General features: G+C 42.2%; 42 protein-coding genes, 3 tRNA genes and 1 other RNA gene (1 of these 46 cut by a window edge). 12 read left to right on the forward strand and 34 right to left on the reverse strand.

The window, feature by feature from the left end:
• Nucleotides 1-679: the 3' end of a GNAT family N-acetyltransferase gene (locus tag ACFOHL_RS01800; protein ID WP_376918483.1), read on the forward strand. The gene continues 1,403 nt to the left of window position 1, outside the view; the window shows 679 of its 2,082 coding nt (coding positions 1,404-2,082); the start codon falls outside the window, past its left edge; its stop codon occupies nucleotides 677-679.
• Nucleotides 680-713: 34 nt separating this feature from the next.
• On the opposite strand, the gene ACFOHL_RS01805 is transcribed toward ACFOHL_RS01800, so the two are convergent.
• The 6 genes from ACFOHL_RS01805 to ACFOHL_RS01830 are packed head-to-tail and all read right to left on the reverse strand — an operon-like array spanning nucleotide 714 to nucleotide 5,661.
• Nucleotides 714-1,973: a tetratricopeptide repeat protein gene (locus ACFOHL_RS01805; RefSeq protein WP_376918484.1), complete on the reverse strand. Its 1,260-nt coding sequence runs from the start codon at nucleotides 1,971-1,973 to the stop codon at nucleotides 714-716.
• A gap of 2 nt (nucleotides 1,974-1,975) precedes the next feature.
• The gene (locus ACFOHL_RS01810) at nucleotides 1,976-2,590 is read right to left on the reverse strand and encodes an energy transducer TonB (RefSeq protein WP_376918485.1); all 615 of its coding nucleotides are present in this window, start codon (nucleotides 2,588-2,590) and stop codon (nucleotides 1,976-1,978) included.
• 5 nt (nucleotides 2,591-2,595) lie between these two features.
• Nucleotides 2,596-2,994, reverse strand: a complete 399-nt coding sequence (locus ACFOHL_RS01815; RefSeq protein WP_376918486.1) for an ExbD/TolR family protein — start codon at nucleotides 2,992-2,994, stop codon at nucleotides 2,596-2,598.
• A gap of 11 nt (nucleotides 2,995-3,005) precedes the next feature.
• Nucleotides 3,006-3,530 carry a MotA/TolQ/ExbB proton channel family protein gene (locus ACFOHL_RS01820; RefSeq protein WP_376918487.1) on the reverse strand — a complete coding sequence of 175 codons (525 nt, stop codon included), beginning with the start codon at nucleotides 3,528-3,530 and terminating at the stop codon, nucleotides 3,006-3,008.
• A 1-nt stretch (nucleotide 3,531) separates the two neighbouring features.
• Nucleotides 3,532-4,890: a MotA/TolQ/ExbB proton channel family protein gene (locus tag ACFOHL_RS01825; RefSeq protein ID WP_376918488.1), complete on the reverse strand. Its 1,359-nt coding sequence runs from the start codon at nucleotides 4,888-4,890 to the stop codon at nucleotides 3,532-3,534.
• Nucleotides 4,891-4,896: 6 nt separating this feature from the next.
• A complete protein-coding gene (locus tag ACFOHL_RS01830; RefSeq protein WP_376918489.1) occupies nucleotides 4,897-5,661 on the reverse strand; it encodes a DUF3450 domain-containing protein in 765 nt (254 codons plus the stop codon).
• A 554-nt stretch (nucleotides 5,662-6,215) separates the two neighbouring features.
• Between ACFOHL_RS01830 and ACFOHL_RS01835 the strand changes: the two genes are divergently transcribed.
• Nucleotides 6,216-6,482 (forward strand): late competence development ComFB family protein, encoded by a 267-nt coding sequence (locus ACFOHL_RS01835; protein ID WP_376918490.1) that lies wholly within the window; start codon nucleotides 6,216-6,218, stop codon nucleotides 6,480-6,482.
• A gap of 29 nt (nucleotides 6,483-6,511) precedes the next feature.
• Entirely contained in the window at nucleotides 6,512-8,044 is a 1,533-nt protein-coding gene (locus ACFOHL_RS01840) for an amidase family protein (RefSeq protein WP_376918491.1), read from the forward strand.
• A 55-nt stretch (nucleotides 8,045-8,099) separates the two neighbouring features.
• On the opposite strand, the gene ACFOHL_RS01845 is transcribed toward ACFOHL_RS01840, so the two are convergent.
• Both ACFOHL_RS01845 and ffs read right to left on the reverse strand, forming a co-directional pair.
• Nucleotides 8,100-11,414: a TonB-dependent receptor domain-containing protein gene (locus tag ACFOHL_RS01845; RefSeq protein WP_376918492.1), complete on the reverse strand. Its 3,315-nt coding sequence runs from the start codon at nucleotides 11,412-11,414 to the stop codon at nucleotides 8,100-8,102.
• Nucleotides 11,415-11,663: 249 nt separating this feature from the next.
• Nucleotides 11,664-11,760: signal recognition particle sRNA small type (gene ffs, locus ACFOHL_RS01850), an RNA gene on the reverse strand.
• A 544-nt stretch (nucleotides 11,761-12,304) separates the two neighbouring features.
• On the opposite strand from ffs, the gene ACFOHL_RS01855 reads away from it, so the two are divergent.
• Entirely contained in the window at nucleotides 12,305-12,763 is a 459-nt protein-coding gene (locus ACFOHL_RS01855) for an Lrp/AsnC family transcriptional regulator (protein ID WP_376918493.1), read from the forward strand.
• A 101-nt stretch (nucleotides 12,764-12,864) separates the two neighbouring features.
• On the opposite strand, the gene ACFOHL_RS01860 is transcribed toward ACFOHL_RS01855, so the two are convergent.
• From ACFOHL_RS01860 to pspA, 4 genes are all read right to left on the reverse strand, one after another.
• Complete coding sequence (locus ACFOHL_RS01860) at nucleotides 12,865-14,415, reverse strand: sigma 54-interacting transcriptional regulator (protein WP_376918494.1); 1,551 nt, start codon at nucleotides 14,413-14,415, stop codon at nucleotides 12,865-12,867.
• A 352-nt stretch (nucleotides 14,416-14,767) separates the two neighbouring features.
• On the reverse strand, nucleotides 14,768-15,232 hold the full coding sequence (pspC, locus tag ACFOHL_RS01865) for an envelope stress response membrane protein PspC (RefSeq protein ID WP_376918495.1): 465 nt from the start codon (nucleotides 15,230-15,232) through the stop codon (nucleotides 14,768-14,770).
• A complete protein-coding gene (gene pspB / locus ACFOHL_RS01870; protein WP_376918496.1) occupies nucleotides 15,229-15,468 on the reverse strand; it encodes an envelope stress response membrane protein PspB in 240 nt (79 codons plus the stop codon). Before pspB ends, pspC begins: the two co-directional genes overlap by 4 nt.
• A 73-nt stretch (nucleotides 15,469-15,541) precedes the next feature.
• A complete protein-coding gene (pspA, locus tag ACFOHL_RS01875) occupies nucleotides 15,542-16,249 on the reverse strand; it encodes a phage shock protein PspA (RefSeq protein ID WP_376918497.1) in 708 nt (235 codons plus the stop codon).
• Between the two features lie 212 nt (nucleotides 16,250-16,461).
• Here pspA and pspF point away from each other — a divergent pair, with 212 nt between their 5' ends.
• Genes pspF through ACFOHL_RS01905 form a run of 6 tightly spaced genes read left to right on the forward strand, consistent with a single transcriptional unit; the run spans nucleotide 16,462 to nucleotide 22,948 of the window.
• Nucleotides 16,462-17,577: a phage shock protein operon transcriptional activator gene (gene pspF / locus ACFOHL_RS01880; protein ID WP_376918498.1), complete on the forward strand. Its 1,116-nt coding sequence runs from the start codon at nucleotides 16,462-16,464 to the stop codon at nucleotides 17,575-17,577.
• A 22-nt stretch (nucleotides 17,578-17,599) separates the two neighbouring features.
• Nucleotides 17,600-19,231, forward strand: a complete 1,632-nt coding sequence (locus ACFOHL_RS01885) for an ABC transporter substrate-binding protein (RefSeq protein ID WP_376918563.1) — start codon at nucleotides 17,600-17,602, stop codon at nucleotides 19,229-19,231.
• Nucleotides 19,224-20,255 carry an ABC transporter permease subunit gene (locus ACFOHL_RS01890; RefSeq protein WP_376918499.1) on the forward strand — a complete coding sequence of 344 codons (1,032 nt, stop codon included), beginning with the start codon at nucleotides 19,224-19,226 and terminating at the stop codon, nucleotides 20,253-20,255. The genes ACFOHL_RS01885 and ACFOHL_RS01890 overlap by 8 nt, the downstream gene beginning before the upstream one ends.
• Nucleotides 20,242-21,135: an ABC transporter permease subunit gene (locus ACFOHL_RS01895; protein ID WP_376918500.1), complete on the forward strand. Its 894-nt coding sequence runs from the start codon at nucleotides 20,242-20,244 to the stop codon at nucleotides 21,133-21,135. Before ACFOHL_RS01890 ends, ACFOHL_RS01895 begins: the two co-directional genes overlap by 14 nt.
• Nucleotides 21,135-22,163, forward strand: a complete 1,029-nt coding sequence (locus tag ACFOHL_RS01900; protein ID WP_376918501.1) for an oligopeptide/dipeptide ABC transporter ATP-binding protein — start codon at nucleotides 21,135-21,137, stop codon at nucleotides 22,161-22,163. Before ACFOHL_RS01895 ends, ACFOHL_RS01900 begins: the two co-directional genes overlap by 1 nt.
• Nucleotides 22,164-22,165: 2 nt before the next feature.
• Entirely contained in the window at nucleotides 22,166-22,948 is a 783-nt protein-coding gene (locus ACFOHL_RS01905; RefSeq protein WP_376918502.1) for an ATP-binding cassette domain-containing protein, read from the forward strand.
• 116 nt (nucleotides 22,949-23,064) lie between these two features.
• On the opposite strand, the gene ACFOHL_RS01910 is transcribed toward ACFOHL_RS01905, so the two are convergent.
• From ACFOHL_RS01910 to ACFOHL_RS01975, 14 genes are all read right to left on the reverse strand, one after another.
• On the reverse strand, nucleotides 23,065-23,760 hold the full coding sequence (locus ACFOHL_RS01910; protein WP_376918503.1) for a hypothetical protein: 696 nt from the start codon (nucleotides 23,758-23,760) through the stop codon (nucleotides 23,065-23,067).
• Between the two features lie 161 nt (nucleotides 23,761-23,921).
• Entirely contained in the window at nucleotides 23,922-24,740 is an 819-nt protein-coding gene (locus ACFOHL_RS01915; RefSeq protein ID WP_376918504.1) for a hypothetical protein, read from the reverse strand.
• A gap of 23 nt (nucleotides 24,741-24,763) precedes the next feature.
• Nucleotides 24,764-25,219, reverse strand: coding sequence for a hypothetical protein (locus tag ACFOHL_RS01920; protein ID WP_376918505.1), 456 nt, complete (start codon nucleotides 25,217-25,219; stop codon nucleotides 24,764-24,766).
• Entirely contained in the window at nucleotides 25,220-26,188 is a 969-nt protein-coding gene (locus tag ACFOHL_RS01925; RefSeq protein WP_376918506.1) for an SPOR domain-containing protein, read from the reverse strand.
• A gap of 77 nt (nucleotides 26,189-26,265) precedes the next feature.
• The gene (locus ACFOHL_RS01930; protein WP_376918507.1) at nucleotides 26,266-29,226 is read right to left on the reverse strand and encodes a hypothetical protein; all 2,961 of its coding nucleotides are present in this window, start codon (nucleotides 29,224-29,226) and stop codon (nucleotides 26,266-26,268) included.
• Between the two features lie 105 nt (nucleotides 29,227-29,331).
• Nucleotides 29,332-30,465, reverse strand: a complete 1,134-nt coding sequence (locus ACFOHL_RS01935; protein ID WP_376918508.1) for a sodium ion-translocating decarboxylase subunit beta — start codon at nucleotides 30,463-30,465, stop codon at nucleotides 29,332-29,334.
• 5 nt (nucleotides 30,466-30,470) lie between these two features.
• The gene (gene oadA / locus ACFOHL_RS01940) at nucleotides 30,471-32,273 is read right to left on the reverse strand and encodes a sodium-extruding oxaloacetate decarboxylase subunit alpha (protein ID WP_376918509.1); all 1,803 of its coding nucleotides are present in this window, start codon (nucleotides 32,271-32,273) and stop codon (nucleotides 30,471-30,473) included.
• An 8-nt stretch (nucleotides 32,274-32,281) separates the two neighbouring features.
• The gene (locus ACFOHL_RS01945) at nucleotides 32,282-32,530 is read right to left on the reverse strand and encodes an OadG family protein (protein WP_376918510.1); all 249 of its coding nucleotides are present in this window, start codon (nucleotides 32,528-32,530) and stop codon (nucleotides 32,282-32,284) included.
• Between the two features lie 228 nt (nucleotides 32,531-32,758).
• Nucleotides 32,759-32,835, reverse strand: a tRNA-Arg gene (locus ACFOHL_RS01950).
• A 31-nt stretch (nucleotides 32,836-32,866) separates the two neighbouring features.
• A tRNA-Arg gene (locus ACFOHL_RS01955) sits at nucleotides 32,867-32,943 on the reverse strand.
• Nucleotides 32,944-32,978: 35 nt separating this feature from the next.
• A tRNA-Ser gene (locus ACFOHL_RS01960) sits at nucleotides 32,979-33,071 on the reverse strand.
• Nucleotides 33,072-33,244: 173 nt separating this feature from the next.
• On the reverse strand, nucleotides 33,245-33,433 hold the full coding sequence (csrA, locus tag ACFOHL_RS01965) for a carbon storage regulator CsrA (RefSeq protein WP_376918511.1): 189 nt from the start codon (nucleotides 33,431-33,433) through the stop codon (nucleotides 33,245-33,247).
• Nucleotides 33,434-33,605: 172 nt separating this feature from the next.
• Nucleotides 33,606-36,203, reverse strand: a complete 2,598-nt coding sequence (alaS, locus tag ACFOHL_RS01970; protein WP_376918512.1) for an alanine--tRNA ligase — start codon at nucleotides 36,201-36,203, stop codon at nucleotides 33,606-33,608.
• 92 nt (nucleotides 36,204-36,295) lie between these two features.
• Nucleotides 36,296-36,748: a regulatory protein RecX gene (locus ACFOHL_RS01975; RefSeq protein ID WP_376918513.1), complete on the reverse strand. Its 453-nt coding sequence runs from the start codon at nucleotides 36,746-36,748 to the stop codon at nucleotides 36,296-36,298.
• A 356-nt stretch (nucleotides 36,749-37,104) separates the two neighbouring features.
• Between ACFOHL_RS01975 and ACFOHL_RS01980 the strand changes: the two genes are divergently transcribed.
• Together ACFOHL_RS01980 and ACFOHL_RS01985 are read left to right on the forward strand one after the other, a co-directional pair.
• Entirely contained in the window at nucleotides 37,105-38,262 is a 1,158-nt protein-coding gene (locus ACFOHL_RS01980; RefSeq protein ID WP_376918514.1) for a GNAT family N-acetyltransferase, read from the forward strand.
• Nucleotides 38,263-38,384: 122 nt separating this feature from the next.
• Nucleotides 38,385-40,457: a M13 family metallopeptidase gene (locus ACFOHL_RS01985; protein ID WP_376918515.1), complete on the forward strand. Its 2,073-nt coding sequence runs from the start codon at nucleotides 38,385-38,387 to the stop codon at nucleotides 40,455-40,457.
• A gap of 32 nt (nucleotides 40,458-40,489) precedes the next feature.
• Here ACFOHL_RS01985 and ACFOHL_RS01990 read toward each other — a convergent pair whose 3' ends face one another.
• The 8 genes from ACFOHL_RS01990 to ACFOHL_RS02025 all read right to left on the reverse strand — a co-directional run bounded on the left by ACFOHL_RS01990 (nucleotide 40,490) and on the right by ACFOHL_RS02025 (nucleotide 50,134).
• Nucleotides 40,490-41,074 (reverse strand): DUF938 domain-containing protein, encoded by a 585-nt coding sequence (locus ACFOHL_RS01990; RefSeq protein ID WP_376918516.1) that lies wholly within the window; start codon nucleotides 41,072-41,074, stop codon nucleotides 40,490-40,492.
• A 2-nt stretch (nucleotides 41,075-41,076) separates the two neighbouring features.
• Nucleotides 41,077-43,704 carry a methionine synthase gene (metH, locus tag ACFOHL_RS01995; protein WP_376918517.1) on the reverse strand — a complete coding sequence of 876 codons (2,628 nt, stop codon included), beginning with the start codon at nucleotides 43,702-43,704 and terminating at the stop codon, nucleotides 41,077-41,079.
• 20 nt (nucleotides 43,705-43,724) lie between these two features.
• The gene (locus tag ACFOHL_RS02000; RefSeq protein ID WP_376918518.1) at nucleotides 43,725-44,774 is read right to left on the reverse strand and encodes a homocysteine S-methyltransferase family protein; all 1,050 of its coding nucleotides are present in this window, start codon (nucleotides 44,772-44,774) and stop codon (nucleotides 43,725-43,727) included.
• A 12-nt stretch (nucleotides 44,775-44,786) separates the two neighbouring features.
• Nucleotides 44,787-45,713, reverse strand: a complete 927-nt coding sequence (locus ACFOHL_RS02005; RefSeq protein ID WP_376918519.1) for a homoserine O-succinyltransferase — start codon at nucleotides 45,711-45,713, stop codon at nucleotides 44,787-44,789.
• Between the two features lie 261 nt (nucleotides 45,714-45,974).
• Entirely contained in the window at nucleotides 45,975-47,111 is a 1,137-nt protein-coding gene (locus tag ACFOHL_RS02010) for a response regulator (protein WP_376918520.1), read from the reverse strand.
• Entirely contained in the window at nucleotides 47,104-49,059 is a 1,956-nt protein-coding gene (locus tag ACFOHL_RS02015) for a response regulator (protein WP_376918521.1), read from the reverse strand. The genes ACFOHL_RS02010 and ACFOHL_RS02015 overlap by 8 nt, the downstream gene beginning before the upstream one ends.
• 3 nt (nucleotides 49,060-49,062) lie before the next feature.
• Nucleotides 49,063-49,611 carry a heme NO-binding domain-containing protein gene (locus tag ACFOHL_RS02020; protein ID WP_376918522.1) on the reverse strand — a complete coding sequence of 183 codons (549 nt, stop codon included), beginning with the start codon at nucleotides 49,609-49,611 and terminating at the stop codon, nucleotides 49,063-49,065.
• Nucleotides 49,612-49,684: 73 nt separating this feature from the next.
• Nucleotides 49,685-50,134, reverse strand: coding sequence for a DUF2802 domain-containing protein (locus ACFOHL_RS02025; protein ID WP_376918523.1), 450 nt, complete (start codon nucleotides 50,132-50,134; stop codon nucleotides 49,685-49,687).
• Nucleotides 50,135-50,228 lie beyond the last annotated feature (94 nt).

The following is a 50,228-nucleotide window of genomic DNA, read 5'->3' on the forward strand; positions in this document are numbered from 1 at the left end:
GGGAAGGCGTCGCGTGCAAGGTCACCTATTTGCGCAAAATATGGCGCTGTATACACACTGTCATGATTTCTTAGAGTACAGTTATATTCGGATACAACGGGTGGCGGTACTCGACAAATACAGACTTATGGGTATAGGGAGTCAACTACTTGCCTATACACAAAGGCTGGCAAATGAGAACAATGATGTTTTATGTACAAACTTTGGATTTACTGATGAATTATTCAAATTTTGGAGAAAAAATGCGTTTTTACTGGTAAAGGCAGGAGAAAAAATTGATAGCGCCAGTGGCACAATATCGGGCTTTTTTGTTTCATCAAAGAGTACTTCTAACAAATACAAACTGAGCGAGTTTCTGCACAATCAGTTATCAATCACTCTGCCTTACTTATGCGCTTTTAAACCTAAAATATGGCGACGGCTACCACAGCGGCTAAAAAATACGGCTCACAGTAGCAATGAAGTGAACCACACAATAGTCCTACAAAATATAGCAAGGTTTGTGGCTGGTGATATTCTTCCGCAGCATATTTTAGCCGAGTGCTATTACATTGCTCAGAAAACTCAGAACACTACAATTCTCTCGTTGATTGAAGACTTAAATACGACTGGAATGGCTAAACAAGATAGGCAAGTTTTAGAAATTCGCTTACAAAATGAAATAAAAAAAACCCGCTAATATTAGCGGGTTTTTAAAATTGCCTGAGTATCCGTTAGAGATTAATACCGCGGTTTTTAGCCTTGGTCTTAATATGTGACATCCAAGCTCTTGCATTTCTGCGTAAGCTAGAATCAGTACTAGACTCTTTAGCGTGCTCATACGCTTTCGTAAAGTTTTCCGCATAGAAGTTTGCTTGCATCAACGTGAAGTGCACTTTGGTTGGGCTATCAATTCCCGCTTCCAAAGCTTTATTCAAAGCTGCAATAGAACCTTTATAGTCTTCAGCATTAAGCAGTAATTCACCTTGCTTCTGAAAATAATCAGGCTTGGGTTCTTTAGCTGCGGCTTTAGCATAATACTGTGCGGCTGATTTATACTCTTTAGCTTGATGATACGTTCTTGCTAAAGAAGCCAATTCCTGCTCGTTTTCTTCAAACAGCCCTTCTTCGAGGTACTTTTTGTAAAGACGGGCACCTTGGATTGGCGCGTCCTGTGCAGAATACAACTGAATCAACAACTTGATATCGGACTTCTTGGTTAAAAACCCTTGTCTATATGCCGCTGATAATGTAGCTAGTGCATTGGTGTAGTCTTCGAGCATCATATAAAACTGCCCAGTCATTATCCACCATTGCTTATCATCAGGAAATAAAACGACTAAGGTTTTAGCAACGTCCAAAGCATTTTTAAATTGCTTTTGCTCCATATAAGAACTTACTTTTAATACGTAAGGATCCTTTTTAGGCTCTTCAAGCAAGGCAATTGCTTTATCTGCTGGCTCTATCACCTTAGCAAATTGTTTCATTTGCGTGTAAGCCTGACCTATTCTGGTATATGTTTCTGAATCTTCCTTACAGGTAAATTTCATCCACTTTTCATACCAAGCGATAGAGTCTTCAAACTTTTCCAATTGGAGAGAAAGTTGAGCAGCCAAGTACAACACATCGGCATGATCTTTATCGTTTAACACTTTAGTATCAACCGACGCGATCAAGGTTTTTAAGGCTTCTTCTTCTTTATCATCTTCTGATATCAAAAGTTGGCCTAGAAACTTGTTGACCGTGGCCTGATCGAAAGGCTCTTTAGCTTCAATATCTTTTAAGATACGAATCGCTTCGGGTGTGTTGTCTTGATTATATGCTTCAAACGCCGCAGTAAGCTTTTTACCCGCGCTTTGTCCAATAAGCTGCGTTTTAGCAGGCACATAGCCCGGGCACAACACTGGCGGTTCAACTGCGAATGCACTTGAACTCCATACACCTGCAGTCAACATCGAACAAGTCAGCAATAATTTATTAAATTGCTTAATCATAACTAACCTCCTTCCAGCGTAAAGTCTAGCTGAACAGTCAAGCCTGGTTGTCTGACTGCTTTGCCGTCAACAATTTTAGGGTTGTAACGCCATTTTCTTAACGCGCGTTTTGCTTCACGGTCAAATATACGCTTTGGCTGTGCGTCAATAACTTCAACATCTTCAACACCACCAATCTCATTAATAGTAAAGGATAGTTTTACCCAACCTTCTTTACCATCGCGTGCTGCTTCTGGAGGGTATTTAGGATCCTGACGAAATATGGGGGTTGCATCACCATCTTGAATCTGCCCGCCAAAGCCACCAATATTTACGCCAACACCACCTGTATCAATACCGGGAACAGCTAAACTAAACGCATTAGCATCTGGTTCGGCTACTTCAGGCTCAACCACTTGAGCCTTTGGCGGCTCTTGTGGCGGGGGTGGAGGTGGAGGTGGCTGTCGAACACGCGTTTGTGTGCTATCTTCAGGCTCACTCATAACAATATCGATGACCGGTGGTGGCTCTAGAGGCTCAGAGCGCTCACCCGTATTTTCCACCAACTTTGCCATGATAACAAAGAGGGCAAATACAATACCCGCACCAATGAATATAGAAGCAATTATTCTCACCATAATACTTACTCCCTCACTGCAACCGCAACACGATCAATACCGGCTGCTTTTACTTGGTCCATTACCTCTATCACTAAGCCGTGCCGCGTTTTTTCATCCGCTTGGATAAAAACAACATCAGTCGGCTGTTCCAGAAGTAACTTTTCTAGGTTTGCTCTCACCGCTTCGGCAGATATTTCTCGTCTGTCGATCCAAACATCGCCATCTTCAGTGATTGCTATAAAAATGTTGGCATTTTTATATTGAACTGCCGTTTCGCCCTCAGGTTTGTTTACTTCCATACCTGCTTGCTTTACAAAAACGGTCGTTACGATGAAGAAAATAAGCATAATAAACACGATGTCTAGCATCGGTGTCATATCAATTTGCGCTTCCTCATCTGGTTCTCTTGTTTTACGTGCCATAACTACCTCTACTAATGATGTGGCAAGCTATCTATCAAGGACTCTTTGTGCATTTTAGCTTTTGCCTCTAAACGAGAGCTAAAAAACAGTCCTGATAGTGCGGCCACCATCCCAGCCATTGTAGGAATAGTTGCCATCGATATACCAGCAGCCATTAATCTGGCGTTGCCAGTTCCCTGCGTTGACATTGTTTCAAAAACATTGATCATGCCGGTAACCGTACCTAATAATCCTATTAGAGGGCACATCGCAACTAAAGTTCTGATAATTAATAAGCGAGCTTGCAAATTATCAGATGCTCGTGAAATCCATGCATCGCGAATTCTATGCGCATACCATGATGTTGTGTCTGCTCGTGCATCCCAATCCGCAATAATTTGCTTGCGTACCTTCGGAAACACAGCCGACAAATACCAGTAACGCTCTATCATTAAAACCCACATAAGAAAGAGCGCGGCAGCAACGAAGTACAATACGTCGCCACCAGTAGCGATGAATTCCCTAACAGATTCCCATAATCCAATTAGGGTCAACATATTATGCTTTCTCCGCTTCTGCGTGTTCTGCAATGATACCCGCTGTTTGCTCGTCTAAAATGTGAACAATCGACTTACTACGTGCAGCCACGATGCTGTGCATCAAAATTAACGGTAGTGCAGCGATGATACCTTGTGCGGTTGTTACTAGCGCCATTGAAATTGATCCTGCCATGATTCGTGGGTCACCCGTACCAAACAATGTGATTTGCTGGAAGGTAGCAATCATACCAAGTACCGTACCAAGTAGACCTAGTAGCGGTGCAATAGCAGAGAAAATCTTAATAATGTTAATACCTGCATCAACGGTAGGCAGCTCTTTCAGAATAGCTTCGTCTAGTTTCAGTTCAAGGGTTTCTGTGTCTACTGTTTTGTTCTCTTTGTAGATACTTAAGATACGGCCTAGTGCATTGCCAGAAGATGGGTTGTCAATATTGTTAAGCTGTGACTTCATCTTGCCTGCCATGACGCTTAGTTGAACGAGTTTAAATACACCGATTAACAAGCCAATAGCTAACATACCAGTGATAATGTAACCAACGATACCACCTGCATGATAACGCTCTGACAAGGTTGCTTTTTGCTTGAATAAGTTAAGAATTGCACCGCGAGAAGGGTCGATATAAACCGGAACTAAACCACTGGTTGCATCACGAAGGTCTTGAGTAGAAGCAACTTGATAGCTTTCTGGTTGACGACCAAGAGGCTGGATTTTGTCAGCAGAGTCGTTGTATACCAAATAACCCTGTTCACCAATTAGGTTGAATGTACCAACACGAACCACTTCTTGAGTAGTAGATCCACCTTCAAGGTCAACCACTTCTGCTTGAAACTTAACTACTTGACCAGAAGCCGTCATTTCTTGTTGCAGAGATAACCAAAGCTCTTCAAGCTCTTTAATGTTAGGTAAGCCTTTAGAATCTTGAGACATTTCTTTTAAGAAAGCCTCGCGACCTTTCATTTGAGCACTCACAATAGAGGTAGAAATATTACCATAAGCATCTGCAGAGGCTTGGCGAACTACACCAAACATCTCACCTAGTGTGCCTGTTGCTTGATCAAGTTCTTCCTCTTTGGCAATTATTGCTTTTTCGTTGTCAGCAAATTGCTTCGTCAAACGCTCACCGCGCGCTTCTTCAGAAGCAAAATCTGATTGAGCCTTGCGCAACAGGGCCTGCTTATCTGCTCTATCACTCATGAACTCTCTTTCGCGATCTGCATTAATTTTTGCTTCAGACACTCTGTCTTTTTTAACTTGTTCTAATAATGCTTCCAATGAATTCGCGGTTTGCGCAGAAGCACTGCCCACAGCCAAAGCAATTGAGGCTGTCGCCAATAGTGTTTTAATCATTGTTTTCATTGACGATTACTCCGCAGCTTTAATAGGTAATTTAACTAGATCTTCCGGCTCCAAGCCTTGCGCAATGCGCACCGCTGTGATTACAGAACCTAGGTAAGAATCGTCAAGGGCTTGCCATGCTCTAGCATCGTTGTCCCATACATAAGAAGCAGACTGGTCCAGCGTTAATGCTACCAATGAGGTACGACCCAGATTGAAGAAATCTACAGGAACTGTGCTGCCGTCAACAGAAATTTCGCCTGCATTTGAAGAAATGGTGCGACCGTACTGGTTTTCAATCGAGTACGCGTCTAGAACCTGACGAAACTGCTCAGATACTGTTACATTTGATTGAGTCATCAGGTCACGCAGACGCTCTACGCGACTTAAACGCTCGTCTAGATTAATTGGAATATCTAGCTTGATGAATTGCTCTAAACTATCGATCATTTTGTACATCAATGGAACGATGTTTTGCTTAGTCTCTTCGATCGAATCAATTTGGCGTTGAAGAGAGTCGATACTACGCTGTTGATCCGCAACCAAACCAGCTAAGTAATCATTATATATCTTTAGGTTTTCTGTCTGATCGACAACGCTTCTGTACTCTGCAAGCAGCTCTTGTGATTGTTCAAGTAAACCGTCGATTTTTTCTTGTGATTTTGCTGCATCCCTTACTATCTTTTGTTCTTCTTTTTGAACGTCTGTAAGCGGGTTTGCAAAAGCGATTGAAGTTGATGCTAAAGCTAAAGCACCCACTACACCCGCCGCAATTTGAGTTCTCTTGCTCATTTTGGACATATTCCCAACCGTTAATTCCTGTGTCAGCACGCTAAGGTGGCGATCGACATGATTATATTAATGTTCTGCCTTTGTATTACCCATAAAGGCAATCCCCTAAATAGTCACAGGATGTTACATAAATGTCAAGGTTGCTCAAGCGAACTTATTGCAAATAAATTAATATCTAAGTTCTGGTAAGAGTAGTGGATAATGTCCTGTTACAACTCGCAATTTTGCGCGATGCAGATTCAATGACAAATATTATTCATATTTATCATACAATTAATAAGAAATTAATTTTAAATAGTAGATTCAATTCTTAATTAAACACACCGAAATAGTAAACACATCTTTAACTCAACCAACAGCGAAATCTTGATCACAACAGTAAAAATCCGCCTATTACATTTAGATTACATGGTAATGTATGATTTTCTGGTGAACTGGTCTCGTATATGCAAAGAATGTAGAACGATACTTTGCCATTTGGGGAAGTAGTTCATACAAACAAATGCGTTATGTTATATAAGCAGTACCATCTTACATGTAACCAAGGTATTTAAATGAAATTAGACAACGATATTCACAACTATTATGAACACTTAGTACTCGAAACACTCGACAAAACCAAGGAATGCAAGGGTAAATCAGACGATTATATAGCTGACTTAGTTTGTTTAGTGTTAAATCAGCTACCACCTAGATACATAAGATTTGAGGTAGATATGGCATTTTATCTACCTAATTCTGAAAGACTTCAAATGCAAATGAACGTAGAAAAAGCCATTACGCAAGGTTTGGAATATCTTGAGAGTGCTAATCGAAAATAAATAAAACACAAACGACAGGTGCTACAACAATGAAAAAAATTATTATCAATATAGGCGGTGCAATTTGTCTTTTTCTCACAGTAAGTTGCAACAGTACGAATCTTCAAGATTCAAAGAGCAAAGTTCAGTTAGCGCTGAATAAAATTACTAAAATTGACAAGGTCGACGGCGGTATTAATAGTGTTCTGTCTATTAACCCAAATGCGATTGAAGACGAAAGAGCGCAATTGGCTAAGGGTGGATTACTTGCAGGGATCCCTATTTTGGTCAAAGACAATATTGAAACTTTTGAGCTTGCTACGACAGCAGGATCTCTTGCTCTGAGAGATAATCATACAAAAAGAGATGCCCCCATTGTTGAAAAATTAAGACATGAGGGCGCAGTAATACTTGGGAAAACAAATCTTTCTGAATGGGCAAATTTTAGATCTGAAGACTCTATAAGCGGTTGGAGCTCAGTTGGTGGTTTGACTAGAAATCCTCACAACTTATCTCGCTCTGCTTGCGGCTCATCCTCAGGTTCAGGAGCAGCGGTGGCAGCTGGTATCGTTGATTTCGCAATCGGTACTGAAACAAACGGTTCAATTATCTGCCCTGCATCAATGAACGGTATAGTAGGTTTTAAACCAACAGTGGGATTGCTCTCAGCAAAGTACATAGTACCTATATCTCATAGCCAAGATACAGCTGGCCCTATGACGAGAACCGTTCGGCAATCAGCATTAATGACTGGAATCATGACAGAAGACAATTATGGGAGCATAAAACAGTCATTACTTGATTTCGCAAAGTCTCCAAATGCATCACTCAGAGGACATAGAATAGGAGTGGTAATAAATAGATTGGGAAATGTTAGTGCTGTGCGAGCGATGTTCAAATCGCAACTCGGAATATTAGAAAAAGCTGGCGCAGAGTTGGTAGAAATCGAAGCACCGGATTTACCGGAGGACTTTTGGGAAAAATCTTACCTAGTTTTACTTACAGAGTTTAAGCATGGAATAAATGCATACCTAGAAGATTCAAGTGCAGAACTGCAGCTTAAATCACTCGAAGACTTAATTGCATTTAACGAGAGGGAGGCGCGTGTATTGGGAGTATTTGACCAATCAATATTCGAAAAATCACTAGCAACAATCGACCTCCGATCTGATGACTACTTAGAAGCATTGACATATGTACAAGAGCACACTAGAGGTCTTGGTATCGACGCGATGTTAGATGAGCATCAGCTTTCAATGCTAGTGGCGCCGTCAAACAATCCCAGTTTTCTTATTGACGGAATATATGGTGACAACGCTCCTAAAGGTTTTCCTGGCATTGGCTATATGGCGGCAATTGCTGGGTATCCTCATTTAAGCGTGCCAGCAGGGAAAATAAAGGGAATGCCTGTTGGTTTGAGTTTTATTACGGGAAAATACAATGACTCAATCTTGTTCAACGCGGGTCAAGCAATTGAAAACGCGCGAGTCCAAGACCTTAGTCCGGATTTTATTCACAAAGACTTTGCTGATAAGAACTTAAGTGATTTGGAAAAAAACGTTAACCGTTTTGGACATGAGTAAAACAACAAAAAAAGCGTGATGGAGCACCATCACGCTTTATACCATAACTTAATTGTTAGAAAGTTTGGGTCACTCGTAAAGAAAAGCGACGACCAATTTGTTCATCCAAACCAAAGTGACGAACACCCCAAGCTTTCACGCCGTTGGCACCTGGGTCACGATCAAACAAGTTGAACACGTTCAATTGTACAGTGGTGTTTGAACTGAAAGTATAACTTGCGGACAAATCTGTGATGAAGCGAGTACCTGTAGAATTATCCCAGTTACCCGTCCAAAGTGTTACCTCATCACCATTATCTAAGAATCCAGTTGTACTATTGTCAAAGCTATCTGCATAGACTTGTTGCTCTAGAGCATCAATAGCAACGCTTGACTGCCAACGTGTACGCCAGCTTACTAACCAATCATCGTAATACCAATCGATGTCAAAAGTACCTAAGTAATCTGGATCAGCAAAGTCACCTACATCTTCTTCAACTTCAGAACCCGGTGTTGCTTGGAATTCATTAGTAATGTTGTACTGATTAAATGAATCAAGTTTTAGAGTACCCCACTCACCTAAATCGTGCTCGTAAAGTACTTTAAAGGTTACTGATTCAAAAGTAGAAGTCGCAACGTTTATTGGTAACTCAGTTACTCGGATAACTTGGAAATCGTCATCCCTGATGAAGCTATTACATGCAGGTTCATTAGGGAAGTTGTTTGAATCAAAACATATCGCTGCTTGATCTTCAAACTCCAATTGTTCGATCGAATCTTCAATTTCCAAGTTGTAGTAATCGATGGCAATATCTAGACCGTCAACAGCTTTTGGAGAGTATACAATACCAACTGAGTATGACTCGTTTGTTTCTGGTTGTAAGTCTTGGTTGCCAGATTCAAAACCGGTTGAAATTGTACCGTCTTGGATATTCGACGTAAAAGTATCTGGGTCGATCCCAATCGATTCACAGTTTGCTCTGCGTACGCTTGGATTTGGACCTAGACCAACACTTCTGGCATCACAAGGATCATCACCATTAATAAAAGTCTGTACTTCAGGCTGGAACAATTCTTGAATTGATGGATTACGGAATGCAGTTGCGTATGTCCCACGAACTGCCACTTCATCATTCAAATCCCACATCAACGAGACTTGATAGACATCTTCGTCAGTAGAACGGTCTTCAAATCCTCTTGGCGCATCAGTGTTAAACTCTTGGTTTCTGTACGCTAAAGTCAGGTCTAATCCTTGAACCAAAGGAATATCCATTGATTCGTCTATCAACGGAACCGCTAACTCGAAATAATACTCGTTTGTATCAAATCCACCTAACACAGATTGGTCGAGACTAGACCGAGTTACAGGCACTCTCAAACCCAAGCCTGGACGATAGGTACCTTTCTCGATACGCCTTTCATAACCCACTACAAAGTCAACAAAACCGGCTGGTAGTTCAAATGCAGAACCGCCAATGTTTGCTGTAAACACTGTTTGTTTGTTCTCAGAGCGCGCAAATCTGGGGCCGCCTTGAATAAAATCAAGTGCTTCAGGACTATTCAGTTGAGCAGCGTCACCAAACAAATTCAAAGGCACACATCCGTCTATAAATGGCAAGTCTTCATCTGTTAATCCATTGCCAGAAGCTCTAGAGTTAAATCCGCCAAGCGTACCCGCTGCCAAATCTGCATACGCACCACAAATGATGTCACCGCGTTGGAATCCGCCTGTAAATTGCGATCTTGAATTTTGTAATGCTAACAAGGCTGCATCTAAGCTTTCTAAATCATCAGTCGCATCTTCTGGGTCTTGCAATCTAACCTGCTCAAGTAAAGCATCATCAATTCGACGTGCATCAACTGCGTTTAGGAAACGACCATCAACAATTCCGACGGTTTCAACGACACTGTCATTACGACCATGTACAACAGAAATGTCCCACCAGAAATCTTTGTCGGCTAGCGTAAAAACACCTTCAAGTATATTTGAAACACGCCAAGTCGAGTTTTCATTTGCATTTGCGCCTAGACTGACGATATCGTTATTGAAGCGATATAAACTGAAGCCATCTTCGAAACCAAGACCCGTAAGTTGGTCAACCGTTTGCGCACTTAGGAATGGGTTAGACAAATCGAAGTCTAGTGGTGCGCCAGTACCGCCGAAGAAGTGGGTTTGAAAGCCGCCTTGGTTTACCAGTTCTCTTGCCTTTGAATTAGAGAATACAAAATCAGTTTTATATGTGATTTCGTCAGTGATATCGTAAGACAAAGATGCGTAAGTATTAAATCTACTCACAGGCGAGATAATCTGTGCAACTGAGTCAAAGAAGTCGCTACCACAGATGTCACTCTCGCTTTCACCGTCTGGTGTGTATGCAAATATTCCGCGGTCAGCCGCAGGACCTGGCTGACAAGTATCTAAATCACCGCCTGGCGTCCAACCATAAAAGTTACCGTCAGACGCTGCACCAGCGGCACCAGCAATCCACGCACCACCAAGAGGCCCGATTGAGCCGGTTTCGCCAAACAAGCGAATGCGCTGACCGCGTCGTATTGCCGTTGACGATTGTGCATCATTTGCGTCGAGTACACCATCGCCATTTCTATCATCTGGCACGCCGTCACCGTCCAAGTCTAAGTATCTGTTGCGCGGGTCATCTTGGAAAGGATTGTTTATGCACAGCTCATCAAAATCACAGCGCAACAAACCATCGTCTTTCGTATATTCCATACCAAAGGTCACATTACCGCGGTCTTCTGCAAAATTACCACCGCCAACAACGCCAAAGTTGATCTGCTTGTAGTTACCTTCTTCGTTATTACCACCTTGAACCCAAGCTTGGAATCCTTCATAGTCGTCTTTTAATATTATGTTTACGGTACCTGCGATTGCGTCAGCTCCATAACTTGCAGCACCTGTCAATGGTACAACTTCAATTCGTTCTATGAGAGCTGCAGGAATCGAGTTCAAATCAACCTGCGAACCACCAAGAGTCGGGGACTGACCTGATACAAACCGTCTACCATTGACCAGAGTAAGTGTTCTTACAGTACCTAAATCAAACAAGTTGACTTGGTTCTGCCCAGCGTCGGCGGCATCTTGTGCACCAACTGGTGTTTGCGAGCCCCCAAACAGCGGTGACTGGTTTAGGATACTAGCGACATTAGTGAAACCTCGTACACTAATGTCTTCGGAGCCAAAACTAAAAACTGGCGATGCTTGGCTGAATTCAGCTCGACGGAGTCGAGAACCTGTGATTGAAATTTTTTCGACGTTTTCATCAGCAGCAGTTTCGTTTGATGATTCTTGCGCCAATGAGGCACCTGACGATAGCCCAAGCCCCATAGAAGCAGCCATAGCGATCGCTATTCTTGATTTACTAAAGATCATGTTTTTCCCTTGTTGCTTAAAATATTATTTTTTTATTTAATTTTATTATTTATGAAAATTAGATGAACTTATTCGCTAGTTCTTATTCTAATTTCATTACGCTTGAGATTATGACAAACCTGGCTAAAGGTCAAATTACGTATTAGATATAATTTTTCCACATAAACTCTAAGATTTAGTTTTGCGAAGAAAAGTAAAAGTAAGTCCGCTTTGTACAAGTCTATGATTCGGAAAGAAGTGTGTGGTGGTAAACCCCAGCTACATCTCGGCACATAAGTCCCGTGGTACGGCTGCTCCCTTCCGGGCCTGACCGGGTTCCCACGCTATTATTGCGAAAGAACCGGAGTTCACCATTGAAACGCAAACAACGTATAGTTGTTAACAGGCCGCGAATTATGACTATTTACTTTACTCTATGCAAGTCAAAGTGTTTACGTTTTGTTTATCTGCTTAAAGTTTACTCAACATCTGTTTTTATTGTTTACTAACAACATTGACCATAATCACAAATTAAAACTAATACAGAAGCTAGTAACAAGTAATGCGTTTACTTATCGCTTTCCTTTTCTTTTACTATGTCCAATTTACAAACCACATGAGCGTGTTTTTCAACTTTCATATGCTTTGATTACGAATCTATGCATTAGAGTATGTACAAGCTTTTTACTAGCGAAATTACCGACTCAAAAAGCCAAGTCGACAGACTCAGTAAAAAAACTTTCATAATTAAATAATATAAGAAAGTTAGAGGATGTGTCTTGCAAATAAACTGTAACAATGAGGTCGGATTAGTTATATATTTCATATTTTTATATTTATTAGAATAAATATCCTATATTATGTACTTTAAAGAAATATGACACTTAATCACTTCGGTACGAGATAAAAAAATGAAATTGGATAAATTCGATATTGAAATACTTAAAGTCATGCAACGAGACGCAACGGTATCAATGGCGGAGCTAAGTCAGCGTGTAGGTCTCTCTCATACACCCTGTTGGCGCAGAGTAAAAAAAATGGAAAACGAGGGCATTATTCGTAAGAAAGTCACATTGCTCGATGCTAAAAAACTAAATGTGGGGGTATCCGTATTTATTTATGTTACCTTAAAAAATCACACAGGCGATTCACTCACCAGATTTGAAAATGCCGTCGAAGATGTCGAGGAAATAGTCGAATGCCATACAACCAGCGGAGACAAAGATTATTTACTCAAAGTAATCATAAAAAGTATTGAAGACTATGAGCACTTACTAAAATCCACCTTAACTAACTTACCCTTAGTTGACCACTTAAGTTCTACTTTTGCGCTGAAGCAAGTTAAAAACACAACAGAATTGCCGTTGTAAAAGTCTATCCCAAATAGTGCTTGTAACTATGTTTTCGGTCGAACCCTGCAATAAAAGGTGGCAGACAATATTTCGGTCTGCCGATCTTTGCTGTACATAAACTAATGCCTAGCTGTCATCTTATTAATGCCGTATTCTCTCAGTTTATTCGCTATTGCTGTGTGACTGAGCCCAAGCTTTCTAGCTAGCTGCCTTGTACTTGGATACGATGGATAAAGTTTTTTCAGCATGTCTTTTTCGAATTTTTTGACTTCTTGCTCCAAACTTCCTTCAAAGTTCTCATCGATATAAGTAAATGTGCTACTGCAAGGCGGTAATTGTATGTCGTCATGTGATATTTTGACCCCATCTGAAAGCGATATCGCCCGATATAAGGCATTTCTGAGTTGCCGAACATTTCCAGGCCACGGATAAGACTGCAAATATTCAAGGCAAGACTTACTCAGTTGTGGTGCTTGCTTACCTAATTTTTTACTTTGCTGAGTGAGTAATTGATTGGCTATAGGGACAATATCCGCTTTTCGCTCCCTCAAAGCAGGTACTTTAAGAGACAAAACATTCAGGCGATAATATAAGTCTTCTCTAAATCTGCCCTCACTTATCAATTCAATCAAGTCTTGACTACTGGTACAAATTATTCTGCAAGAGATTGACTTCAATTGCACATCGCCGATCCTGTGATAAGTACCGTACTCTAGTACCTTAAGGAGCATTGCCTGCAAACCCAAAGGCATCTCTCCGACTTCGTCGAGCAATAAGGTTCCTCCTGCAGCCTGTTCGAATAACCCCATTCTACCCACTCTGTACAACTCGCTTGGTGCCTTTCCAAATAGTTCTATTTCAGCGGTTTCTTCAGCTATTGAGGAACAACTAAGGGTAACAAACTCACCCTCAGTATATTTGCTATTGTCATGACACGCTTTAGCTATGTGTTCTTTTCCAGTGCCCGTTTCGCCGATTATGAGCATGTTCTCGTCAAGCTCTGACATGCGTTTAGCTTCTTCAACCGCTTTTTGCATGGCTAGCGAACGCGACTCTATTTTGTCGAAGCTCTGCCCAGAGCTGGCTCGGTTATGATAGTCTGTAGTATTAGTAAAGGTTTCGGATTTGAGCACAATTAGTGCACCGACAACGGTTTTTTCGTTGTCTTCACCAATCTCAATTGGATGCAACTCGCCACGATATTCTCTACCTAAATAGTGAAGGGCAAGTTTATGTTGCTTTGACTGGCTTTGTTCTATGCATCTAGAGATGTTAACCCCGTCAAGGAAGTCATTGATATTTTGCTGCACTATTTGTTCGTTTGGCAACTCTAGTGTCGCTTTCACGGCATCGTTAAATAAAATAATCCTACCAAATTCATCAGTAGCAAAAACCGGCTCTACAAAAGTTTTTAGTAAAGCTTGTAATTGTCCAAGCTGACGCTGATTGGGTAAAAATTTAGTCGTCTTTACGTCTACTACGCCATTAACCAATCTTATCTGCGGCATTATTGTCTGTAATTCATTGAAATCAACACTTGGACAATCAACATACAACTTACCACCTTTGTCAATCTCGATTCCACGCAGGCTGATGCTGTAACGATTAAAAACACCTAATACCTCATGTAAAATACCCACTCTATTTTCACATTGTATTTCCAATTTCATATGTACGACTCATCACACTCTTTTGTTTTTGCTACGCTTTGGTAATGGTTAAGATCAGCGCTAGCAGTTCAAAGGGCATGTGACTACTCCTTTAGATTTTTAAAACATTTAGACATGCCAAAAAGTTGAAAAAAACGAATATCTGCATGTATAAGGGGTTGATGGGGATAAAACTAAAAAGCCAGCGACTTGGGCGGCTGGCTTTTTAGCTTTGTTGGCATGCCTTACATTAAAAAAATTTAAGGTTTTGTTTTGGCCTATCTATACCCAATGTACTCACAACAGATTGGCACATTTGTATTTTGCAGTGCTTTTATTGTGCAGATATTGTGCAGAGCATGGGCGATAAGAATTAAAGCTTGTTTAGTTCTCTGTTGATTTGAAACTCATTCGAGGTAACAAATCCTTCTAATTTTCTCAATCTATTTTCGGTTCGAATAAAGCGCTGTTGTATTTGTTTGAAGGCCTCTTTAGGTGTTTGCCCAGCTTGCCACACAGCGTGCTTGACCTCTACTTTAGTCTCGCTATTTCGATTAACATACCCTTTACTCGCATAGCTGCCTTGTGCGCTACCCGACGCCGTGTAACCTTTACTGCCCGCTTGCGGGTTATCCGTATTATCCGATTTCTTATCGAGTATTGCCCACAACACAATATAGCCAAAAAAGATAAAAGGCCCAGTAATCAATAAAAAAGCAGCTACCGTTAAAATTCTTACTAACCAAGTTTCTATTCCGAAAAATTCAGCAATCCCTACACATACACCAGCAATTTTGCCTTGCTTTGGGATTCTGTACAGTTTTTTATTTGCATTCATGCGCGATCCCTCCACGAAGGTGACTCCGCATCCAGTATAGCTTCGAGAGTTTTAATCCTATCTGACATCTGTTCTTCGCGTTGTATTAGATTGTCTAGTATCTGACGCTCTTGCTCGGACAATCCCTCTGATAGTGCCCTTTTACTTCTGTAGTGAAAAAATAACCAAAGAGGTGCGACAAAAATCATAAAAATAATAAATGGCACACCCATAAAGATAACGATTAACTCATCCATTTGAACTCTCCCCAAGTTCGCTTTTCTAAAGAGTTGAGCTCACAATTATGTAAGCTCAATTCACATTAATCAACTAGGCCTTTTTTGCTTTTGGCTTAACTTCAGTCACGTCAGCAGGCTTTGATTGGCTTTGCATTTTTTTCTTCAATGCAGCCAATTCGTCATCAATTTTTCCATCTGCTTCTAACTCAGCAAATTCGTCTTTTAAGCTCTTTTTGCCGAGATCATAAGCTTCTACTTGTGATTCCAAATCATCTATTTTACGTTCAAATTGGTCGAAACGCCCCATTGCTTCATCAACAACAGAGGAGTCTAAGCGCTTTTTTACTTGCAGTCTTGAACTCACCGTCTTCTGTCGCATAATAATTGTTTTCTGACGACTTTTCGCATCTGCAAGTTTCTCTTGTAACTGTGCAGTTTCGCTTTGCAGTTTAGCCAACTCATCTTCAATCAGCCTTAGTTCGTTTTGTAAAGATTCGGCAGCTTCTGTCGACTTCTGTTTTTCTTGCAGTGCAGCGCGAGCCAAATCTTCACGGTCTTTGCTAATAGCTAATTCGGCTTTCGCTTCCCACTCAGATGCTTCGCTCAAATATTTATTAATTTGATGCGTCACTTCCTTTTTACTCGCAATTGTTTTTGCTGATGCACTGCGTACTTCTACCAACGTATCTTCCATTTCTTGAATAATAAGACGAACCATCTTTTCAGGGTCTTCTGCTTTATCCAATAAAGCATTGATGTTTGAATTGATGATATCGGTAAAACGTGAAAAAATTCCCATAGTTGTCACCTCTTTTGATAATGCCTTTGTTTCAGCTTAAGTAATTAACTTACTCACTCTTATTCAAATAGCTTGCCAACGGAGAATATCGACATATGCCATTGTAATTTATATATTTTTTATTTTTATAATTTACCCTTCGAATTATTTCCATTTTAAAGTAGACTAGATTTTAGTGAATTTGACCAACTCTTAAGGAAAAAAGCGTGGGGATGTTTTCTAAATCGGACAACTTAATTGGACAAGCGAACAGCTTTCTAGAAATTTTAGAGCAAATATCTCAATTAGCACCGCTCAACAAACCTGTACTCGTTATTGGCGAGAGAGGTACAGGCAAAGAGTTGATTGCTGCACGTCTGCACTACTTATCTCAACGCTGGGAACAGAATTACGTAAAACTCAATTGCGCGGCTTTGAACGACAACTTACTCGAAAGTGAACTCTTTGGTTATGAATCTGGTGCTTTTACTGGCGCTTCCAAAAGAAAAGAAGGCAGATTTGAGTATGCGCATAACGGCACATTATTTTTGGATGAACTCGCCAATACTTCTGCACTTATTCAAGAAAAACTACTTCGTGTAATAGAATATGGTGAATTTGAACGTGTTGGTGGAACCCGCACGGTTAAAGTCGATGTCCGACTCATTGCGGCCACCAATGAAGATTTGCCAAGCTTAGCAGAACAAGGGGAGTTTAGGGCAGATTTACTGGATCGATTAGCATTTGATGTCGTCACAATCCCACCACTGCGAGAGCGACGCGAAGACATAATGACCCTTGCTGAGCACTTTGCAATCAATATGACACGTGAGCTTTCGCATGAATTTTTTAGCGGTTTCAGTAAAAAAGCCACGCAAACACTGCTCGATTATGAATGGCCAGGAAACATTAGAGAATTAAAAAACGTGGTAGAACGCGCAGTTTACAGGAATTCGCCGAGTATTCCGGTTCATGATATTGTGATTGACCCCTTCGAATCGAAATACCGCCCTAAACAACGGATTAAAGCCGTAAGTAATGTAGAAACAAAGGATAATCAAGAACCACCAGCGATTGCAAATAACGAAACTGCCACGATTGACAAGCGTTCAAAGCCAAACGACGATGAGATTACAACCAGCGCAGATATTCAAGAACCCAAACCGAACTTTAGTTTCCCGATTGATCTAAAATCAGCATCCCAGTCTTTTGAAATAGATCTGATCCAACAGGCACTTGCCGACTCACAATTTAATCAGAAAAAAACTGCAGAAAAACTTTCTTTGACGTATCATCAACTTAGAGGCTATTTAAAAAAGTATAATTTGCTGGAAAACAGTGAAAACTAAAATCCACCATTGCCATCACATTATGCAGAATCGTTTGCTAACTGTACTTTGTTTGTCGCTTGCTTGTTTAACAAGCGCTTGTCAAAAGCAAGCTGAAAATATCGGTAGTAACAGTCTATCTTTTTGTTCTGAGAGCAACCCCGGTAGCTTTAATCCGCAACTCGACACGTCAAGCACAACAGCAGACGCAACTGCCCACCAATTGTATGACCGTTTACTCGAATTTAATCCTGAAAATGGACGCATTGAGCCAAGCCTGGCAAGCAGTTGGTTGGTCAGTAGTGACGGCCTGACATACACATTTCAATTGAGAAGAGGAGTGAAGTTTCACCAGACTGACTATTTTTCGCCTACTCGAAATTTTAATGCTGATGACGTCATTTTTAGCATTGAGCGTTGGCGCAACAGTGCCCACCCCTATCACGATATTGGAGGAGGCTTATATCCTTATTTTGATAGTTTAGGACTGTATCAGCGCGTAAAGCATGTAAAACGAATAAATGGTTACCGAGTAGAAATTGCACTGTATAAACCCGACAGTTCATTTTTAGCTAATCTTGCAACAGACTTTGCCGTCATTTTGTCCGCAGAATATGCACAAAAATTAATGGAGCAAGGCGCACCAAGCAGACTAGATAAATTCCCAATTGGCACGGGTCCTTATAAATTTGTCGATTATCGCCAAAATCAATTTATCCGCTATATCCGTCATCCAAATTATTTTTCGCCAAGCTCTGGACCTGAACAAATCGTATTTGACATCACGCAGAAAAGTTCATTGCGTATGGCAAAATTGATCACGGGTGAGTGCGATGTGATCGCTTTTCCTTCACAAAGTGATTTAGCAGTGATCGAAGAAAAAGAAGAGCTTCGACTATTAGAAAAGCCTGGATTAAATGTCGGGTATTGGGCTTTCAACACCAGCAAGGCTCCCTTTGATAATCCGGCTGTAAGGCGAGCACTCGCAATGGCAATTGATAAGACTTCAATAATTGAAGCCGTATATTTGGGGCAAGCTATGCGAGCCAAAAGCTTGGTTCCTCCGGCTTCATGGGCTTACCAATCGAGTGCGGACGAACTGGGTTACAACCCTGTTCGAGCACGAGAGATGCTTGAGCAGGCGGGCATACCCGACAACTTTTCGATGGATATTTGGGCGATGCCCGTGCAGCGCGCTTATAATCCTAACGCTGCGAAAATGGCACAACTTATTAAAACATATTTGGCTGACGTAGGTGTAAGAGCAAGTATTGTAAGCCAAGACTGGAATATTTTTAGGCGCAGTCTACGAGACGGCTTGCACGATAGTGTACTCATCGGATGGAACGCCGACCATGGCGATCCTGATAATTTTTATCGACCGTTGTTAAGCTGTGAGGCTATTCCATCAGGCACTAACCGTGCGATGTGGTGCAATACTAAATACGATGAACTGGTTGAACAGGCAATCCTAACCGATATAGTGGAAGACCGGAAAAAAATATACCATCAAGCAAATGCACTTATTTTTGAGCAACTTCCGTTAGTGACCATTGCTCACGCGTTCCAATATCAAGCCGTTCGTGCTGAAATTCAAGGGATGCAAATTAACCCTTATGGTGGCATCCAATTTGAAAGTATTTCAAAGTCCACAAAGGACAGTCTAAATGATTAGGCTTTCCATTCGATATCTCAATCTTATTGTCTTGACCGTATTTGCCCTGGTTGCATTATCTTTTTTGCTGCCCTTCGTTTTCCAAGGCGATCTGCTAATCAACATTTCAGGCATCACGCCAGACTCGCCAGAGCAAAGAGCCGCATTAGAACGAGCATTCAGGTTGGATCAATCGATTTTTCATCAATTTGCTCTTTACATCGACAATTTGTTTCTGGGGAATTGGGGAGTAAGTAGTAGGACACAGCTCAATCTATTCGATGAAATAAAACTAACATTTCCGGCCACTTTAGAACTTGTCGTGTATGCTTCAGTACTGGCGATCGTCGTTGGGCTGCCTCTTGGATTTATTGCTGGACTTAAACATCACAACCCCTTTGATTTTTCGGTCGTCACGTTTTCTATTGTCGGTTATTCTTTTCCGGTATTCTGGCTGGCACTCATCTTTATCACTCTTTTTTGCTTGCAGTTAGAATGGCTACCCACCTCAGGTCGAATTAGCCTTTTATTCGAAATCCCACCAGTGACTGGCTTCTTACTCATCGATATATGGTTGTCAGATATCCAAAATAAAAGCTTGGCTTTTAAAAACGCATTTCAACATTTAATTTTGCCAACGATATCAGTGGCCATTGTATCAACAGCATTGTTTGTTAGATTCATAAGAAGAAGTATTATGGACGTGATGGAAAAAGAATACATCATCGCCGCAAAAAGTAGAGGGTTTACGCAAAGTCAGATATTTTTTAAGCATGGATTAAAAAATGCAATTATTCCCATATTGCCGATATTGGCTCTACAGGTTTCCACGTTGATTACAAATGTGATGATTGTTGAAACGATATTTTCATGGCCGGGTATTGGAAAGTGGTTAATTGAAGCCATTTATCAGCGAGACTATCCAGCAATTCGAATGGGCATGCTGGTCGTGTCTCTATTCGTAATGATGCTAACCATATCGACAGAATTTTTAACCCGAGCAATCGATCCAAGACGTGAACGGGGGCAGCATGCAACGGTTTAACCTATATCAAGAAGAATATTATCCTTCGCCCCTGATGCATGTTTGGTTGGAATTTAAAAAAAGCCATATTGCCCTCGTTGGATTTTTTATACTGTTGATGTTTTGCGTTATCGCACTAATTGCCCCTTTTATCACACCGTATGACCCAAACATCCAAAACACCAACGCAATATTGCTTCCACCGTCTTGGGAGCCTAATGGCACAATTAATCATTTGTTTGGCACTGATAGTTTGGGGCGTGATGTGTTTTCTCGTCTTTTGTACGCCTGTAGAACAACGTTTGGCAGTAGCATATTTATGGTACTTATCGCTGTTTTTATTGGGATTAGTATTGGCGCGCTGGCGGGTGTGCTAAGTGGCGTACGCTCAAGCGTGGTCAATCATTTACTCGATTCAATCATGTCCATCCCTACCCTGCTAATCGCGATTGTTATTGTCGCCATTATGGGTACTGGCTTGTTCAATAGTATGATGGCGATTACCTTGGCTCTGATCCCCCAATTTGTTCATCAAACACGCACGTTTGTCAAAACAGAACTGCAAAAGGACTATATTGTATTAGACAAGCTTGACGGGCTTGGACCATTCAGAATATTTGCTTTTTCAATCTTACCTGGCATGGTTGAGTTAATCGTGATTCAGGCTACCTTGGCCTTATCTGTCGCGATTATCGATGTTTCTGCTCTCGGTTTTTTAAACTTAGGCGCACAAGACCCCAGTGTTGAGTTAGGCTTACTCTTATCACAAAGCTTAGATGTTGCCTATGTTGCGCCATGGCTCGTGTTTATACCTGGACTGTGTATATTTTTAATGGTACTCAGTGTAAATATTGTCGGAGAAGGATTTCGTTCTGCTTTGAGAAATAGGTTGTCTCGCTAATGGCCTTACTGGAAATTAAAAATCTAACACTGTTTATCGACACGGGTGACGAAACGGTCAAAGCATTAGACAAGGTCAACTTGCGTTTAGATGAGGGCGAAATAAAAGCGTTAGTAGGTGAATCAGGCTCTGGCAAAACCTTGATAGTACGTGCGATTTTAGGGGCAATCCCTGACACTTGGTCGATTAAAGCCGACAGAATTACCTACCAAGGTAAAAGTATGCAAGACATGTCTCCCGAACAACGCAGGCAAATAATGCGACGTGAAATTGCTGTCGTCTTTCAAGAGCCTGCATCTGCACTGGATCCATCGGTCAAAATCAAAGAGCAAATAAAAGAAAGTATCCCAGACGAATTTATTGAAAAAGCTTGGCCTTGGCAGCAAAGTAAACAACGTGAAGCGCTAGCCATTAGTTTACTTCACCGCGTGGGTATTAAAAACCACGGCCGCTATATGAATTGCTATCCACATGAGATACCTGCTGACGTTTGCCAAAAAATTATGATTGCTATGGCGCTCGCATCCGAGCCTAAAATACTGATAGCAGATGACTCAACTCGCGGAATGGAAAGCGCAACCAAAACACAAATATTGCGCCTATTGCTCAAATTCAATAAGACTAAAAAACTCGCGATACTTTTTGTCAGTCACGATTTGCTTGCGATTACCAGTATGGCGCACTCTATGACCGTATTATACTGTGGTCAAACGGTCGAATCAGGGAAAGTCAAATCTTTGCTAAAGCGGCCGCTCCATCCTTATACAAAAGCACTGCTAGACAGTGCGCCAAGCTTTCAAGTATCGCTGGCACCCAAGTCTAAATTAGTTGCCTTGGATGGTACGATCCCTACCTTACAGCACTTGCCAATTGGTTGTCGACTGGGGCCACGTTGTCCTAATGCACGAAAAGAATGTGTTATTGTGCCCTCTCCTCGCAGCATTCAAGACCACTTGTATAGCTGTCATTTTCCCTTACACCTACCCAAGAGTGCAAAGAGAAAATCGATTAAAGTGGTGAGTTTATAAATATGCTTCTTGAAGTCAAAAATGTTGAATATACGTATTTTCAAAAAGGGAAACTCTTTGCAAAAGACCGACAGTTTCATCTTGGGCCTGTTAGTTTTAACATGCAGCAAGGCGAAACCATTGCCATTGTAGGCAACAATGGTTCAGGCAAATCCCTGCTAGCTAAATTACTGGCTGGGGCAATCAATCCAGAAGCAGGTGAAATAATCATTGCTGACACCGAAGATGGCCGCAAACGTCACAATACGATTCGGATGATCTTGCAACACAGCGCCGATGCGCTAAATCCAGCATTGTCAGTCGGCAGTATTCTGCATCAAACACTCAGGTTAAATAGTGATTTAAAGGAAGAAGCACGAAGAGAAAAAATTGAAGACACCCTGGTAAAAGTTGGTTTGCTTCGTGAACACTACCACTTTTATCGCCACATGCTATCCGATGGTCAACAACAACGTGTGGCATTGGCGCGAGCCTTGATCCTTGATCCAGAAATCATTGTTGCAGATGAGCCCTTTGCGGCGCTCGACCCTTCGGTACGCTCGCAAACCGTAAACTTAATATTGCAATTGCAAGCCGATCTCGGCTTGGGCTTTGTTTTTATCTCTCACAATATCGGTATCGTAAGACATATCAGTGATCGCGTATTGATTATGGACAAGGGGGTCATCATTGAGCAAGGAAAGACGGAAGCTGTATTCTCTAATCCTCGCACATTGCTGACACAAAAGCTGGTGCAAGCTCACATGAGTCTGGTAGATAAGCATTTTGATCAAAAGAATGCATAAGTGCTTTTTGCAGAACACTTTTGCAGAATATTTTTACAGAACAATAAAAAGCCAGCGTAAAACGCTGGCTTTTTGAATGACGTCGTTACAAACGCATTTAAACGTTTAAATGCGAATTAATAGCTCACAGTAATTGAATATGAACCAGTGTAAGTTCCATCTCTAGGGCTTGCAGTAGCCGCTCCGTTATATGCTAAGATCCCACCAACCGTGAAACCAACATCACCATTTGTGTCAGTAGTTAGGTTTGGTGTAGTGGCATTGTATTGGTCGCCGTCATTAGCGCCGCCTACAACGTATACATCAGTAGCTGCTGCATATAGAGTAAAGAATTCAGAAGCACTGCCACCTGGAGTTACAAGGTTAGTATCGTTCATACCAGTGATTCGGTTAGTTGCCGCTGCAGTAAGCGCTTCGTCTGCACCCGTTCCAACTGAAATGGTAAGTGCTGTGAAAGGTGCTGCGCCAGTAATTGCATACTCAGCGGGTGCACCGTCAACAATTGACGAAGTTTGACCGTCTGTGGATGCTGAACCACCTGCAGTAGTACCAGTCTGAGTAGTGACAGGTGAACCATCGCCAGGGATAGTTACGTAAGTAAGCGTTGCCGAACCAGCGGTAACAGTTTGTGCTGCGCCCTGTGTCACTCTCAACGTACCAAAATCAATTGGTGTTGTTTCTGCTAAGGTGAAAGCGTTTTGTACGATTACAGTTGCGGTAGAGTTGACGGTTTCTTGTGCCATAGTCAAAGAAGAGCAGGTTGCAAGGGCACCAACTACTACTGCCGTATATAAATGATTGCGTTTAAACATGGATATCTCCAACATTACTAATTTATTTGACACAGCAACGCAAGTTAACTCGCGACAACTCTGTCCCTAACGATGAGAAACATTCCCATCACTAAGAGGCTAATAGCGCCTACATTGACTGTATCGTCACACTGGAAGATTTCTTTATACAAAATTTTGAATTAATTTAACGCAATACGTTTTTCTGCAACGACAAACCGCCCTCCATTCCCCAAAGAATTAAATTCAACACTCAGTGTACCAGGCTCTACAGGAACGTTCTGTGACCAACTAATCAAACGTTCGGCTTGTTCGTTTTCATGAAATATATTTACACCGTTTAAAAAGCCAACCGGCACAAATTCACTGCTGCCGTCCTTTTTAAACTTCGCAACTAAATCACCAAATACACTGTTGCCCAATGGTTTTTGGAAACTAACATAGATATTTCCATGCCTACTATTGCCGGTACTAGGTAAAAAGTTCACTTGCTCTATTTTTAAGTCTGCGTCTTTTTTTCCATCAAAATTCAACACTACCGGTATCGAATAACTAATAAGTGATTTAAGACGTATTGCAACTCCGGATGTCACACTCTCCTCCTCTTCGGTTTCAGTAGGAAGAGCTGTAAACTTTAGGTGCGAACGATATTCTTGTTTTTTCATATCAGCACTGCGCCTTAACAACAATTTAACCCGTTGGTTTTCGCCCGGCGCAAGCGTTACACGTCGTGGACTGACGCGAAGATATTCACTCGCAGTAGAAAATTCTTCAAGCTGTGATTCACTCATTACGTGGTATTGCCCGCCGGGTTTTTGCTCTTGTTGCAACCATTCAACAGTATACTTGCGGGTACTTGATGAAGTATTTAGCAAAATAACTTCTTTTACTCTATCTCGTTCTTCAAACTTAATTAAGGTTGGTGTAATTAATAAGTCAGCGTGTGCTTTATAAGTTGTAAAAAACGTTATTACACTCAACATCAGTATTGTAAATCGCATTTTTTTGTCATCCGTATAATAAATTAAAAACCAATCGTTATTTGTATAGCTGAGACATGTGGAGCCTCTGCAAAAATTCGACCACCACTCCCAGAAGTCGTGATTCTGCCCCCTACCCGTATATCTGCTTCGCCATTCACATCAGTGAGTACCTGCTGGTCGTAACTCGGTATATCAAATACAAAGAACTCTAACGAAGCCTGATTTGGGTTCATGGTGGCATTCTGTACACTGACAGTTACGTTGTATAACACGTTAGGAAGCAGGTTGGTGGCTCTGTACAATCCAGGTTGCCCGTCAATAATGACTCTAAACCCACCACTGTTCACCACATTCCCAAACACATCGATACTTAAAGTTTGCACACTATTGTTGTCTGCCAATGCCACGGTGCCCATGTCAACAGGATCGACTTCGAGTAGTTGAGCTTTACCCGACGCACACAGCAAACATATCAATGCGAATATGAACACACGCATTTATAGCCTTTCTCCACCAAACTTGACGACGCCACAATAACCAGCAGACTGCCGGACTGTCGAGCAAGCTTGTTTAGCCTCGTCGATATCGTTGAACGGCCCCATTCTTAAACTGTAAAAGGTTTTATCATTGACCACTACTTTTTCGACGATGGGAAATTTATTGCATCTCACATCTTCAAGTTTTTGACTCAAATTTTTCCAACCATCGTTGACTGAACTTTGTTTGCTGTATGACGCAAGGTGTATGGCAAAGCTATTTTCTGAAACTGAGTCATATTGCTCGCATTTTTCGTTGCCCATCGATTTGTCAGGATTTGCAGCAGCCGAGAATAGCTGCCGTTCATTTCGAGCTGCGTTATTTGGCAAGGAAGAAAACTTTTTGTCTATTTCTGCAATAGTTGCCGATTCGGCTCTATCTGCATCTGCCTGTCCAAACTTAGAGGCATTAATTGAGCCTGCGCTCATGATTGGTTTGACAGCTTGCGCTATTGGTCTATTACCTGAAAACTTTTTATCTATACTAGAATCAGGCGTTTGAAAATTGTTGTTTTCTGTTGAAGTACTATTAAGCTCAGGAGCAAGAGAGGGAGTACTCGTCTCTGAAACTGCAAATGTGCGTCTATAATCTGGCATGGTATTCAAAGTCCCTAGGTGTTCAATCATAAAACCCAAGTCTTCTTCCATTAACAAAACACGATTAATTGCGGGCTTTAACTCCTCCCATTCGTTGCGATAGTTTGCAAGCAGTTTCTCGAGTTCTTTGACTTCTGCGGTCTCCACAGCATCATCGATATCGTCAAATTCTTCGAAGCGAATAACTTTGGAACCACTTTCCTCAAGCATATCAGCATTGTTCTTCTCCAGCCCAAAGTACGACGCACCGGGAATATCGGATAAGCTCATGCAAGCCGTGAGGTTTGTAGTTGATACCAATAAAAAACAAGATAGCCAATGTAGTCGCTTCATCACAATGTCCAAATTTTGACTAATTACGGTTACTAATTTGTTTATTAGCAAGTACTAAGCCAATCTACATTGAGAATTTAGTTCGCGCTATTCCCCACTGGTACGTCTATTTCAGCGATTTCGCAAGGGATGTTCAAGTTTGCGAGTTTAAGGCAATCAATGCTCGCTACTTTTTCTTGATCCGAGGAGTAATTCCCGCTCAGCAAGCGATATTTGCCATCAGATGTAAACTGCTTGAAAACATGTATATTAGCGCGAGCAATAATAAGCTCTGCATACACATTCATCATTTTTTCTGAGTTAAACTGGCCTAAGCTCAATGCAAGCTGTTTTACATATCGGCGCTTTTTAAGTGATAAATTATTACCCGATAAAATGTCTGACTGTTTACCCACTGTCACGGAAATGGAGGGCGCTTCAGCGATATCTAGCGTATTGAGAGAATCTTCATTTATCGATATTTTGTATTTTCCTGGCAGTACATCTTTAAACAAATAAAAGCCATCAATTTCTGTTGTCACCGAATCAACAATTCTTCCATGACGAGAGAGCTCTACTCTAACATTTCTGGCATCTTTTACTCTATCACCGTCGACAATACTAATGAGCCCTTCCAGCTCCGAAGATTCCGCCAAAGGATAATCTAGCTTATCAACAAGTCCACTGCGAAATTCTATGGATACCCCAGGAACCATAGGTGCCAAAAAAGGATCAGGCAGGGAGTCACGGTCGATAACAATATCACTCTTTACTTGGTTGGGAATACTAGACAATACTGCAATGCCATTGTCATCAGTTTTCGCCACCCTTCTAGCCTGAACCGCGCGTACTTTTGCACCGGAGACAATAGGCTCTCCCTTGTCGTATACGGCATTCAAATTTTCGTCAACAAACACCCGAACAGCAATAGAACCCCGTTTGGTCAGGGGGAGGCGATCTTGATAGTTGTTATCGTAGCTAACATCCATGCCAGTGATACTGAAACGCGCGGAGAGTCCAAAAGTCCAACCGACTAACTCAGACCACTGTATGCTCGTATTTAAGTCCCATTTCGGGTTGATGTAACTCAGAAGAAAATCGGCTCTATCAAGCTCTTCATCGACGACGTGATTGTAGTTTAATCTTGCTCTAAGACTATTTGAAATAGCCCAGTTTACCGCCGCTAAATATGATACTGGCGTAAACTTGTTTTCAATATCATAATTATAGCCTAGCCTGACATGAAATTTATTGAGTGTCGTTTGCGCAGTCAACGCACCAATATTAGTGACGGTTTTATTGTTGAACTCGTCTTCTACCTGATTGAACGTAATATTGTTGAACAAGCTGATCCATCGCATATTTAGACCTACGCTGTTACTAAACTGATATTCGCTTAACTTGTCCCGTTTTTCGTAACTCAGTCTATTTTGAATCGGAAGTCTGAGAGACTTTGTTAATTTAACATTACCCACTGTTTGCAAGCCAAATTTTGATTGGGCAGACAAGCCATCGGTTTCGAATTGTGTTCTGGACACATCCAACGAAATAGCATGACCCAATGCAAATGTTCGCACATTGCTCGATATTGATGTTGAATCCGAATTCTTAATCAAATATGCGCTTGCTAGAACTTCATCAGTAAGTGTCGCATTGACACCTACATTAGCTGAACCCAGTCCTGTTTCATCACCGATGTCATACTGAAACCCCGCACTCAACTGCGTACCACTAGAGATACCTTTCCTGAATTGAGCTGAAAGATTGAAATCATTTTCAAACTCTTGTGAGAACTCCCTAACGCCAAACAATGATTCATTGTTTTGGTTTAATGATACATCATAGGTGAAGGCGCTATTACTAAAGCTATTTTTATCGACAATTTTGCTAAAATTTCGGGTTACTATTTGCCCCTCAGAGCCGTATAAAATAACTTCAAAGTTATTGACACCAAAAACAAGAGGGATATCCAAAAAGTTATAACGCCCGCCGCTTACGTTAAATTCCTGCCCAATTAACACACCATTTCTGTATAACTCGACGTCCCAGCCGTCTTGCACATCCCCTTGAATATTGGTCACTTCATTTTGGATAGATGACAACTCCTCTGCGTTTGTCACCCTTATACCTCTTGATTCACCGTTACTTCTCGTTGTTGCCTGTCGTACTGGCCTGATATCACCAAACTCGACACTTCTAGCATTCAAAGGGCCCAATAAATTTGCTTCAAGTGATTGTCTTGTGAATGTGGCGCGAACATCACTTACGGTATCATCTTGATTCCCCGCAATATAAATATTGGAGTTTACGAGTGCTATATCCCTACTTCCAATTATCGAATAGTTCGCTCGTGTTTGGTCCGAATCTTTGCGGTGAAGCACACTTATCTTCGTGTCCAAGATTTGAGGCGACAATAATTCATATGAACGAGGCAAATTGACATATTGAGAATCACGCGATCCCAAAGAAGCAATACCGCGCTTTTGTCTTGCTAATTTCTGTAAAAACGGCAAAGCTTTTTTTGACGTAAGGGTCAAAATAAGTGAGTCGAAGTCATATTCATGACTGAAGCCCATAGCCTCACTGAGTACTTGTTCACCCACGTAGTAAGTATCGTCAAGGTAAAAGCTATGTGATGTCGGAAATTCAAATTTTTCTCCTGCGACCACAAATATATCTGTGTTATTCGCACTCAGAGAGTCATGAAAAAAGGTATTTGAGGTTTCAATAAACCAGCCTGAATACGCTTTCGTTTCGTTCTCGATATTTATGGGAAGGTTAAGAGAACTAAGGTAAACCTCAAAATCAAAAGCCAAACCATTCTCTGTAACGACAGCCGGAACAAAACCAAATCTATATTTAGCTACTCGCACGTCAAAAAATAAAACTTCACCAACTTCAAACCTACCGGCCAATAAAAACTCTTCCTCAGAAGATTCAGGCAAGGTGGCGCCGGCTTCTTGAGCCGATATTTCTGATAAAAGAAAGAAACTGCTCAAGCAGATAAATACGCTAATTTTTAAAAACGTTAAAAGCTTGACAAGGTTATTGCTGTACACCAATGTTCCAAAATAAAAACTATTCGAAACATATAAGCAATTACCAGACCAGTGATAAAAGAATGCGGAGCAAGCCTAAACTTGCTCCAAATAAGTACTTGGCGTCTAGCCTACAAGCGCCAACAAAATACCAGCGGCAACGGCCGAACCGAGTACACCGGCAACATTTGGCCCCATGGCATGCATAAGGAGGAAATTATGAGGGTTAGCTTCTAAACCAACTTTGTTGACAACCCGAGCTGCCATAGGAACAGCAGACACACCTGCAGCACCAATGAGAGGGTTGATGGTTTCTTTACTGAGCCTATTCATGATTTTAGCCATGATTACGCCTGCTGCCGTACCGATAGAAAAAGCCACCGCACCAAGCGCCAAAATACCGAGTGTTTCCACCGTCAAAAATGCCTCGGATGACAACTTGGAGCCAACAGATAGCCCTAGGAAAATCGTCACGGTATTGATTAAGGAGTTTTGAGCAGTGTTACTGAGTCTATCAACCACACCGCATTCCTTTAATAAATTACCAAAGCAAAACATACCCACAAGAGGTGTAGCAGCCGGTAAGAAAATCAGTGTTAAAATGAGTACCGCAAGCGGGAATATGATTTTTTCACGCGCGGATACCACACGTAATTGTTTCATTTCTAGTTTCCGCTCTTCTGGGCTAGTCAATGCTTTCATGATCGGAGGCTGGATAATCGGAACCAAAGCCATGTATGAATAAGCAGCTACAGCAATTGCCCCCAGTAGCTCAGGCGCCAGTTTGGAGGCCAAAAATATTGCTGTAGGACCATCCGCGCCACCGATAATAGCAATCGCAGAAGCGTCTTGTAAGGTAAAATTGAAACCGGGAATACCATTTAACAATATGGCACCAAATAGTGTCGCAAAAATACCGAATTGCGCCGCTGCACCTAACAATAGCATTCTAGGGTTAGCGATAAGTGCGCCAAAATCCGTCATTGCGCCTACACCCATAAAAATCAATAGTGGGAACAGCGGCGTATCGGCAATACCAGCGCTATATAAGAAATACAATAGTCCACCGGGTTCAGAAAAACCAGCAGATGGGATATTTGTCAACAAAGCGCCAAAACCAATTGGCACCAATAGCAAAGGCTCAAATTTTTTGACGATAGCAAGATACAAAAGTATCAAGCCTACAATCATCATTATTATTTGCCCAAGTTCAAAATGTGGAATCGATGTGCTTTGCCACAAGGTCATTAACTTTTCCATGCGGCTTACCCTAATGTCATCAGCAATTGACCAGACTGCACGGCATCGCCTTCTTTGACAGACAATTGCTGTACAGTGCCAGAAACAGAACTGCGTACCTCTGTTTCCATTTTCATCGCTTCTAGAATAAGAATAACATCACCTTCGTTCACGAGCTGACCAGCCGAAACCATCACTTTAAAGATGTTTCCGGCCAATGGTGCATTGATTGGTTGGGCATTTGAAGCTTGCGCCACGGGAGCAGATGCGGAACTCGCACTTTGCTGAGAAACCGGCGCTCCCGTAGCAGCTTGAATAGACGCAATTTCACCACTACCGGCTACTTCCACGCGATAAACCTTGTCATCAACACGAATATCATAGCTGGCAGGGTCGCCAGCCACCGGTGCCATTGAACTTGCGTCAATCTCACTTTCTGCTAAGCCCGGTGCAGGTTCAAATGCACTCGGGTTATCACGGTTTTCGATAAACTTGAGGCCAATTTGCGGGAACAGCGCGTAGGTTAATACATCATCAATTTTGTTTTCGGCAATACGCAAAGACTTTTCATTAGCAAGGGTATCTAATGCCTCTTCTAACTCGGACAGTTCAGGTTTTATGTTGTCTGCAGGGCGGCAAGTGATTGGCTCTTTACCATCTAGTACGCGCGCTTGTAACTCAGCATTTACAGGGGCTGCAGTTGCGCCATATTCGCCACGCAACACACCTGCAGTTTCTTTTGAAATAGACTTATAACGCTCACCTGTAAGTACATTAATGACAGATTGTGTACCGACAATTTGAGAGGTAGGTGTTACTAGTGGAATAAAACCTAGATCCTCTCGTACACGAGGAATTTCTTTTAAGACTTCATCAAACTTATCTGCCGCACCCTGCTCTTTTAACTGACTTTCCATGTTGGTCAGCATACCACCTGGCACTTGAGCGGTAAGAATGCGCGCGTCAACGCCTTTTAAACTACCTTCAAATTGCGCGTATTTAGTTCTGATATCTCTAAAGTATGCGGCAATATCGGCAAGGCCATCTAAACCTATCCCCGTGTCTCTTTCCGTTCCCTCAACAATAGACACCATTGTTTCGGTAGCACTATGCCCATATGTCATCGACATGGGGGAAATGGCGCTATCTAGCATATCAATACCTGCATCAATCGCTTTTTGATACGTAGCAGTACTCAAGCCAGTAGTCGCATGACATTGCATCGCAATTGGCACTTTTACGGTACGTTTGAGTTCGCTCACCAACTCTTCACAATTGTAGGGTTTTAACAAACCCGCCATATCCTTAATACAAATAGAATGTACACCCATATCTTCAAGTCGTTTAGCCATATCTAGCCAAAATGACAAAGAATGCACAGGGCTAACGGTATAAGACAAGGTGCCTTGAGCGTGCGCGCCAACTTTAATAGTGCTGGCGATAGCCGTTTGCAAGTTGCGCACATCATTCATTGCATCAAATATTCTAAATACATCGACGCCGTTGGCATGTGCTCGCTCAACGAATTTTTCGACGACATCATCGGCATAGTGACGATAGCCCAACAAATTTTGCCCTCTCAACAACATTTGTTGTTTGGTGTTTGGCATTGCGGCTTTTAGGGCACGAATACGTTCCCAAGGATCTTCACCCAAATAACGAATACATGCATCAAATGTCGCGCCACCCCAAGACTCGACCGACCAATACCCAACTTCATCTAAGCGCTTGGCAATCGGCAGCATGTCCTCCAAACGCAGGCGAGTGGCTAAAATAGACTGGTGTGCATCACGCAGCACAAGCTCCGTTAACTTTAATGGATTTGACATAAATATTCCTACTTATTGGTGAGTCGATGGGCGTGAACTGCAGCGCTAATCGCGGCCACTAGGTCAGGATGTAATTCTGTCGTCGCAGGTGAAGCAGGCATAGGTATATTATTGTTTTGCTCAGCGCTTTCACCCGGAAATGCTTTAACATAAGCTGCAATCACTTTGATTCCGCCAATTAAGAGTACTAAGAACGCAAATACTACTGCCATTCCTACACCCAATAATAAAGCTGCTTCAGTGAGTTGTTCAGCCATGTTAATTCCTTAACTGATTGTAGTGTCAAAAAAGTGACACACTAAATATCATGCGAACATAAAAAACACAATTAAAATAGTCAAGATAACGAACAAAAGCTGGAAGTTTACGCATATTTATTGATTTTAACTGCAAATTTACCCGCACTCTCCCAATACAAAGAAGTTGGGGAACGACTGAAATATTAGCGCATAAAAAAACCACCCGATTGGGTGGTTTGATATAAATGGCGCGTGCGGAAGGATTCGAACCTCCGACCGCCTGGTTCGTAGCCAGGTACTCTATCCAGCTGAGCTACGCACGCGCTGTAAACTTTTAGCAATTATGTTGTAAGTTGGCGCGTGCGGAAGGATTCGAACCTCCGACCGCCTGGTTCGTAGCCAGGTACTCTATCCAGCTGAGCTACGCACGCGCTGTACAAACTTACACCTTCACACCATTTTAAAATGGCGGAGAGGGAGGGATTCGAACCCTCGATACAGCTACAAACTGTATGGTCCCTTAGCAGGGGACTGGTTTCAGCCACTCACCCACCTCTCCTAAATGTGGGGCGCAAGTTTACTGAATCATTGGATTAAGTCAATGGTTTTTTGGAGAGATTTGTCTTGTTTGATATTTTTTTGAACAAGCGGGGATTATTGGCTAATTTTACAAGCTGTAAAAACAAAAAACTCAGCATAGTGCTGAGCTTTTTTTCGAATCAGAAAGACAATTTAGCCTACCGCTTTGGTATTGCCTTTTTCTGCTTGTATTCGCATGTAAATTTCTTCACGATGAACTGACACGTCTTTGGGTGCATTTACACCAATTCTCACCTGATTGCCCTTTACACCCAGAACAGTCACTGTCACGTTGTCGCCAACCATTAATGTCTCACCCACCCTGCGAGTCAAAATAAGCATGTATCGCTCCTTTAATTTTGGCCTTTAAATATGTATGTGCCTCGGCCATTTTTTCTGTGTAACATAACTATAATATATTGCGAGCTTTTTAACCACGAAATAACGCTCGCAATTGCCCTTTACCTGAATAAATACGCAAAACGTCAATTTTTTTACGTAAATAACTACAACTTTAGTCTAAGCAATTAGTAAGCCAGTTCTCAACTGAGCTCAATGCCTTACTCAAATTTTCTGGCTGAGACCCACCAGCTTGTGCCATATCAGGACGACCACCACCTTTTCCGCCCACTTGACCGGCCAAGTGATTGACCAACTCACCCGCTTTAACTTTCGCCGTTAAATCTTTAGTCACACCAGTAATCAAGTTTACTTTTTCACCGTTTTTTAATCCCAGAGCAATAACACCGCTACCTATTTGGTTTTTAAGGTCGTCGAGCATAGTGCGGAGTGATTTTGGCTCAACGCCCTCTAATTCAGCAACCAATACTTTTACACCTTTTACTTCAACAATCGCGTCCAAGAGGTCTTTTGACTTTTGTCCCGCCAATTTCTGTTTTAGTGTACTGAGTTCTTTTTCTAAATTTTTAGTATTTTGGATCTGTTGTTGTAACTTACTAACTAAGGATTTTTTATCTGACTTCAGCAAACTCGCCATAGAATACAGCAGGTCACTCTCCGACTGCATGTAATCTAAGGCAGCTTCTCCAGTGACCGCTTCAATCCGCCGAACGCCAGCAGAAATACCGGCTTCCGACACGATCTTAAACACACCAATTTCACCGGTATGCGCTACATGCGTACCACCGCAGAGCTCGGTAGAAAACTCTCCCATTTTTACTACACGCACATCGTCATCATATTTCTCGCCGAACAGTGCCATCGCCCCAGAGGCCTTAGCAGACTCTAAATCCATTAAAGTAGTTTGCAGCGCGTGATTTTGTCGAATCTGTGCGTTCACAAGATTTTCAATGTTTGTGAGTTGTTCGCTGGATATGCTTTCAAAATGTGAAAAGTCAAAGCGCAATTTATCTGGGTCAACAAGTGAGCCTTTTTGCGTGACATGGTCTCCCAACAACTGTCTTAACGCGGCGTGGAGTAAATGCGTTGCTGTATGATTTAACTTGATCGCTGTTCGCCTAGTTGTGTCTACACACTGCTTGAGTTTGTCACCAACCGACAATGTCCCTTTAACACGCGCGTTCAAGGCAAAGGCACTGCCTACTTTTTGAGTATCCTCAACAGTCGCGCTGCCGTTTTCGCCTTCAAGGTTGCCGGTATCACCTACTTGACCACCCGACTCTGCATAAAAAGGCGTTTGTTGAAAAATGATCGTTGCATCGACATCGGTGGCACTGTCCACATTGTTCCCGTCAACGACAATTTGCTTAATGTTTGCCGTACCATTGACTTGTTCATAGCCGGTAAACTCGGTTTCCACTTCTGTTCTGATCACGTTATTGTAATCAGCACCAAATTTCCCAGCCGCTTGAGCCATCTCACGTTGCTTTTGCATGGCGACTTCAAAGCCTGCCTGATCAACTTCATAACCTTGTTCTCTTGCTACGTCGTTGGTGAGATCAACTGGAAACCCATAGGTATCATAAAGTTTAAATGCAAGTTCACCTGGTATTTTATCGCCCTCTAAAGACTTCAGTGCATCAGTTAAAATACCCATCCCTCGAGCTAAGGTATTTGAAAACTGCTCTTCTTCAAGTTTTAGCACTTTTTCGATCATCGCTTGTTGACTAGTCAGTTCAGGGTAAGCCGCCCCCATTTCGTCTGCCAAGGTTTGCACTAGCTTATAGAAAAAGATGTTCTCGCAACCCAGTTTATAGCCATGGCGCACGGCTCGTCGAATAATACGACGCAGCACATAACCTCTTCCCTCGTTCGACGGCATCACGCCATCAGCGATTAAGAAGCTACAAGAACGAATATGATCGGCAATAACACGCAAGCTTTTGCTCGTGATGTCATCGGTGCCAATGATTGCCGCTGCGCTCTTGATCAAGCTTTGAAAGAGGTCAATTTCGTAATTGGAATGCACATCTTGTAAAATAGCCGAAATTCTCTCTAAGCCCATCCCTGTATCAATTGAGGGTTTGGGAAGTGGTAACATTTCACCATCAGCTTGGCGGTTAAACTGCATAAATACCAAGTTCCAAATTTCGATAAAGCGATCCCCATCTTCTTCAGGCGATCCTGGAGGACCTCCCCAGATGTGTTCGCCATGATCATAGAAAATCTCGGAACAAGGGCCACAAGGACCGGTGTCTCCCATAGACCAAAAATTATCTGACGTCGCTATGCGTATAATTTTATTCTCTGGCAGACCAATTATGTTGTGCCAAATATCAAATGCCTCATCATCTGTGTGATAAATCGTGACGAGTAACTTCTCTTTGTCTAAGCCCAATTCTTCGGTCAAAAAAGTCCATGCAAAGCGAATCGCGTCTTTTTTAAAATAATCACCAAAACTAAAGTTACCCAACATTTCAAAGAATGTATGATGCCTTGCTGTATAACCGACATTTTCCAAATCATTGTGCTTACCACCGGCTCTAACGCAACGCTGAGACGATACAGCACGTGTATAATCACGCTTATCCATGCCCAAAAAGACATCTTTAAACTGATTCATACCCGCGTTGGTAAACAACAAGGTCGGATCGTCATGTGGCACTAGAGAAGAGCTTTGTACAGCTTGGTGCTGATTTGCCTGAAAAAAGTCAATAAAGGCGCGTCTAATGTCAGCGGTGGAACGTGTCATGTATCTTCCTATGAAAAAAAATTTGGGTTCTGTTTTAGGTTCTATTTACGCCGCGCAAAGATAGCATGATGTGGCTTAGTTTTTAAGTAAATTTAGAGGCTGCCAAATATAGTATTGATTTGTTCGTGCTCAAATCCTCGTTGTGCCAAAAATCGCTTTTGTTTTTGAATCAATGACCAATCAGTGGGTAAATCATCACCAAAGCGTTTTGCCCTTACTTCAGCCGCCAAGGCATACCAGTCAAACCCTTCTTCTTGAATGTATGTTTGGACTGAGGAAAACTCAATGTTGTTGGCTTGCAATTTTTGCGCAACGTACAGGGTGCCTTTGCCCTTATTGAAAGCGCTGTTGACGACACTTTCGGCATAACGCAAATCAGACTGAATGTGCTTGGCCGTAAACTGTGACACGACATCCTCGGCAATAGCCATCGGAATACCCGTCGTACTAAGTTTCTGGACCAACTCTGAAACCGAATGTTCTCGACGCGACAAAAGTTGCGTAACTTTGTACCTTGCCTTTTTAATTTGTTCTTCTTCGTTCAATAAGTTGTGCCAACATCGATAAAATCTTAACAATAGTAGAAGAAATGATAGTCGAAATACAAGGGGCAGCGTGTCGTGCAGACACCTAAGACAGAATGATAACCAAGGGAGATATGATAAGACGGGGGGAGGTAAGGCATTGCAAAAACGCTGCAAGTACATCCATGTACGCTTATATTTTTCTTCCTTGAAAAATATATTTTGCAATGCCTTACCTCCCCCCGTCTTATCATATCTCCCGTGGCTTGACGTCAATTGATTCTGAAGTCTGTCGTTGTTTTTGCAAGAAACATTGATCAAAAATACACAAACATTAGAATCAACTATAAATAAAACCTCATGGACTGGCGCCACAAATGGATACAAGCAAAACATACCGTTGGAAAATACTCCATGAGCTAGACGATATCTCTCACCTAAGCAAATCACTGATAGCAAAAACTAGCCCTTCTCCTTTTTCTTCACTCGCGTTTTTGCACCTATTAGATACGAGTAACAGCACAGGAAAAGACAGTGGTTGGCAAGCGCATCACTTTTGTTTGTATGAAAATGAGACACCCGTCGCCTTTATCCCATGTTATCTCAAGCAACATAGCTACGGCGAATATGTTTTTGATCACGCTTGGGCTAATGCCTATCATCAACACGGTCTCGCTTACTACCCCAAATTACTCTGTGCCATTCCCTTTACACCGGTTACGACAAGCAAGGTACTGATTTCTGACAACACATCACTATCAGAAAAAGCGATATTGAATCATTGGCTAGAAAACAATGAATCAACTTTTCGCCAGTATTCCTCGCTTCACGCCTTATTCTTGCCAGCAGCCAGTACAGATGAATTTTCAGCCCAAGGGTTTCATGAACGACTAAATGTCCAATTTGTTTTTTATAACAATGAATATCAATCATTTGACGACTTTTTACAGTCACTCAAATCAAGAAAAAGAAAGTCGATAAAAAAAGAGCGTCAAGCCTTGTATGCACAAGGCGTGTCGATAAAAAGGTTTTGTAGAGACCAAGTTTCGGCAAAATTAATCGATGATTTTTATACTTGTTACCAAGCCACTTATTTAAAACGTTCGGGTCATAAGGGTTACCTAACCCGTGCATTTTTCGAAGGTTTGCGTACCCATATGTCTGATAACATTATGATTAACGCAGCGTATAAAAACGATACGCTAGTTGGTGCTGCCTTGTTTTTCTTTGATGAACAGAGTTTATTTGGTCGCTACTGGGGAGCTTTGGAAGAGGTATCTGGGCTACACTTTGAATGTTGCTACTATCAGGGCATCGAATTTACGATTGAACAAAACATTAAAATTTTTAATCCAGGTACACAAGGCGAGCATAAAATTCTCAGAGGGTTTACACCCACACTTTGTCGATCGATGCACAAGATCGAGCATCCCGGATTTAACGAAGCAGTCGCAGATTTTGTGGCACGTGAACGACCACATATGCTGGAATATCTAGAAAATACGCAGTCACTTCTACCTTTTAAAGTTGAATAGCCATACAATTAAAATGACGTCATTGATACAATAAACATGGCCTTACTCTCTATAAGCTATATATCAATACCTTATTGAAGCATGGCCAAAATAAACACCTAAACGATAGAATGAAAATAAAAATGAAAAAACACATTATTGCAATAGCCATCGCAAGTACTTTTACTCTGAGCGCTTGTTCAAAACAAGACCAACCAGATAGCGCAAATACCGAAGTAGAATCGATAAGCACAGAAAAAGCTGAATTAGGTAGCTTTGGTGTTGATCTTAGCGCGCGTGACCTAAGTGTCAAACCTGGGGATGACTTTTTCCGCTACGCCAGTGGCACATGGTATGATAACTTCGAGATGCCCGCCGATAAAACACGCTTTGGTGCCTTTGACGGCCTGCGCGAGCGAAGTGAAGAACGTGTAAAAGCCATTATTGAAGACGTAGCAAGCGTAGAGAATAAAAACCTCGAACAAACCCTAATTGATACCTACTACACGTCCTACATGGACGTGGATACTTTAAACAAAAAAGGTATCAGCCCACTCCTGCCTACGCTAGCCGAGTTCAATGCCATCAGCAACACAAAAGAACTAGCCAAGGCCTTCGGTACAGCTTGGCTAAGCAATACCAACACGCCAATCTCGGCAGGCTTGGCTTTTAATCGCTTAGACCCCAATGAGTACCAACTCTCTGTGGGTGTCAGCGGATTGGGCTTGCCAGACCGTTCGTACTACCTGACTGAAGGTGAACGCTTTGACAATATTCGAAAGGCATATAAAGCAAACATTGTCACGATGCTCGGGTTTGCCAATATTGCTGATGCAGAGCAAAAAGCCGAACAAATATTTGAATTAGAGAAAAAAATAGCTGAAATCCAATGGCCGCGAGAAAAGCGCCGCAATCGCGATTTAACGCTTAATCCCATCGACCGTGCTGAACTGTCTGACCGCTATCCACAATTTGACTGGGATACTTTTTTTGCACCTTCGGGATTTGTCGTACCAAAACTAAACATCAGTCATCCTGAGCCAATTCTTCAAGTTATTCGATTAATTAATGAAAGTGAATTGAGTACGTGGAAAGACTATTTGAGCTACCACTTGATAGTCGGCAATGCAAACATACTCTCCCAAGATATATTTGAAGCTAACTTCGAATTTTATGGAAAAACACTCCGTGGACAACAAGAGCCAAGACCCCGATGGAAGCGCGCGGTTGCGTCCATATCTGGCACAAGCTCTTTGGGTTTCGCGCTTGGCAAGGTTTATGTAGATGAATATTTTCCCGCCTCTTCAAAAGCACAAATGAGTGAACTAGTTGAAAACCTGCGTAGCGCGCTCGAAGAGCGGATCAAAAATTTGGACTGGATGGGAGAAGAGACCAAAGTCAACGCTCTGGCAAAACTTCATGCATTTAATCCTAAAATTGGTTACCCCGATGAATGGGAAAGTTTTGAAGGTCTTGAACTCAAAAAAGATGATTTATTCGGCAATACCTACGCGATGAGGAAATTCTTTCAAGCGAAAGCAGTGGAAGAAGAGCTAAAACCCACCAATAAAAATGATTGGTTTATGACTCCTCAAACTGTCAACGCCTACTACAACCCCTCATTCAACGAAATTGTGTTTCCTGCGGCCATACTACAGCCGCCATTCTTTGATCCCAACGCTGACCCTGCCGTTAATTATGGCGCTATTGGTGCGGTAATTGGTCATGAAATGGGGCACGGGTTTGATGATCAGGGATCTAAATCGGATGCGAATGGTATTCAACAAAACTGGTGGACAGACGAAGATCGCAAAGCTTTTGAAGCACGAACCTTACAACTTATCGAGCAATACAGTGCCTATGAGCCTATTGAAGGCAATTTTGTCAATGGTGCCAATAGCCTAGGAGAAAACATAGGCGACGTCGGGGGATTGGCAATGGCCTACCATGCCTACAAGTTGAGTCTAAAGGGTAAAGAAGCACCGATAATAGACGGCTTAACGGGTGATCAACGCTTCTTTCTGGCGTGGGCACAGGTATGGCGTGAAAAACGCACAGAAGAGAGTATGTTGAACCAACTGAAAGCTGGTACCCATTCTCCCGGTCAATTTAGGGCTTTAGCGCCGCGCAATCACGATGCGTGGTACGAAGCCTTTGATGTGAAGTCAGGAGATGCACTATATCTCGCCCCAGAAGATCGCGTGCGTATTTGGTAATACTGGGCGTTATCTGTCGTTTGAGTATGGCGCTATATTTTGCGCCATACTAACAGTAAATTGTTAGCTGGCATTTCATGTATATGCGACAGATTTAACTGAGGTGCCCAGGCGATCAACTCTTTTATATCGCGATAGCCTCCGCAACCTGAAGCAAGCAGCTTGTGATGAAAATCAATGTTGCTTTGACTACTAAATTCACCGTCAACGATGAATGGACCATATTGACAAAATACGCCGTCTTGCGGCAGATTGGCGTCAATAAGTGTCATCATGGCTTGTACTTCATGCTTTTGCATGATGTGCGAAGTATTTGCGCTAAATACCCCATCTATTGACGACTTCGGCCACAACGCGTCCGGAAACTGCATAGGTATCGGCGGTAACAAATTGTCACTTGGGCGTTCGTTCATCCACATTTGAATACTTGGATGATATTCTTCTTGATCCGAAGTTTGCCATACAAGATGAGGCAAGTTAGGTGCAAAATGCACGGCATGTTGACCGGTGCCCGAGCCAATCTCCAAGACATGCTGAGTTTGACTAAACTCGATTGACAAAATATCCAGAATGACCTGTTTGTTGTTTTCACACGCTTGGCTGAAAGGCTTGTCCATTATCAATCCTGTAAATTGGGCATGAGCCACTTTTCCGCTTTTTCAATTGTCCAAGCTTTGCGCTCTGCGTAGTTCTCTAGTTGGTCTTTTTGTATTTTCGCCACAGCAAAATATTTTGACTCTGGGTGCGCAAAATACCAACCTGACACCGCAGCGCCAGGCCACATGGCATAAGATGAAGTTAACTTCATGCCAATTTCACTTTCGACATTCAACAAGTCCCAAATTACTTGTTTTTCGGTGTGTTCTGGGCATGCTGCATAGCCGGGCGCAGGACGGATACCTTGGTATTTTTCTCTGATCAAGGCTTCGTTGTCAAAATCTTCATCAGGTGCATACGCCCATAACTCTTTGCGAACACGTTCATGTAAATACTCGGCGAAAGCCTCAGCCAAACGATCGGCTATGGCTTTGACCATGATTGCATTATAATCATCACCTTCTTTTTCATAAGCTTTCGCTAAACTATCTTCTTCTATGCCAGCGGTGACAGCAAAGGCGCCAATGTAATCTCGTTTATTAGCATCTAGCGGCGTGACAAAGTCACTTAAACAATGATTAGCGCCTTTTGGTTTTTCTGTCTGTTGACGTAAATGACAGGCGGTTGCAATTTGCTTATCAGCTTCGAGCGGATCAAAAATATGGATATCTTCATTAACACTATTTGCCGGAAAGATACCTACTCTCCCCACCGCATTTAAGGCTTGATTTTCGACCAATTGATCCAGCATCGCATTGGCGTCGTCAAACAGGCTTTTCGCTTCTTTACCCACCACTTCATCGTTTAAAATACGCGGATATTTACCTGCAAGTGACCAAGTGAGAAAAAACGGTGTCCAATCAATATACTTGCGTAGCGTAGCAATATCGGCGCTAACGGTTTTGCTCCCCAAGAACTCAGGTACCACTGGTGTATAAGCAGACCAATCGCAAGTGAAACGATTTTTTCTAGCCTCTGTAAAGCTAATCGACTTTGTTCTTGGCTTCTTACGTGCGTGCTGCTCACGAACTTTTTCGTACTCTATTTTAAGGCCAGAGATATAGTCCGACTTTGCATCTGCCGAAATCAATTTTTGACACACACCAACCGCACGACTTGCGTTAGGGACATACACGACAGGATAGCCCGTAGCCGGCTCGATTTTCACCGCAGTATGTGCTTTTGAGGTCGTTGCCCCACCAATTAAGAGCGGTAAATCAACGCCCAAACGTTGCATTTCGGCTGCTACATGCACCATCTCATCTAGAGAAGGCGTAATTAAACCAGACAAGCCTATCATGTCTGCTTGTTCATCGATGGCGGTTTGAATAATTTGCGCGGCTGGCACCATTACGCCTAAATCCACAACCTCAAAATTGTTGCACTGCAACACAACACCCACGATGTTTTTGCCAATATCGTGCACGTCTCCTTTGACGGTCGCCATGATAATTTTGCCATTTGAGCGAGTGTCCGCGGTTTTTTCCTCTTCGATGTAAGGTTGCAAGTGCGCAACGGCTTTTTTCATCACTCGCGCGGATTTTACCACTTGAGGTAAAAACATTTTACCTTCGCCAAACAAATCACCGACGACATTCATGCCATCCATGAGAGGCCCTTCAATGACGTGAAGCGGGCGTTCAGCTTGTAACCGCGCTTCTTCAGTATCCTCAATAATATACTCTGTAATACCCTTAACTAATGCGTGTTCTAAGCGTTTGTTGACATCTTGTTCGCGCCAGCTCAAATCTTCAGCCTGCGCAACTTTGCCTCCGCCCTGATACTTAGGCGCTAGCTCCAGTAAACGATCGGTGGCGTCATCTCGACGATTGAGTATGACGTCTTCCACTGCATCACGTAATTCACTTGGGATCTCGTCGTAGACTTCAAGCTGACCTGCGTTTACGATCCCCATATCCATCCCTGCTCGAATGGCATGGAATAAAAAGACGGAATGCATGGCTTCGCGCACGGGGTTATTGCCCCTAAACGAAAAAGAGATATTAGACAAGCCGCCCGATACATGGCAATGCGGTAGCTCAGCACGAATTTGGCGAGTCGCTTCAATAAAATCCACGGCGTAATTGTTGTGTTCTTCAATGCCTGTCGCAACAGCAAAAATGTTGGGGTCAAATATAATATCTTCTGGCGGAAAATTTACTTCATTTACCAGTACGTTGTAACTGCGTTGACAAATTTCAAATTTCCGTGCTTGCGTGTCGGCCTGCCCTGTTTCGTCAAAGGCCATGACCACCGCAGCCGCACCGTAGCGCTTAATTTTTTTTGCCTGCTCGACAAATTGCGCTTTACCCTCTTTTAGGCTAATAGAGTTTACAATGGCTTTACCTTGCACGCATTTAAGACCAGCCTCAATCACACTCCACTTGGATGAATCAATCATTACAGGAACGCGAGAGATATCGGGTTCAGACGCAATCAAATTCAGAAAACGCACCATGGCTGCTTCCGAATCTAACATTGCTTCATCCATGTTGATATCAATAATTTGTGCGCCGTTCTCCACTTGCTGTCTGGCGACGTCAAGCGCAGCTTCGTAGTCTTCAGATAAAATAAGTCTTTTAAATACTGCTGAGCCGGTAACATTGGTACGTTCACCGACATTCACAAAACTCGCTATTTGATTTGTCACTATGCGTATCCTAGTACCAATTAATGAGTAAACGGCTCTAAGCCAGACAAACGCATCCGCGTTTCAATTTTGGGCAAGGCTCTCGGACTTAGCCCTTCTACCACTTCTGCAATGGCTTTGATATGTTCAGGCGTGCTGCCACAACAACCACCTACAATATTAACTAAGCCAGATTCAGCCCATTCTTTGATATGTGAGGCCATTTCGTCCGCCCCCATGTCATACTCGCCAAATTCATTAGGTAAACCCGCATTTGGATGTGCCGACACAAAGCCTTCTGAAACACGCGACAATTCAGCCACATATTGGCGGAGTAAATCGGGTCCAAGCGCACAATTTAAGCCAAACGAATAAGGAGAAACGTGTCGCATTGAGTTATAAAAAGCTTCTGTTGTTTGCCCAGATAACGTTCTGCCTGAGGCATCGGTAATCGTACCCGAAATCATCACCGGCAATTCTACTCCTAGCTCGTCAAATACTTGGCTTACTGCAAATGCCGCCGCTTTGGCATTTAGGGTGTCAAAGATAGTTTCTAACAAAACTAAGTCTACCTGCCCTTCTATTAATGCCCTTGTTGCTTCTACATATGTTTCGACGAGCGCGTCAAAAGTCACATTTCTCATGCCGGGATCATTTACATCGGGTGATATTGAGGCTGTGCGGCTTGTTGGCCCTAGTACACCCGCGACAAAACGCGGTTTATTGGGTGTTTTTGCAGTCATCTCGTCGGCTGCTTCACGAGCAAGCCTAGCCGCCGCTAGATTAATTTTTCGTACCTCTGTTTGCATATCGTAATCAGCCATGGAAATAGCCGTAGCATTAAAGGTATTGGTTTCGAGGATATCGCTACCCGCTAGTAGATAGTCCAAATGAATATTTTTGATAATTTCAGGCTGTGTAATCGAGAGTAAATCATTGTTACCTTTTAAGTCACAATGCCAGTCCTTATACTCCTCTCCACGATAGTCAGCTTCAGACAGTTTATGCCGCTGAATCATAGTACCCATGGCACCGTCCAGAAGTAAAATACGCGAGGCAGCCGCCTCGGTAAGTTGAGCTAAGTTATTCAATCAAATATCCTACTACTTATATGCTGCTAGTTCATTTAAATCGTATGGGGTGATTTGGTACACGCAGTAATTTAACCAATTGGTAAACAGTAAGTTCCCGTGGGATTTCCAACGCACAAGTATATCACACGAGGGATCATCACCCTTAAAATAATTTTCCGGCACATGAGGTGTTAGCCCCTGAGCTTGGTCACGTAAATACTCACTTTTTAAGGTTTGTGGGTCATACTCTGGGTGGCCAGTAATAAAAATCATTCGCTTATCATGTGTTGCCGATAGATAAACCCCCGCTTCCTCAGACAAACCCAACACTTTGAGTCCATCGACGCTTTGATAGTCCTCTAGCAAAATCTCTCCGACTCTCGAATGCGGCGCCCAAAAAATAGGATCAAAACCGCGCATCAACTCGTCTTTTTCGTCCATCACTTGATGCTCAAACACTCCCGCTAATTTTTTGCTTCTGACTTGTCGTTGCAAGCCAAAAAAATGATGCAGCGCGGCATGTGCAGCCCAACATAAATAGATTGTTGACTGCACGTTGCGTTTTGCCCAATCCATCAACTCGAGCATATTGTCCCAGTATTTCACTTCCTCAAACTCCAAGCTTCCCAAAGGTGCACCAGTGACAATTAAGCCATCGTATTTCTTGTGCCGAATTTCTTCAAAGGTATGGTAAAAGGCATTCATATGCGCAATCGGGGTGTTTTTGGGCGCAGTATCATCTATGCGAATAAGGTCAATATCAATCTGCAGAGGCGAGTTAGAAAGCAAGCGAAGTATTTGTAATTCGGTTTCAATTTTGTTGGGCATCAAATTCAAAATACCGACATTCATTGGGCGAATGTTCTGACTGAGCGCACGCTCATTTGTCATCGCAAAGATGTTCTCATTTAAGAGTCCATCTAATGCTGGCAATTCAGACGGTATTTTAATCGGCATGATACCCCACAACAATATCTACATTAACAATGGCTGCTATTGTGGGGAAACGAGAAGAAAAGTCAAGAATAAACGTCTAGACGTCTATACGTTTATAAATATTGGGCGGATTTATACTGTGCTGAATAGGGAAGACTAAAATTAAAAACGCCGCAAGTATGTCCATATAGGCTTTAGTTTCTCATCCATGAGAAACAAATTTTAATTTTAGTCTTCCCTATTCAGCACATTATCATTCTGCCCTTTATAATTTTATTATGCTTAATGAAAGGATTTCACGATGTCTTGCATGCGTTCCTGTAGAGAAAAAATGGCCTCTTCTATTTCAATGCTGGTTTCCATCGACTTGCCAAACAGTGCCGTCTTTGCAGATACGATCTCTGTAAGTGTCTGCTCTTGCTGTTCCATTAAACCGAGTTTGAAGAACGCGGTTTCAAAGTCCACATTGATGTCTTCAAATATATTTACCAAGTTTGCTTTATTTTGCTCATACTGTTTAGCAAGCATGTCCATCGTGGTAGCTGTGTCGATTAACTCTTCTCTTAGGTGAGCCGCCTCCTCGACTGCAAGTGAGCCAGTGTTGGACTTGCACAAGTTGTCACATAGGGCGTCCGTGTCTTCTAAGATCATCATCAAATTGTCGCGAAGATCACCACGTGTATTTGGATCCTCAGGCATGTTTTTTACCAATATTGCTACGTGGTCAAAATTCACGATGTATCTTGTGCCTCTTTCTAAAAATCGTCCCGACATTTTCGAAGCTCGACTGAGTAAGTCAGATTCCAATGCCGTCATAACACTGCTGCTTGACCGTAAAATAGCCCCTTGCGGAGTTTGCAGCTGGACACACACATCCATATTTAAGCCATCAAACACATCGAATAAAGCAGATACCAAGGCGTCATGACTCTTAACTTTTAAGCCTGCTCGCAAAAAACCCAGCACCGTGCCCAGTTGACCCGCATTCGCAATCACCGACATCACCATGTCAGAGGTACTTTTGTGCTCATCTTGAAGTTTTAATATGCCTTTTCGCTCCAATAAAATTTTGTCTACTTTGCGTGCAACAATATCTTTGTCGATGGGCTTGGTGAGATAGTCAACGCCTCCAACATCAAACCCTTTTAAAATTTCTTCGGTTGAGTCATTGGCAGAAACAAAAACAATAGGCAACTGCGCACGGATTGCGAGGATTGCGGTGCAGGTGTCATAACCATCCATATTCGGCATGTTGACATCAAGCAGTACCAACTCTATGTCCTCATCTTCTTTTATCATTTCGATGGCTTGCTCACCTGACGTGGCTACGACAATTGCATATTGGTGTTTAAGTACTTGCATGAGTATTCTTAATTCGTTGGGCGAATCATCAACTAGTAAAACACGTTGTTTATTCATTTGTTGACTCCAATAATTGTTTGGCTTTAGTTAGCGCAGCGCTTGCCTTTTCAATGTCAAACTGTTGCATCGATAACTCTGCTTCACTGAGAAGCGCTCTTATGTCGGTCCCTAACTCATAGGCTAGTAGCTCTGTCAGCGCATCTTCTGCGGCAAAGACATCTTGTTTCAAACTACTCAGTACAGTGGTAATTTGCTCTATAACTTTTGTGTCGCTAACTTTTATCTTGTTATGTGTTTCATTCTCTTGCTTAGGATTAGCTAGGGTGGAAAAGTCCGCGCGTATCTCTGACACTATGGTTCTAAATCTATGCAAGGCTTGTTCATCTGGCCAAACTTGACTGTTAAACAGCAACATTTCGAGATCAGCTACAATTGTTGATAAACTGTTCATGCCTAAATTACCCGCGCTTCCTTTTATTTTATGAAAAATAGAAAGAGCGGTTTGAATTTCTTGTTTGGACTGCGCTTCAGTAAAGTTTTTATCTAAAACAGTCAGCTCATTCAAAAAGCGCCCAATCAAGTCATAGAGCAAGAGCCAATCCCCTCCTACTCTGGACAAACCATCTTCTATGTCCACATGGATCAGCTCAACATGATTAACAGATGTATCTTGTTCAATAAGCGGCACCTTCATCCGTATATGCATCTTCAATACATTTAATAAGTGTGTAGTATCTATCGGCTTAGAAATATGCGCCTGCATACCGGCGTCTAAACACTCTTTGATGTGTTCGTCACTACTGTGCGCTGTCATTGCAATAATGGGGGTGTCATTAGGTATTAATTGTTCTTTTCGTATGATTTGCGTGGCTTCCATTCCGCCCATTAGCGGCATTTGTAAGTCCATTAATATGCCGTTAAAAGATTGCGATTTGACCAGTTCAATCGCTTTCAGTCCATTTTCGGCGACACTCACTTTAAATCCCCATCCTTCAAGCAGTCGTTGTGCTACAAGTTGATTGACTTTATGATCTTCAACTAAGAGAAGGTGCAAATCTACAATATCTGCAGGCAAGACACGGTCAGCATCGTTTTTAATGCTGTGACCTTCTGCAATTTCCATGGCAAGCTCAACAAAAAAACTGGTGCCTTTTTTTAGCTGACTTTCGACATATATCTTGCCATCTAACATATCCACCAGTCGCTTGGTGATGTTCATGCCTAAACCGGTACCACCAAACTCACGAGTAATGCTAGTATCGGCTTGTTCAAAAGCTTCAAATACGGCATTGATGTTTTCTTTGCTAATACCAATACCCGTATCGGAGACCACTAACTGATAGACGCCGACATTGCGCTTCATAAAACTCAGGTTCACTTCTCCTTTGTCAGTGAACTTAATAGCATTTGACAGTAAGTTAGTGATAATTTGGGTGACTCGTAACTTGTCTGTCACTAAGTGTGTTTCGACAGCATCATCGACCGAAAACACAAAATTGATACCTTTTTGCTTGGCTTGCAATGCAAACGGAGAGACCACTTCTTTAATATATGGACGGATCTCGAGTGGAGCGACTTCTATTGTGATCTTGTTCGCTTCAATTTTTGAAAAATCTAAAATATCGTTGATGACTTCTAATAAGTGTTTACCTGATGACTCCGCTATGCGAATTAGCTCTTGTTGTTCATTAGTCAGCGCTTCTCCCTTTAGCAAGGTCATTATGCCTAACACCCCATTTAGCGGAGTGCGAAGCTCGTGGCTCATATTCGCGATAAAGTTTGTCTTTACTTTAAGTGCAGTAAGGGCTTCATCTCTGGCGTTTTGCATTTGCATCGTGCGTTCTGCAACAAGTTTTTCCAAACTTTCGCTGAGCGAATAGAGCTCTAGGTTTTTTTCGTAAAGCGCGCTGCTTTTTTCTTCTAACAAACGCTCGGCTTCTTTTCTGGCTGCGCGCTCTCTCGCCAATCGACGATGGAGTTTCGCTACTTCTTCGCTATCACTCATGGCTTAATCTTTTGGCACGAGAGCAAACTTACAGTGATATTGTCCATTCTCCTGCCAGTGTTCCAATTCAATGGAATGAGGCTGGCTATAATACGTCAATGTTTCCTTGATCAGGCCGTAGGCGAGCATATGTAGATTGCGCTCAGAACGGTAATGTAAGGTAAAAGGGGTAGTGTCATTGGCCTCTTCAAAGCTAAAAACCGGTAGCTCAGCATCGGGGTATAACTTTTTTACTTCTACATGGATGTGTCGATCAATCTCTCGAAAAAAAGCGATTGCACTGCCGGCTTCGACGAAAAAGCTAGCAAACTTTTGAGAAAACACCTTTGCCAGATGGGCGCCAAAGGTTTGCAGTAAGTCGTCAATTGACAACTTAGATTGTGTAGACAGCTCGACGACCATGTTTTCCAATTCAGAGAACGGATAAGAGCCAACAGCCGTATATGCACCGCCTGAGGCTGGGTTTGTATTGTCAATAAGCGTATCGACCATGTCATCGCCAAAGGTCGCTTCCACCATTTCTAGAAATTCAGTAAACACCAATCCCTTCATGATACAAACTCCCCTTCAATAAGCAGTAAATTGTACTAAAAACAGATATCGGCGTGACTGACTAAATATTGAGCTACAAATTTCGGCGTTGTAAGGAAAATAAGACTTCGACTTCGGCGCGAGGCAGGCCACTGGCTTCCATCACATCGTCTATGGACTCACCAGCTGCGACAAGCTTGTTTGCTTTAGAATACATTTTTAACTCTGGATCTTTATCAGCTAACAAAGCTAGCTTTTCTTCGTAAGTCTCTAATTTTATTTGTGAAACAGACAAGGCTTCCGTTGCGGTAAAAAGCGTGTCTTTGACTTCGTTTAAGGATTGCTCTAGTGAAGCAATATCCTCAGCTTGCGCCAACACTTTTTTGTCAGTTTGTTGCTGTAGTTTATGAAGGTTGTCAATTAACCCCACGCCTTGAAGTAACTTCGCTCGTGTATTTCGAGCATACACGAAAGTGACTAGCGAGATAACAAGGAGTAAAAGTGTGATGGATGAGAACACTATCAACCAAATAAAATCATTCATCTACAAACAAAAATAGCTTATTTTTTATTGAGTATACTGCTAAGTGGCTGATCCTGCCATATAAAAGAGAGTATGCGGAAATGCGTAAAACAAG

The organism is Agaribacter flavus, assembly GCF_042646125.1.
Lineage (GTDB): Bacteria > Pseudomonadota > Gammaproteobacteria > Enterobacterales > Alteromonadaceae > Glaciecola > Glaciecola flavus.

Bases quoted from the DNA above. Each gene is read 5' to 3' on its own strand.
- ACFOHL_RS01805 (WP_376918484.1), bottom strand. From the start codon at position 1,973: ATGATTAAGCAATTTAATAAATTATTGCTGACTTGTTCGATGTTGACT.
- ACFOHL_RS01810 (WP_376918485.1), bottom strand. From the start codon at position 2,590: ATGGTGAGAATAATTGCTTCTATATTCATTGGTGCGGGTATTGTATTT.
- ACFOHL_RS01815 (WP_376918486.1), bottom strand. From the start codon at position 2,994: ATGGCACGTAAAACAAGAGAACCAGATGAGGAAGCGCAAATTGATATG.
- ACFOHL_RS01820 (WP_376918487.1), bottom strand. From the start codon at position 3,530: ATGTTGACCCTAATTGGATTATGGGAATCTGTTAGGGAATTCATCGCT.
- ACFOHL_RS01825 (WP_376918488.1), bottom strand. From the start codon at position 4,890: ATGAAAACAATGATTAAAACACTATTGGCGACAGCCTCAATTGCTTTG.
- ACFOHL_RS01830 (WP_376918489.1), bottom strand. From the start codon at position 5,661: ATGAGCAAGAGAACTCAAATTGCGGCGGGTGTAGTGGGTGCTTTAGCT.
- ACFOHL_RS01835 (WP_376918490.1), top strand. From the start codon at position 6,216: ATGAAATTAGACAACGATATTCACAACTATTATGAACACTTAGTACTC.
- ACFOHL_RS01840 (WP_376918491.1), top strand. From the start codon at position 6,512: ATGAAAAAAATTATTATCAATATAGGCGGTGCAATTTGTCTTTTTCTC.
- ACFOHL_RS01845 (WP_376918492.1), bottom strand. From the start codon at position 11,414: ATGATCTTTAGTAAATCAAGAATAGCGATCGCTATGGCTGCTTCTATG.
- ACFOHL_RS01855 (WP_376918493.1), top strand. From the start codon at position 12,305: ATGAAATTGGATAAATTCGATATTGAAATACTTAAAGTCATGCAACGA.
- ACFOHL_RS01860 (WP_376918494.1), bottom strand. From the start codon at position 14,415: ATGAAATTGGAAATACAATGTGAAAATAGAGTGGGTATTTTACATGAG.
- pspC (WP_376918495.1), bottom strand. From the start codon at position 15,232: ATGAATGCAAATAAAAAACTGTACAGAATCCCAAAGCAAGGCAAAATT.
- pspB (WP_376918496.1), bottom strand. From the start codon at position 15,468: ATGGATGAGTTAATCGTTATCTTTATGGGTGTGCCATTTATTATTTTT.
- pspA (WP_376918497.1), bottom strand. From the start codon at position 16,249: ATGGGAATTTTTTCACGTTTTACCGATATCATCAATTCAAACATCAAT.
- pspF (WP_376918498.1), top strand. From the start codon at position 16,462: ATGTTTTCTAAATCGGACAACTTAATTGGACAAGCGAACAGCTTTCTA.
- ACFOHL_RS01885 (WP_376918563.1), top strand. From the start codon at position 17,600: ATGCAGAATCGTTTGCTAACTGTACTTTGTTTGTCGCTTGCTTGTTTA.
- ACFOHL_RS01890 (WP_376918499.1), top strand. From the start codon at position 19,224: ATGATTAGGCTTTCCATTCGATATCTCAATCTTATTGTCTTGACCGTA.
- ACFOHL_RS01895 (WP_376918500.1), top strand. From the start codon at position 20,242: ATGCAACGGTTTAACCTATATCAAGAAGAATATTATCCTTCGCCCCTG.
- ACFOHL_RS01900 (WP_376918501.1), top strand. From the start codon at position 21,135: ATGGCCTTACTGGAAATTAAAAATCTAACACTGTTTATCGACACGGGT.
- ACFOHL_RS01905 (WP_376918502.1), top strand. From the start codon at position 22,166: ATGCTTCTTGAAGTCAAAAATGTTGAATATACGTATTTTCAAAAAGGG.
- ACFOHL_RS01910 (WP_376918503.1), bottom strand. From the start codon at position 23,760: ATGTTTAAACGCAATCATTTATATACGGCAGTAGTAGTTGGTGCCCTT.
- ACFOHL_RS01915 (WP_376918504.1), bottom strand. From the start codon at position 24,740: ATGCGATTTACAATACTGATGTTGAGTGTAATAACGTTTTTTACAACT.
- ACFOHL_RS01920 (WP_376918505.1), bottom strand. From the start codon at position 25,219: ATGCGTGTGTTCATATTCGCATTGATATGTTTGCTGTGTGCGTCGGGT.
- ACFOHL_RS01925 (WP_376918506.1), bottom strand. From the start codon at position 26,188: ATGAAGCGACTACATTGGCTATCTTGTTTTTTATTGGTATCAACTACA.
- ACFOHL_RS01935 (WP_376918508.1), bottom strand. From the start codon at position 30,465: ATGGAAAAGTTAATGACCTTGTGGCAAAGCACATCGATTCCACATTTT.
- oadA (WP_376918509.1), bottom strand. From the start codon at position 32,273: ATGTCAAATCCATTAAAGTTAACGGAGCTTGTGCTGCGTGATGCACAC.
- ACFOHL_RS01945 (WP_376918510.1), bottom strand. From the start codon at position 32,530: ATGGCTGAACAACTCACTGAAGCAGCTTTATTATTGGGTGTAGGAATG.
- csrA (WP_376918511.1), bottom strand. From the start codon at position 33,433: ATGCTTATTTTGACTCGCAGGGTGGGTGAGACATTAATGGTTGGCGAC.
- alaS (WP_376918512.1), bottom strand. From the start codon at position 36,203: ATGACACGTTCCACCGCTGACATTAGACGCGCCTTTATTGACTTTTTT.
- ACFOHL_RS01980 (WP_376918514.1), top strand. From the start codon at position 37,105: ATGGATACAAGCAAAACATACCGTTGGAAAATACTCCATGAGCTAGAC.
- ACFOHL_RS01985 (WP_376918515.1), top strand. From the start codon at position 38,385: ATGAAAAAACACATTATTGCAATAGCCATCGCAAGTACTTTTACTCTG.
- ACFOHL_RS01990 (WP_376918516.1), bottom strand. From the start codon at position 41,074: ATGGACAAGCCTTTCAGCCAAGCGTGTGAAAACAACAAACAGGTCATT.
- ACFOHL_RS02005 (WP_376918519.1), bottom strand. From the start codon at position 45,713: ATGCCGATTAAAATACCGTCTGAATTGCCAGCATTAGATGGACTCTTA.
- ACFOHL_RS02010 (WP_376918520.1), bottom strand. From the start codon at position 47,111: ATGAATAAACAACGTGTTTTACTAGTTGATGATTCGCCCAACGAATTA.
- ACFOHL_RS02015 (WP_376918521.1), bottom strand. From the start codon at position 49,059: ATGAGTGATAGCGAAGAAGTAGCGAAACTCCATCGTCGATTGGCGAGA.
- ACFOHL_RS02020 (WP_376918522.1), bottom strand. From the start codon at position 49,611: ATGAAGGGATTGGTGTTTACTGAATTTCTAGAAATGGTGGAAGCGACC.
- ACFOHL_RS02025 (WP_376918523.1), bottom strand. From the start codon at position 50,134: ATGAATGATTTTATTTGGTTGATAGTGTTCTCATCCATCACACTTTTA.